The sequence below is a fragment of the Deltaproteobacteria bacterium genome, from assembly GCA_026388545.1.
Classification (GTDB): Bacteria; Desulfobacterota; Syntrophia; order Syntrophales; family UBA2185; genus JAPLJS01.
The window spans coordinates 1-57,612 of sequence record JAPLJS010000078.1; the positions used below are offsets into that span (position 1 = coordinate 1).

General features: G+C 47.8%; 57 protein-coding genes and 1 CRISPR repeat array. Of the genes, 14 read left to right on the forward strand and 43 right to left on the reverse strand.

Annotated elements, in window-relative coordinates:
• Positions 1-37: 37 nt before the first annotated feature.
• Positions 38-1,347: direct repeats of the CRISPR family, unit length 29 nt; unit sequence CGGTTCATCCCCACGCCTGTGGGGAACAT.
• A 67-nt stretch (positions 1,348-1,414) separates the two neighbouring features.
• From cas2e to NTW12_09785, 24 genes are all read right to left on the reverse strand, one after another.
• Positions 1,415-1,726: a type I-E CRISPR-associated endoribonuclease Cas2e gene (cas2e, locus tag NTW12_09670; GenBank protein ID MCX5846602.1), complete on the reverse strand. Its 312-nt coding sequence runs from the start codon at positions 1,724-1,726 to the stop codon at positions 1,415-1,417.
• Positions 1,707-2,630: a type I-E CRISPR-associated endonuclease Cas1e gene (cas1e, locus tag NTW12_09675; GenBank protein ID MCX5846603.1), complete on the reverse strand. Its 924-nt coding sequence runs from the start codon at positions 2,628-2,630 to the stop codon at positions 1,707-1,709. The genes cas2e and cas1e overlap by 20 nt, the downstream gene beginning before the upstream one ends.
• Positions 2,631-2,665: 35 nt before the next feature.
• On the reverse strand, positions 2,666-2,812 hold the full coding sequence (locus tag NTW12_09680) for a hypothetical protein (GenBank protein ID MCX5846604.1): 147 nt from the start codon (positions 2,810-2,812) through the stop codon (positions 2,666-2,668).
• A gap of 21 nt (positions 2,813-2,833) precedes the next feature.
• Complete coding sequence (locus tag NTW12_09685; protein ID MCX5846605.1) at positions 2,834-3,682, reverse strand: Bro-N domain-containing protein; 849 nt, start codon at positions 3,680-3,682, stop codon at positions 2,834-2,836.
• Between the two features lie 109 nt (positions 3,683-3,791).
• Complete coding sequence (cas5e, locus tag NTW12_09690) at positions 3,792-4,469, reverse strand: type I-E CRISPR-associated protein Cas5/CasD (protein ID MCX5846606.1); 678 nt, start codon at positions 4,467-4,469, stop codon at positions 3,792-3,794.
• Positions 4,459-5,682, reverse strand: a complete 1,224-nt coding sequence (locus NTW12_09695; GenBank protein MCX5846607.1) for a type I-E CRISPR-associated protein Cas7/Cse4/CasC — start codon at positions 5,680-5,682, stop codon at positions 4,459-4,461. The genes cas5e and NTW12_09695 overlap by 11 nt, the downstream gene beginning before the upstream one ends.
• A gap of 25 nt (positions 5,683-5,707) precedes the next feature.
• The gene (cas6e, locus tag NTW12_09700; GenBank protein ID MCX5846608.1) at positions 5,708-6,397 is read right to left on the reverse strand and encodes a type I-E CRISPR-associated protein Cas6/Cse3/CasE; all 690 of its coding nucleotides are present in this window, start codon (positions 6,395-6,397) and stop codon (positions 5,708-5,710) included.
• Positions 6,394-6,882, reverse strand: a complete 489-nt coding sequence (locus tag NTW12_09705; protein ID MCX5846609.1) for a type I-E CRISPR-associated protein Cse2/CasB — start codon at positions 6,880-6,882, stop codon at positions 6,394-6,396. Before NTW12_09705 ends, cas6e begins: the two co-directional genes overlap by 4 nt.
• Positions 6,879-8,453 carry a type I-E CRISPR-associated protein Cse1/CasA gene (gene casA, locus NTW12_09710; protein ID MCX5846610.1) on the reverse strand — a complete coding sequence of 525 codons (1,575 nt, stop codon included), beginning with the start codon at positions 8,451-8,453 and terminating at the stop codon, positions 6,879-6,881. The genes NTW12_09705 and casA overlap by 4 nt, the downstream gene beginning before the upstream one ends.
• A gap of 11 nt (positions 8,454-8,464) precedes the next feature.
• Positions 8,465-11,041: a CRISPR-associated helicase Cas3' gene (gene cas3, locus NTW12_09715; protein MCX5846611.1), complete on the reverse strand. Its 2,577-nt coding sequence runs from the start codon at positions 11,039-11,041 to the stop codon at positions 8,465-8,467.
• Complete coding sequence (locus NTW12_09720) at positions 11,038-11,565, reverse strand: 3'-5' exonuclease (GenBank protein ID MCX5846612.1); 528 nt, start codon at positions 11,563-11,565, stop codon at positions 11,038-11,040. The genes cas3 and NTW12_09720 overlap by 4 nt, the downstream gene beginning before the upstream one ends.
• A gap of 466 nt (positions 11,566-12,031) precedes the next feature.
• Entirely contained in the window at positions 12,032-13,174 is a 1,143-nt protein-coding gene (locus NTW12_09725; protein MCX5846613.1) for an acyl-CoA dehydrogenase family protein, read from the reverse strand.
• Between the two features lies 1 nt (position 13,175).
• Positions 13,176-14,708, reverse strand: coding sequence for a long-chain fatty acid--CoA ligase (locus NTW12_09730; protein MCX5846614.1), 1,533 nt, complete (start codon positions 14,706-14,708; stop codon positions 13,176-13,178).
• 219 nt (positions 14,709-14,927) lie between these two features.
• Complete coding sequence (locus NTW12_09735) at positions 14,928-16,157, reverse strand: beta-ketoacyl-[acyl-carrier-protein] synthase family protein (GenBank protein ID MCX5846615.1); 1,230 nt, start codon at positions 16,155-16,157, stop codon at positions 14,928-14,930.
• A gap of 89 nt (positions 16,158-16,246) precedes the next feature.
• On the reverse strand, positions 16,247-17,494 hold the full coding sequence (locus tag NTW12_09740; protein ID MCX5846616.1) for a beta-ketoacyl-[acyl-carrier-protein] synthase family protein: 1,248 nt from the start codon (positions 17,492-17,494) through the stop codon (positions 16,247-16,249).
• 200 nt (positions 17,495-17,694) lie between these two features.
• Positions 17,695-18,087, reverse strand: coding sequence for a hypothetical protein (locus NTW12_09745; protein MCX5846617.1), 393 nt, complete (start codon positions 18,085-18,087; stop codon positions 17,695-17,697).
• Positions 18,088-18,370: 283 nt separating this feature from the next.
• Positions 18,371-19,918, reverse strand: a complete 1,548-nt coding sequence (locus NTW12_09750; GenBank protein MCX5846618.1) for a 4Fe-4S binding protein — start codon at positions 19,916-19,918, stop codon at positions 18,371-18,373.
• Positions 19,918-20,820 (reverse strand): DUF362 domain-containing protein, encoded by a 903-nt coding sequence (locus tag NTW12_09755; GenBank protein MCX5846619.1) that lies wholly within the window; start codon positions 20,818-20,820, stop codon positions 19,918-19,920. The genes NTW12_09750 and NTW12_09755 overlap by 1 nt, the downstream gene beginning before the upstream one ends.
• A gap of 20 nt (positions 20,821-20,840) precedes the next feature.
• Positions 20,841-22,397: a transglutaminase-like domain-containing protein gene (locus NTW12_09760; protein ID MCX5846620.1), complete on the reverse strand. Its 1,557-nt coding sequence runs from the start codon at positions 22,395-22,397 to the stop codon at positions 20,841-20,843.
• A 690-nt stretch (positions 22,398-23,087) separates the two neighbouring features.
• Positions 23,088-23,495, reverse strand: coding sequence for a response regulator (locus NTW12_09765; protein MCX5846621.1), 408 nt, complete (start codon positions 23,493-23,495; stop codon positions 23,088-23,090).
• A gap of 96 nt (positions 23,496-23,591) precedes the next feature.
• Entirely contained in the window at positions 23,592-23,939 is a 348-nt protein-coding gene (locus NTW12_09770; GenBank protein MCX5846622.1) for a hypothetical protein, read from the reverse strand.
• 514 nt (positions 23,940-24,453) lie between these two features.
• Entirely contained in the window at positions 24,454-25,812 is a 1,359-nt protein-coding gene (locus NTW12_09775; GenBank protein ID MCX5846623.1) for a sigma-54 dependent transcriptional regulator, read from the reverse strand.
• Between the two features lie 18 nt (positions 25,813-25,830).
• The gene (locus tag NTW12_09780) at positions 25,831-26,349 is read right to left on the reverse strand and encodes a tetratricopeptide repeat protein (protein MCX5846624.1); all 519 of its coding nucleotides are present in this window, start codon (positions 26,347-26,349) and stop codon (positions 25,831-25,833) included.
• Positions 26,292-27,776, reverse strand: a complete 1,485-nt coding sequence (locus tag NTW12_09785) for an ATP-binding protein (GenBank protein ID MCX5846625.1) — start codon at positions 27,774-27,776, stop codon at positions 26,292-26,294. Before NTW12_09785 ends, NTW12_09780 begins: the two co-directional genes overlap by 58 nt.
• A 238-nt stretch (positions 27,777-28,014) precedes the next feature.
• Between NTW12_09785 and NTW12_09790 the strand changes: the two genes are divergently transcribed.
• The 4 genes from NTW12_09790 (at position 28,015) to NTW12_09805 (ending at position 31,709) form a co-directional block, all read left to right on the forward strand.
• Positions 28,015-28,209 carry a hypothetical protein gene (locus tag NTW12_09790; GenBank protein MCX5846626.1) on the forward strand — a complete coding sequence of 65 codons (195 nt, stop codon included), beginning with the start codon at positions 28,015-28,017 and terminating at the stop codon, positions 28,207-28,209.
• 342 nt (positions 28,210-28,551) lie between these two features.
• Positions 28,552-29,232: a DUF2238 domain-containing protein gene (locus NTW12_09795; GenBank protein ID MCX5846627.1), complete on the forward strand. Its 681-nt coding sequence runs from the start codon at positions 28,552-28,554 to the stop codon at positions 29,230-29,232.
• Between the two features lie 231 nt (positions 29,233-29,463).
• Positions 29,464-31,266 carry an ATP-dependent zinc metalloprotease FtsH gene (ftsH, locus tag NTW12_09800; protein MCX5846628.1) on the forward strand — a complete coding sequence of 601 codons (1,803 nt, stop codon included), beginning with the start codon at positions 29,464-29,466 and terminating at the stop codon, positions 31,264-31,266.
• A 104-nt stretch (positions 31,267-31,370) separates the two neighbouring features.
• The gene (locus NTW12_09805) at positions 31,371-31,709 is read left to right on the forward strand and encodes a hypothetical protein (protein ID MCX5846629.1); all 339 of its coding nucleotides are present in this window, start codon (positions 31,371-31,373) and stop codon (positions 31,707-31,709) included.
• Between the two features lie 39 nt (positions 31,710-31,748).
• Here the strand turns inward: NTW12_09805 and NTW12_09810 are convergent, their stop codons facing one another.
• Entirely contained in the window at positions 31,749-31,892 is a 144-nt protein-coding gene (locus tag NTW12_09810; protein ID MCX5846630.1) for a hypothetical protein, read from the reverse strand.
• Positions 31,893-32,063: 171 nt separating this feature from the next.
• Between NTW12_09810 and NTW12_09815 the strand changes: the two genes are divergently transcribed.
• The 4 genes from NTW12_09815 to NTW12_09830 are packed head-to-tail and all read left to right on the forward strand — an operon-like array spanning position 32,064 to position 34,085.
• Positions 32,064-32,693 (forward strand): hypothetical protein, encoded by a 630-nt coding sequence (locus NTW12_09815; GenBank protein MCX5846631.1) that lies wholly within the window; start codon positions 32,064-32,066, stop codon positions 32,691-32,693.
• 29 nt (positions 32,694-32,722) lie between these two features.
• Positions 32,723-33,283, forward strand: coding sequence for a thioredoxin (gene trxA, locus NTW12_09820; GenBank protein ID MCX5846632.1), 561 nt, complete (start codon positions 32,723-32,725; stop codon positions 33,281-33,283).
• Positions 33,284-33,298: 15 nt separating this feature from the next.
• The gene (locus NTW12_09825) at positions 33,299-33,682 is read left to right on the forward strand and encodes a hypothetical protein (protein MCX5846633.1); all 384 of its coding nucleotides are present in this window, start codon (positions 33,299-33,301) and stop codon (positions 33,680-33,682) included.
• Positions 33,654-34,085, forward strand: a complete 432-nt coding sequence (locus NTW12_09830) for an amidohydrolase family protein (GenBank protein MCX5846634.1) — start codon at positions 33,654-33,656, stop codon at positions 34,083-34,085. Before NTW12_09825 ends, NTW12_09830 begins: the two co-directional genes overlap by 29 nt.
• A 43-nt stretch (positions 34,086-34,128) precedes the next feature.
• Here the strand turns inward: NTW12_09830 and NTW12_09835 are convergent, their stop codons facing one another.
• From NTW12_09835 to NTW12_09845, 3 genes are all read right to left on the reverse strand, one after another.
• The gene (locus NTW12_09835; GenBank protein ID MCX5846635.1) at positions 34,129-35,106 is read right to left on the reverse strand and encodes an HD-GYP domain-containing protein; all 978 of its coding nucleotides are present in this window, start codon (positions 35,104-35,106) and stop codon (positions 34,129-34,131) included.
• Between the two features lie 75 nt (positions 35,107-35,181).
• Positions 35,182-35,697: a hypothetical protein gene (locus NTW12_09840; protein MCX5846636.1), complete on the reverse strand. Its 516-nt coding sequence runs from the start codon at positions 35,695-35,697 to the stop codon at positions 35,182-35,184.
• Positions 35,663-36,997: a diguanylate cyclase gene (locus tag NTW12_09845; GenBank protein MCX5846637.1), complete on the reverse strand. Its 1,335-nt coding sequence runs from the start codon at positions 36,995-36,997 to the stop codon at positions 35,663-35,665. The genes NTW12_09840 and NTW12_09845 overlap by 35 nt, the downstream gene beginning before the upstream one ends.
• Before the next feature lie 266 nt (positions 36,998-37,263).
• On the opposite strand from NTW12_09845, the gene NTW12_09850 reads away from it, so the two are divergent.
• The 4 genes from NTW12_09850 to NTW12_09865 all read left to right on the forward strand — a co-directional run bounded on the left by NTW12_09850 (position 37,264) and on the right by NTW12_09865 (position 40,485).
• Positions 37,264-38,571 (forward strand): phenylacetate--CoA ligase, encoded by a 1,308-nt coding sequence (locus NTW12_09850; GenBank protein MCX5846638.1) that lies wholly within the window; start codon positions 37,264-37,266, stop codon positions 38,569-38,571.
• Positions 38,572-38,620: 49 nt separating this feature from the next.
• Positions 38,621-39,052 (forward strand): ACT domain-containing protein, encoded by a 432-nt coding sequence (locus NTW12_09855; GenBank protein MCX5846639.1) that lies wholly within the window; start codon positions 38,621-38,623, stop codon positions 39,050-39,052.
• A gap of 90 nt (positions 39,053-39,142) precedes the next feature.
• The gene (locus NTW12_09860) at positions 39,143-39,844 is read left to right on the forward strand and encodes a cytidylate kinase-like family protein (protein ID MCX5846640.1); all 702 of its coding nucleotides are present in this window, start codon (positions 39,143-39,145) and stop codon (positions 39,842-39,844) included.
• A 95-nt stretch (positions 39,845-39,939) separates the two neighbouring features.
• Positions 39,940-40,485, forward strand: a complete 546-nt coding sequence (locus tag NTW12_09865; protein ID MCX5846641.1) for a cysteine hydrolase family protein — start codon at positions 39,940-39,942, stop codon at positions 40,483-40,485.
• Between the two features lie 15 nt (positions 40,486-40,500).
• On the opposite strand, the gene NTW12_09870 is transcribed toward NTW12_09865, so the two are convergent.
• Genes NTW12_09870 through NTW12_09885 form a run of 4 tightly spaced genes read right to left on the reverse strand, consistent with a single transcriptional unit; the run spans position 40,501 to position 45,180 of the window.
• Positions 40,501-41,949 carry an RtcB family protein gene (locus NTW12_09870; GenBank protein MCX5846642.1) on the reverse strand — a complete coding sequence of 483 codons (1,449 nt, stop codon included), beginning with the start codon at positions 41,947-41,949 and terminating at the stop codon, positions 40,501-40,503.
• On the reverse strand, positions 41,942-42,358 hold the full coding sequence (locus NTW12_09875; GenBank protein ID MCX5846643.1) for an archease: 417 nt from the start codon (positions 42,356-42,358) through the stop codon (positions 41,942-41,944). The genes NTW12_09870 and NTW12_09875 overlap by 8 nt, the downstream gene beginning before the upstream one ends.
• A gap of 43 nt (positions 42,359-42,401) precedes the next feature.
• On the reverse strand, positions 42,402-44,924 hold the full coding sequence (gene gyrA / locus NTW12_09880; protein ID MCX5846644.1) for a DNA gyrase subunit A: 2,523 nt from the start codon (positions 44,922-44,924) through the stop codon (positions 42,402-42,404).
• A 58-nt stretch (positions 44,925-44,982) separates the two neighbouring features.
• Complete coding sequence (locus tag NTW12_09885) at positions 44,983-45,180, reverse strand: hypothetical protein (GenBank protein ID MCX5846645.1); 198 nt, start codon at positions 45,178-45,180, stop codon at positions 44,983-44,985.
• A gap of 133 nt (positions 45,181-45,313) precedes the next feature.
• On the opposite strand from NTW12_09885, the gene NTW12_09890 reads away from it, so the two are divergent.
• Positions 45,314-45,760 (forward strand): nucleotidyltransferase domain-containing protein, encoded by a 447-nt coding sequence (locus NTW12_09890; protein ID MCX5846646.1) that lies wholly within the window; start codon positions 45,314-45,316, stop codon positions 45,758-45,760.
• Positions 45,761-45,894: 134 nt separating this feature from the next.
• Positions 45,895-46,311, forward strand: a complete 417-nt coding sequence (locus NTW12_09895; protein MCX5846647.1) for a UPF0158 family protein — start codon at positions 45,895-45,897, stop codon at positions 46,309-46,311.
• A gap of 58 nt (positions 46,312-46,369) precedes the next feature.
• Here the strand turns inward: NTW12_09895 and NTW12_09900 are convergent, their stop codons facing one another.
• The 11 genes from NTW12_09900 to NTW12_09950 form a co-directional block, all read right to left on the reverse strand.
• Complete coding sequence (locus NTW12_09900; GenBank protein MCX5846648.1) at positions 46,370-46,567, reverse strand: hypothetical protein; 198 nt, start codon at positions 46,565-46,567, stop codon at positions 46,370-46,372.
• 81 nt (positions 46,568-46,648) lie between these two features.
• Positions 46,649-46,903, reverse strand: coding sequence for a hypothetical protein (locus tag NTW12_09905; protein ID MCX5846649.1), 255 nt, complete (start codon positions 46,901-46,903; stop codon positions 46,649-46,651).
• A gap of 46 nt (positions 46,904-46,949) precedes the next feature.
• The gene (locus NTW12_09910; GenBank protein ID MCX5846650.1) at positions 46,950-47,414 is read right to left on the reverse strand and encodes a CBS domain-containing protein; all 465 of its coding nucleotides are present in this window, start codon (positions 47,412-47,414) and stop codon (positions 46,950-46,952) included.
• A 69-nt stretch (positions 47,415-47,483) separates the two neighbouring features.
• Positions 47,484-49,886 (reverse strand): DNA topoisomerase (ATP-hydrolyzing) subunit B, encoded by a 2,403-nt coding sequence (gene gyrB, locus NTW12_09915; GenBank protein ID MCX5846651.1) that lies wholly within the window; start codon positions 49,884-49,886, stop codon positions 47,484-47,486.
• 21 nt (positions 49,887-49,907) lie between these two features.
• Positions 49,908-51,035 carry a DNA polymerase III subunit beta gene (gene dnaN / locus NTW12_09920; GenBank protein MCX5846652.1) on the reverse strand — a complete coding sequence of 376 codons (1,128 nt, stop codon included), beginning with the start codon at positions 51,033-51,035 and terminating at the stop codon, positions 49,908-49,910.
• A 157-nt stretch (positions 51,036-51,192) separates the two neighbouring features.
• Positions 51,193-52,548 carry a chromosomal replication initiator protein DnaA gene (gene dnaA / locus NTW12_09925; GenBank protein MCX5846653.1) on the reverse strand — a complete coding sequence of 452 codons (1,356 nt, stop codon included), beginning with the start codon at positions 52,546-52,548 and terminating at the stop codon, positions 51,193-51,195.
• Between the two features lie 64 nt (positions 52,549-52,612).
• Positions 52,613-53,470 (reverse strand): ParB/RepB/Spo0J family partition protein, encoded by an 858-nt coding sequence (locus tag NTW12_09930; protein MCX5846654.1) that lies wholly within the window; start codon positions 53,468-53,470, stop codon positions 52,613-52,615.
• Entirely contained in the window at positions 53,471-54,241 is a 771-nt protein-coding gene (locus NTW12_09935; protein MCX5846655.1) for an AAA family ATPase, read from the reverse strand.
• A 93-nt stretch (positions 54,242-54,334) separates the two neighbouring features.
• Positions 54,335-54,988 carry a 16S rRNA (guanine(527)-N(7))-methyltransferase RsmG gene (gene rsmG / locus NTW12_09940; protein ID MCX5846656.1) on the reverse strand — a complete coding sequence of 218 codons (654 nt, stop codon included), beginning with the start codon at positions 54,986-54,988 and terminating at the stop codon, positions 54,335-54,337.
• Between the two features lie 93 nt (positions 54,989-55,081).
• Positions 55,082-55,741: an NAD(P)/FAD-dependent oxidoreductase gene (locus NTW12_09945; GenBank protein MCX5846657.1), complete on the reverse strand. Its 660-nt coding sequence runs from the start codon at positions 55,739-55,741 to the stop codon at positions 55,082-55,084.
• A 640-nt stretch (positions 55,742-56,381) separates the two neighbouring features.
• A complete protein-coding gene (locus NTW12_09950) occupies positions 56,382-57,254 on the reverse strand; it encodes a zinc ribbon domain-containing protein (protein MCX5846658.1) in 873 nt (290 codons plus the stop codon).
• Between the last annotated feature and the right edge of the window lie 358 nt (positions 57,255-57,612).

Consider the following 57,612-nt stretch of genomic DNA (forward strand, 5'->3'; position numbering starts at 1 on the left):
AACATTATTTGACAAAAATGCCCAATACACACAAGAACGGTTCATCCCCACGCCTGTGGGGAACAGATTATCTTCAAATGCTAATCTCTTGAAGAAGTCGGTTCATCCACACGCCTGTGGGGAACATCTGATAATCGAAATGTCTTTCGTTGATACTTTCGGTTCATCCCCACGCCTGTGGGGAACATACACAAAAGCATACAGAATATAAGAGAGGTCTCGGTTCATCCCCACGCCTGTGGGGAACATAGAGGCATGCGCCACGGCAGCAAGCGGCCTGACGGTTCATCCCCACGCCTGTGGGGAACATCCGACGGGATTACCGATATAAAGTTGTATGATCGGTTCATCCCCACGCCTGTGGGGAACATACCCTTTGAAATGCCTCTTCCGCCTGCAATGCCGGTTCATCCCCACGCCTGTGGGGAACATTTGGTTGAGCTTTCCACCGCGGAACCCTGAATCGGTTCATCCCCACGCCTGTGGGGAACATCAGGCAACCGCAGTCCCCCATGTAGCCGCCTTCGGTTCATCCCCACGCCTGTGGGGAACATATTACCTATGAATTACACGACAAACTTGATGCCGGTTCATCCCCACGCCTGTGGGGAACATGTGGTTACCAATTTTGGTGCCGGTTATTTAAGCGGTTCATCCCCACGCCTGTGGGGAACATGATAGAGGCCATACAAGGAAGCTTTTCCGAAGTGGTTCATCCCCACGCCTGTGGGGAACATTGCGGCGATTTCAGACAGCCTTTTTAAAACAACGGTTCATCCCCACGCCTGTGGGGAACATTGGGAGGTGATGATTTATGCAGCAGGTTCCACCGGTTCATCCCCACGCCTGTGGGGAACATATCACACACGGGACGGGAAACAACCAGTTAGGCGGTTCATCCCCACGCCTGTGGGGAACATAAAATCGGAAATGAACGATGGGGCAACCTGATCGGTTCATCCCCACGCCTGTGGGGAACATATTAATTCTCCCAGGGCCTTGTCCTGATTGGCCGGTTCATCCCCACGCCTGTGGGGAACATGAGGATATCGTTTCTGCCGTGGCGAGACCGTCCGGTTCATCCCCACGCCTGTGGGGAACATAACAGGCAGTGCGTGGTATGCGAGTCTGTAACCGGTTCATCCCCACGCCTGTGGGGAACATTCCTCATCCCGCGCAGGCGCTGCAAAGATCATCGGTTCATCCCCACGCCTGTGGGGAACATATTTCGAGGCAATGGTACCCATAGAGGATTGCCGGTTCATCCCCACGCCTGTGGGGAACATTTTATGGGCGCTTCGCATCCATCGCATGTCGCCGGTTCATCCCCACGCCTGTGGGGAACATACTTCTTGTATCTCCTTGAATTTATATTCAATTTTCAAAGAGCAATTTTCTACCAAAAAAATGACAGTCAATCTGAAGCCTCTAAGATGTTTTCTTTCCCATCCTCCGGCAAGAAAGATACCAGCTTGATCCCATCCATTTCTACAGGGATGCGGCGGTTTGCCCCTAAAGTCATGAAGTCAAAGCCGGATTCAGTATTGGTACTCCAGGCCATCACTGCGTTGCCGTCCTCGATTCCTTTTTCGATCTGATCCCAGATCATCTCGCGTACGCGTCGCGATACTTTACCGATGTAAACACCGGCGCGAACTTCCAAGAGCCATATGGCCAGACGCCCTCTCAGACGCGGAGGCGCGTTTTCAACCACGGTGACCATCATCGCCGATACCCTCCTTGTTCGGAATAGCGATCTCGACCGCTTCTTCATGGGGCTTAGGTACTTTGACTTCTCCAGCCGCCAGCACCTCTTCAATGGTCGGGATAATTCGGTGCAGCAACCGGCTTTGACGAAAGACGTCCCGGCACGCCAGACGCACCTCACGTTCAGGTGAGTTCGGTTTCCTCGAAGCGGTGCGGAATGCTACGGGAATGACGGTTTCGAATTTGAAGATGTCGGCTATATCGTAGACGAAGGATTGAGGTTTTCCCGTATGGATGAAACCGATCGCCGGGGCATATCCCGCTGCCAGGATGGATGCTTCACAGATCCCGTAAAGACAGGCCGTCGCCGAACTTAAGCAACGGTTTGGAATATCTCCACTGCCCCACTCGTTATAATCATAGTTGCGGCTTTTCCACTCAACCTTGTATTGCCGCGCCATGAGTTCATACATCTTGCGAACCCGTACGCCTTCAATTCCCCGCAACTGCTCAACACTGCGCCTTTCCGGTGGGTCTTCCTTGAACCTCATGGCGTACATCTTCCGGACTACCTTCAAGCGGGCAGCGTCATCCAGCGCCAATTTTGCCTGGTACAGCAGACGATCCGCACGAGCGCCCCCGGGCTGTCCCGAAGCATATAGACGGACGCCGCCGTCACCGACCCAGACCAGCAGGCATCCGACCCTCGATGCCAATGTGACAGCCGCATGGGAAACCCGCGTCCCCGGCTCCAGCATCAGGCAGGCCACACCCCCGACGGGGATATGAGTGCGGACGCCGGTCTTATCAACCACGACAAATGCGCCGTCCAGTACATCAAGATTGCCCTTTTCCACAAAGATGATAGATACGCGATCTTTTATCGGTATGGGTTTCAAGGGAGGTAGAATTTGTTCAGTCATAGATTGTTCTCCATTGCTTTGATACTTTTTTCTCTTCACTCCGACTTCGGCTTTTCTTCCGACTTATCAATTTCCCGCCGCACCCGGTTGGATTCCTTCTTGGCCGCCTTCTTCCGGCCCCAATAAGCGCCGCGTCCTCTCTTTGAGCCGGAGTGCTGGGGTTTTTGAGACTGATTTGTCATGTGAATACACCCTGTCTTCTTCTACGCTTTCAGTCGTTTCCTGCTCTCCGGTTCGCTCAGGTAATTTTCCGGCGAGACGACCCGTTTGCCGGTTTTCTTTTCAAGGTCTTTTCGCGCCTTTCCCGCAACCCCTCCGCCTTTCCGTGCGGCTGTCTTGCTTTCATGGAAGCCCTGCGCGTCATCAACCCTGGTTATTTCCGTGGTCGCCGCCTCGCCGAGCATCGAGAAGATCAGTTCCAGGTCGGTCATGTGGTCCCGCAGGTTTTCCCGTTTCAGCCCCTTCAATTCTTTATGCTCGCCGGGTGTAACACCGAACGCTGCTTTTGCGATCTCCGCCGTGAGGATTTTATACTCCTGCTCCTGCTTCACGTCCCGTTTTTTCCACTCGTCCGTAAGCTCTTCCCTGACGGCGATGCCGCGCATCCGCTTCTCGATCCAGTCATCGGAATACCCCTTGGCCTTATAGATCGCCCGCGACCTTTTCGTTGCCAGTTCCGGGTCTTCTATTTCCTGAACCCTCTCGTAACCGACTTTTGCCAGCCAGCGCTTGAAGGGTTCGGCCTTAGGGGAAGGGATGGACTGAATGATGCGGAAGACGCCTTCTGTGTTGGCGCAATTGACTTTTTGCTTCCCTCCAGGAGTTTCTATCCAAAGGGGGGTGGCAATTTGCCCCCACCCTTTGGATAACTCCTCGTCACGACGACGCATATCTTTGATATATCCGGATGGATCCTTTGAATCGGTCAATACATCGACAACATCAGATATCACAAACCACCATTCGTTGTTATGAAGTGTTTTGCGGATACCCCTGCCTCGAAAAAGAGCAATTTTTGTTTCGATCTGAGGCGGAACATTCTTTTTAGTCATGATAAAATCTCCATTAAATTGCCAATCTATTTAAAATACTATGCCCGCGTCAGAGAAATAAGCCTACAACCGAAACCCTTCGCGGGACCAATGCTTTTCGCATGAAGCATCAACGAATCTCTGCACCTTGCAGTGTTCGCACTCTCCTTGGTGAAAACAACCTTCGCTCCGTAGCAAATGATACCGGTGCATCGGGAAGGGTGTCCCGCCCTTCGCTAAAGGTCTCAACCTCCTCCTGACGAGTGAATGATTTAAGTGATTTCTCTCCAATGAGCAGCCGCAGTGCATCGTCTCGACTATCCTTCAAACCGGCAAAAACCGGGGCGGATGGTATACAGGTTTTACGTCCGAGCCAGATGCCCCAGGCAGGATTGCCCAAGGCATTAGCAATCTGTTTGAGTAGTGGTGAAACCCCCGTTAGGAGAATACCAAAGGACGCATCAGTGAGATATTGCCTGTAGGTGATGTGACAATCCTTGTTTTTTCCTTCTGCGGTCTTGGTATGCTGAACGGTATGATAATCCTGCAACCGTCGAACCGGTAGTTCCTTTTTAACGCCACTGCGAGGAATGGCAATGGCGAGCATCCGCACCTTTCCGAATGAGGCAAGAAATGCCTGTTCCTTTTCACTTCCACGGGGCAGGCCGAGAGCGGCACAACATATTCCTGCAATAGCGCTCTTGGTCGGCATCAAGCCGGTATTTCTTCGATTGTACTGGCTGTCGAATCCCCAGGATTGAAGGGGACCTTCCAAGCGTAAGACAAGATATCCTTCATCAGATGACATGGTTTACAACCTCTTTAAGAAAAGTTTTCATACCGACATCGGGGATAGCCTTATCGAGAACAGCTTTTAACCCCCAAGTATCAGTGAGTTTTGCATACTCCGCCTTGAGCAATTCAACGGATTTGACGACATAGCCTTGTGAGGAACGAACCGGCGTTTCAAAGGCATTGACCAATTGAACCGGATGCCCCTTTTCCCTTACAACGCCAAGGACATAGGCAGGGATCGTATTTCCATTCATGGTGTTCTTGCGGGCACCTGGGATAGCCATAACCGTTGCCTCTACGAAGGTACGCACCACACTCTGGCGTTCTTCCCTGGTCATGCTTCCCAGGTGCTCGTCATCAGTGAGCATATCAAGGTTGAGGGCGGCAAAACGGTAATACGTTGCGGAATTGAACTCCAGCGTGCCGGTCATGCCTGCGCCAGACTCTTTCCTGGGTTGCAGATCATCTACAGCAGCAAAAAAATCGATTTCATTATCGACCTTGTGCGTGGATAGGGCATGCGAAAACATGGAGGCAGCTTCGACGGTCAGGGAGTGGTCATTGGCTACCATACGCCCAAAGAGAGCGATGTCTGCGGCATCCTTTGGAAGGCTTTTCGTGTCTATTTTTTCACTTTTGAATGCCTTTTCTACCGGAGATTTCAGTATTTTAGACACAAGCTTGGTAAACTGTTTGGCAGTGAGTTTTTTCTCTTTTTTATCCTTTTCCCCTGGGTCCTCTTCTTCAACGCCTTCATCACTCTCTTCATCTTTTGCCAACTGTTCCTTGTCAATCGACGATATTGCTTCAACCAGTTTCTGTTTATCAGCATCCTTGAGAGAGAAAAGAAGCTTCGCAAAGATTTCGTATTCAAGGGGTGAAAGAAAGACGAGGGTTTTTACTTTCCCTTCCTGTTTTGGATCCAATTTTGCGAGATAGTGTCCGGCACATAGAGACAATGCCTTAGCTGCTCCTTCTTCTTCCCCGAGTTTCTTAAGATCAGAAAAAATTTTCTCGATAAACAGGCGGCTTCGTTCCCCTTTGAACTGACCAGAAGTATCAATTTCTTTTGCAGCCATTTCCCGAATCGCCCGTTTCCATGACTGGCTTGATACACGTGCCCGCTGGACGCCGCCGAAAACGGCTGTCTTTGGCGAATTGAGGTCGTCACGGTTGAGGCAGGCAACGGGAACAGATTGAATAATGTGCAGTTCCAAGTGTTTCATTATTTTTCTCCTTATTTTATTGTGTTTACAGGTTAATTGGAGCAAGGAGCAGCAGACCGAAACCAAAGCCCTTGGCGCTGCCAATACCAGACTGATATGTTTCGACAAACCCCTCAGAATCGGTCACTTCCAGGATTCCACGAAACTGGACGCCGCCGTGGTAACCGGTTTGTCCTTTCTTGCGGAAGTGGCTTTCTAACATCGGACAAATTTCGAGAGGCCTTTCTTCTAAGATTCGAAACCCACCAGGCACATCCAACCCGGTTTTCTGATCCCGACATCTAACTTTGCCTTTGTGAATAAGCCAGGTACGCAGTTCTTCCGGTTTTACCAGCGAAACTCGTTTCCCATTCTTTCGTTTGCCATTGGGGCGCAACAAGGTTTCTCCGTTGGGACCTCGCTGCACAATGGTCTTCACGGGGTTTACCCGCACGTCAAAGGCATAATAGCGATGAGAGAGGAACGAAGGGGCAATCTCCTTAAGAGCAAAACCGTCAGGAGGGCACCATTCAGGTCGCACAGGTTTTCTCTTAGCCAGAATCCAGAGCCTAAACGCCCCTTCCATCTGATCAATCCGAGTTAGGAAATCCCGTTTGGCATTAGGATCATCGGGAAAACATCCCTCCCATAACCGCTTATGCCAGGCGTAGTTGTCTGAAATGTCTTCAGCACGGGCGGTTTCCGCATCAATTTCTAAACGGGCCAGCCAGTTCATATATCCTCCTCAGAGACGGGTGCCGTGCCTTGCGTCCAGAAAGCGGCTGCCCATTCGGTCTTGGTGCGGTCGCTCCAGAATTTTAAGTCGGTCTCGAGTTGTTCGTAATTGACTGGTACGTTTTGCGATTTTGCCATGCGCACCATTCGCAGTATGCGGGAATAAATCTCGGATTTTTCAGCAGCAAGCAGATGCTGGAATCGCCGTTCGGTTGGGGTCAACTTGTTATCACGGCCTCGTACTTCACCCCGCTTATTCTCAATTGCCTGGCAAGTAGTACCGAAATTTCCTGTAGATGTCTCTTCGGGATGGGTCGCAAAGAACCCCGCAGTATAGGCTGAATCATCATCTTTTATCGCAATCCCAAGACGATTCAACGCCGGCCAGGCACGGTGTTTTTTGTTGTCCACAAGTATGCACCGAAGGTTGGCCATTATCCCCCGGTCATCTTTGTACTTGCGGAGTCGTTCGAGAAGCCAGCTCATATTTCCTCCTCCTTGGTTTCATGGGTATCCGATTCAGGTTCGTGTTTCATGGTTGTCAATTTTTGCCACCCTTTGGCAAAGGCGCGCATTTGCCTTGGTGTCTCCTGCCCGCAGGCAATACGATAGGCTTCACATGCGGCGATGAAGAGCATTTTTCGCCATGACTTGCGGGTGGGAATGGCGGCATCGGAGCCTATGGCGTCGATGTGGTTCATGAGGAGTGAGAGATTTTTTTCGACGGTTGTCCAGTAATGGGTGGTGGCAAGAGCGTGGAGCTTTGCCTTGAGTTGCCCCTTGGCTGGTCCGGCAGACTTAAGTTTCCCTTCCCACCCATGATCAATTTCCCCCCGATAAATTTCGACAGCCCAGCCAAGGCGGATAGCCATGGCTTCGGCATATTTTACCTCTGCTTCATAGGTTGCAGCCCCCCCGGATGAACGAAGACTTGATGGAATATGAAAGGCCGATTCTATTGTATCAACAATAGTTGCCTGATTGCGAGCTAATGCAGCAACGATAAGATCACATTCTTCACCGTCTTGAATGGCGCGAAGAGATAAGGGACCGCCCAATCCTTCAGACGTTCGTTTAACGACAACTGCCGCAAGTTCGCGCCAGAGCGCCTTTGCTGGGCGGTATGAAAGTAACGCCCGCTCTTCCTTTTCACCCTTCTTCCTGATCATTACCGTTGCGGTTGGTTCTGGGGGGAATCCATCGGTATATGGTGGATATGCCAAACCGTCGCCCAGTAACATTCGCTCACCAGAGGGATGTATAAGGATAAGACGCGTCATTGGCACAAGACGACCTACATAGGTTGTTGTTGCATTTACCACCCCTATTGAATCAGCAAATGATGTCGGCGCCATCTCCCACACCGGCTTTCCGAAATTCCGTTCACCGTAACTGAATCGAATATCCTCATAATTCGGCAAATTAAGGTGGATTGTCTCCAGAAGGTTTTCATCGCGCAGGAAGGCATGAAGCATGGATGCAGAAACACAAGGGCCGTCTTTCGATGATTTTCCGGTCTGTTTATCACCCCAATACACCTGAGAAATAAGCCCGCCTGGTGAAAAACATTGAAAAGTCAGCATTGAGAGAGCAGTTTCAGCAAAAGCGATACACCTGTCTTCACTCATTCCACCATGATCAAAAAGCGTAGTGTTATTCCCGGTTGCAAGCGAGAAATTTAACTTCGACACTGGTGTCCAATCCAAAGTATTATCCGTAGAAGCTGTCTTGATAACATTTCTGGAAAGCCCAGCCACTTGCAACCACGGCTTCGTCGCATGGAATATCTCGAACGAATCTTTCCAAGTCGTCAGATACTTCCGTGCTTCTTCGGGCAACTTTTTGGGCGCATCGCACCACTCGTCATAATCCTTCGGGCCGTTGAGCGCCGCATGAGCAACACAAATAAAGAGGCGCATCAGGGCAACCCGCTCATGCGGGCGCACCGCCAGGTCGGAGAAATTTTCACCTTCGGTAAACACGGTACACAAGCTCACCAGTTTTCGTTCGCCCGCGGTGGTTACAACGGGTATCCACGGGTCAAAAGCAACATTCATATGTCCTCCTTTCAAGATGATTTTTCAATGACAAGCCCCAGTTCGTCAGAATAGAAAAGCCGAGTTCCTTTTTTCAAACCCTTCACTTTCACCTCTCCACTCTCCACAACGATTCCAATGCTCTGTTCTCCGTAGAGATAGTCGGCAAAGGCTGAGCACGGCTCAATGCTGTCAAAACAGTATTTCGGGACTTTCACCAGATTCTTGTGAATTGCCTGGGCGGTAGCAAGTCGATAAAGGTCGCTGCCGAGTAGCCCTCTTGTGTGATCTATAAAAGCCGCTTCGTGATTTGTGATCATTCGACAGAGAACAAGGGCAATCGTCGGCATCTCGTTAAGACGGGTCTGCACGCCCTCAGTATCTTCAAGCGCCACCTGCCAGAGGTTGCAGTTTCGAGAGGCCAGCATTTTTTTTGCAGAATCCGATCCAAACCACTCATTGTATAGCTGTGTCCAAGATTCTGGTTCATCATCCCGATCATGATAAGTCGATTCGATCAACTGCCGTATTTGTAATGGCAGCGACACCTGTGGTTGCGTCTTCCAAACTTCAAGAGAACGGAGAAGGACGTAAGGAGCGTACACTTTGGCGTTACTCCCCAGCGCCGTCAGGATTGCTTTCGGTTCCATGTTTCGAAACTCTTCGATGGACTGAGTCTCTTCAATAATGCAGAGCTGCGCCTCATCAGCCGGTCGCTGTTCCCGCTCATGCCGCCAGAGCCGCCCGAGGCGTTGGAAGAGCATATCGGTTGGAGCCAATTCGGTAATCAGAAGATCCGCGTCAAGATCGACGCTCTGCTCTACAACCTGGGTGGAAACGAGAATAGAGCCGCATCGTGTCTTTCCATTTTTACCGAGTCGTTCCATCCATTCGTCCTCCAGCTCTTCACGCCGCCAGAAGGGAAACCGCGAATGGAGAAGACCCACGAGGAAATCCTTTTGACTTATTTCCATGAACCGTTGGTATTGCTTCTGCGCCACGCCAACAGTATTGCATATCCAGAGCACCGCTCCACCATTCCGAGCAATAGTAATGGCCTTTTCGGAAGCATTCTCAGCAGCAATAAAATCCACTTTGACGGTTCGCGATTCCGGCGGTGCTGCCGCTATCGGTTTCAGGGGCACTCCTTCCTTTCTTCCGGTGATAAGAGGATAGGGAAGTTCAACATCAGCTTCCACCTCTTCCGGGTGTGAAGCTATTTGTCTGCGCCGCGTGCCCGTGAGGGTAGCGGACAGGACAATCACCGTACAGCCCAGTCCTTCGAGCGTTGTAATCAGTTTGTCGATAAGTTTTCCCGTATAGCGATCGTATGAATGCACTTCATCGAGAATAACCACCTTCCCGGCAAGGGCGAAGTGGCGAACGAAGAAGTGTTTTGCCGCAACAACGCCAAGCAGTGCCTGGTCGATCGTGCCGACACCGAAAGGGGCAAGCAACGCCCGTTTTGCCGAGGCAAACCAGTCCCGCCCTGTTCGTGCATCTTCACTGACAGAACAAGCACTTGTAGCAACAGGCAATAGTTCCTCGGCTTGGTCCATTAACCAGGAATTTCCGTGAATCAGGCGGCTTGTATTAGATGCGACGGATATACGCCGCACAAACTCCTTCATACGTATGTGCATCCGGTTACTGGTTGCCTGAGTTGGAAGCGCGAAATAGATTCCCTTTGCTTGTCCTGAAATAAGCAACTGATAGGCCGCCCATAGTGCCGCTTCGGTTTTGCCCATACCCATCGGCGCTTCGACAACATAGACGCCAGGTCCGTTCACCGCAGAGAGTGTTTTCTCCTGCATCTCATTGGGAATCCACAGTATATCAGGCTTTTCTACATCATGGAATAGATCGTGAAACGAAAGGTCACGAACAAATTCAGTTTGCCGAAAGCCGATAGCAGCGAGTGCGTTTTGTGCATGGAAGGCGGCATCTTCATCACCAGTCCTGTACTCCGGAGAAAAGAACCGTTCATCGGAACCGATCCAGTCGGCAACGGAGGTGAGCCCGGCAAGCCACCAGAGCGAGGGGGACAGGTCGGTGAACTCAAAAGAACTGTCATTTGTTGCAAAGTGGCGCCATATCATTCCTGCATTTTCTTTACGCGCATCATCCCAATCAATGTGGCTGTTAGTCTCAGATATTGCTTTATCCGGCCGGTATCCGCGGTCATTGGGGGGCGTGAGGCGACCATGATGGGCGCCTAGTATAGTTGAAAGAAATTTAGCCGACTTCCTGTCGATACCGCTTTCGGAAAGAAATGTCTGAATTGCCGCATGGGACACTTTTCCATGATTAGATTCCATTGCTGTATCCCAACAGCAGTTACGGTCAACTTTTACCAGATCGTTTTCTTTAAGCCATTTTTCGCACTTTCGCTGAAAACCAGGAGATATTTTTCCAATGTCGTGGAGCGCGGCAAGAGCGCCGACCTCTGATGATCGCAAATGAAAGCGCTCAAGGATCTCCGGAAAGGACTCTGCAATACAGCGTGCAACACATCCGACATTCACCATGTGATCATAAACGGAAAGGCCGGGATTCCCTTCTGGTGTGGTCTTTGCCCAATATTTGCAATGTGTCGAGATTTCGGTCATTTTCCCTCCATCGCTAGCCAGATGGCGGCGACCATGTGGGCGTCGCCCAAGGCGCGGTGTGCTTGGATATCGGCAGTTGATTTTCCTACGAGATGCCGGTATACAGTGCCAAGTTTATGGTTCGAAAGCCGTGGGAAATGCTGGCGGCTCATTTCGAGGGTGCAGATGTAGCGGTGATTTAGGCTGAGGCGATGTCGGGGGAATTCGATTCTTAGAAAACCTATGTCAAATTTCGCATTGTGGGCCACCAACACGCTGTTCTTAATAAAGTCATAAAACTGAGGAAATACTTCTTCCGGCGTCGGTTGTCCGATCAGCATAGCATCGGTGATACCGTGCACTAATTGAGCGCTTTTCGATATTTGTTTCGGAGGTTTGACAAAACTGTGGAATTCATCGATGATGGCGCCGTTCTGCACCACGACAGCGCCAATTTCGATTATTCTATCACCCCGTGCGGCATTGAGTCCTGTTGTCTCAACATCTAAAACAACATGTAATAATGAAGCTTTTCTTATTCGCATATTTTCACATCTGACTACTATTGGGTTGTATCAAAATACGCTGCCGCGAGGGGCTTGATGATGTTCATCAATCGGCTGCCATTCCTCCGGCGGGCGTCCTTCTTTTGTGTGGGCGTAGTATTTTTTTGTCATTACATTCCTTAAAATAGAATGGCTGGTGAAGCTTTCTCGATCCATCACGATGTGTTCATGCCGGGCTGTTTTAAAAACAAAATAAATGACGGGAAAGCTGGTGGAGACGGAACCCTTATGTGGAATCAGAGAAGAAATTTAAGAACCATCACTGTTCTCTTTGTGCATTTTAGAAGAATGGTTTAAAAAGGAATGACCAACGGAACTTTTGCGGAGTAAGTAATCCTTTTACACCGCATAGTCAAGTGTTTTCAGGTATTTGTTTAGACATATTTGGCAAGAAAGTGCCCCTTCGTTGGAGAAGTATAGGGACAAAATAATGAGTTCCCCTGTATTATAACCCCAGATTTCTGGCCACGACGATTTTCATGATTTCATTTGTACCCGCCAGGATGCGGTTGACCCGGATGTCCCGCCAGGCGCGGGCGATGGGATATTCCTCACAGTAGCCGTAGCCGCCAAAAAGCTGCATGCACCGGTCAGCCACGCGAAAAGCCATTTCGGTGGTCCAGTATTTTGCCATGGAAACATCCGTTACGATATCCGCTCCTTCCATGTGATCCATAATAAGTTTATCGATGTAGGTCCGACCCAGTTTGATTTCTGTAGCCATTTCCGCAATCTCAAATTGGGTATGCTGGTATCCGGCAACGGGCTTCCCGAAAACTTCCCGATTCTTAACGTATGAAATGGTTTCTCCCAGCATGAATTCCGCGGCAGCGACGGCGCCGATCGCGACGACCAGACGCTCCGGCTGGAGATGACTCATCAATTTTTTAAAGCCTGTTCCCTTTTCGCCAAGTCGATTCGCTTGAGGAATCCGACAATCTGAGAAAAAAAGTTCCGCCGTATCCTGGGCATGCCAGCCGGCTTTTTTGAGCCGCCTCCCTTTTTCAAAACCCGGTGTACCGGCTTCCACCAGATAGAGATCAATGGCGCTGTGGGGGTTTGTCTCAGCCGGATCTCTGGCGGCCAGAATAATCAGATCGCAGTTGATTCCGTTACTGATAAATGTCTTTTGGCCGTTAATGACGATTCCGTTGCCGTCTTCCACGGCAGTTGTCCGGATCGCCGCCAGATCGCTGCCGGTATTGGGCTCCGTCATGCCGATGGCGGTGATGATATCGCCGGCGACGCATCCGGGGATGTATTTTAGTTTCTGCTCTTCCGTGGCATAATCCAGAATATACGGCGTTACAACGTCACTGTGCAGCCGGACGCCCAGGCCGGTGAAATTACTCTTTGCCAGCTCTTCAATAATGATAACCGCATAGAGGAAATCAGCGCCGGGGCCGCCGTACCGCTCAGGCACGCCCGTGCAGAGAAAGCCCTCTTTTCCCATTTTTTTCCAGACGTTGCGCGGCACAATACCCGCTTCTTCCCATTCCTCGATATGAGGGATAATTTCCTTCTCAAGAAATTTCCGGAAGCTTTCGCGGAATATCCTGTGCCCTTCTGTATAGGTAATAATGTCCATCTTACCTTTCCTTACCTGTGAACTGCTTTTGCAATTCTTTTTTCAGAATCTTGCCGGTGGAATTTCGGGGAAAATCGTCCACGAAAAAGACCCTTTTCGGGATCTTGAAATGGGCAATCTGTCCCTGGAGGGCGTTGATCAGATCCTCTTCTGCTATAAACTGCCCTTCGTGCAGCATGACAAAGGCCGCCACGACCTCTCCCCGTGAGGGATCGGGCATGGCGACAGCAGCGGCTTCCCTGACCTGGGGCAGCGTCTGAATCGCCCGTTCCACCTCGGCGGGATAAATATTTTCCCCGGAACTGATGATCAGTTCCTGCTTCCTGCCGATCACGTAAACAAATCCTTCTCCATCACGCCTGCCCATATCGCCGGTGTGGAACCAGCCTCCCTGCATGGCTTCCGCCGTTTCCCGCGGTTTATTCCAGTAGCCTGTAAAAACATTAGGACCCCTGACCACGATTTCGCCCGGCTCTCCAGGGGCAACGTCCCGGTCGTTTTTATCCACAATGCGCAAATCGATATGAAAAACCTCTTTTCCCACAGAGCCCGCCTTCCGGATGGAATCTTCAAGATCAAGCGATGTCAGACGTCCTGTCTCTGTCAATCCATATCCCTGGACGAAACCGACGCCCTTCTCCTCCTGGTACTTGCGGATCACCTGGATTGGAATAGCGGCGCCGCCGGAGATGAAGAAGTGAACGTGTGAGAAATCCGCCTTGTCCCATTCATCTGATTTGGCCATAAGCTGAAACATGACCGGTACGGCGAACATGTAGTTGATCTTTTCCTGCACGATAAGTTTGATGACCTCAGACGCGTTGTAGAAGCTTTTTAAAATCAGGGAGCCGCCGGCATAAATCACGGGCGTGGCCGAGGCGGCGAGCGCCCCGATATGGAATAGCGGCGCGACGACGAGCGACGTGTACGTCTTGTCAACGCCATATCCCACAAGGGAATGAATGGCCCCGAACAGGATGTTTCCATGCGACAGCACGGCGCCCTTGGGATCGCCGGTCGTACCTGAGGTGTACATGATGAACAGGGGGTCATCCAGCGTAACCTCGCTTACAGGAACCATCTCGTTTACCGGCAAGCGTGAAACGAAGTCGGAAATCGACGGATCTTCCGATACAGTGTCTCCACCGTGACGGAAGTAGCGGGACAGGGAAAGACCTGCGGACTTGATTGCCTTGACCTTATCGGCGAAATCCGATGAGTAGATAAGCGCACGGGGGGAGCAATCCCGGAGGATGTAGATCAACTCCGGCGCGGCCAGGCGAAAGTTGACGGGGACCATGATCGCGCCGGTCTTTCCGCAGGCAAAAAATACTTCAAGGAACTCGCTTGAATTCAGCATCAAAGCGGCCACCCGTTCGCCTTTGACGACTCCCCATTCGCCGAGGGCGTGGGCCATGCGATTCACACGCCTGTCAAACTCCTCATTACTGAATTCTCTGCCGTCCTCCTCTCTCAAAAAAAGCTTCGCCGGATGGAGAAGCGCCCGCTTTGAGATCCACTCACCGATATTCACATCAGTCCTCCTATACTATGGATTCCCGCCTCCGCGGGAAACTTCATGCCCCTTGGCGGCGCTACGAAGGCATGAAAATAATTTTGTCCTGATAAGTCCCCCTTTCGTAAAGGGGGATTGAGGGGGATTTTTCCAGTTATTATCAAATCCCCCCTACCCCCCCTTTTCTAAAGGGGGGAATACATGGAATCTGTTTTCATAGTATGGGCTCAGTGCATCTCAATCCTGTTCGATTTTGCGCATGACGATGGATACGTTGGTTCCTCCATGAGAGATGGCGTTGATAAGCCCATTGCGGATGTTCATTTTCCTGGCCTCACCGGTTGTAAAAAAAAGCGGCGCGATGGGTTCCGCAAGCCCCAGTGTCGGCGGAACCTTTCCTTCCCGGATGGATAATGCAAGTGCGGCCGCCCGTGTGCCTCCCGATGAAAAACTTTCCCCCAGGGCGCCTTTGATCGAAGAAACCACAGGAGCTGCTGCTTCTGATCTAAAAAGGCGCAGGCAGGCATCCGCTTCGATCCCATCGGGATTTTTCCCGCCGTTTGCGGCTGCCTGGATTGTATCGACACCTTCCGGCGTAAGGTCAGCCGCTTTCAACGCCCGCGTCATGGCGAGAGTCACCCCTTTTGCATTATCGGGCCAATCGGTTGGTCCGGCGGGCGAAGAACTCATCCCCCATCCGGCAATCTCACAATAGGGAATCGCTCCCCTGCTCTCGGCATGCTCCCGGAGTTCAAGGCAGACGATCCCGCACCCCTCTCCCGCAATGGGACCGTTCCGCTTCGTGTCGAAAGGACGCGCACCTTCTTTTTTCCCGTCAACGGGGGAAACCGCCCTGAACCTGACGAGGGTTTCATAGAAGAACTCCGAAAGAATATCGGCCCCGCCCGCCAGAATGATATCAGCGGCGCCCTTTTGGATCTCCATGGCCGCATACACAATGGCTGTTTCACCCGAAGCGGCCTGATGATTTACCGTGGTATTCACCCCCCTGAACCCCAGTTCGATGGAGGCATGACCAGCAGGCGCGTTCATGACTGAATTGGGAACCAGGATCGGATTGATCATTCCCGGACCCTCGGTAAAGAGGATGCGGGCGCAATGGACTTTGATATCCGTCGGGCCGAAGGCGGTTCCCAGGATGACGCCGATGCGGTCACGGTTTGCGGGGTTGATGCTGACCTTTGCATCCTCCAGGGCCAACCGTACCGAGGCGACGGCCGTCTGGGAAAGCCTGTCCATCCTCCGTAAATTCTTCAGGGAGATGAAATCCCGCGCTGAAAACTCCCTGATTTCCGCCCCCAGATGGGAGGAAAAACGGGACGTGTCGAAGGCCGCGATCTCTCTGACACCGGAATCGCCCCGGAACAAAGCCTGCGCAAAGCTTTCTTTCCCGACGCCAAGGGGTGTTACCATCCCGATCCCGGTCACAACAACCTGTCTATTCATAAGGATAAAAGTTACAAGTTATAAGTTTCAAGTTTCAAGTTCCTGCATCTTGAATTCCGAAGAGGCTATCAACTTTTTTCGGGGAGGAACTATTCATTCTGAATTCCTTTTTCCGTAAATCGCCCCAGAACCACTGCCGTATTATTTCCGCCGAATGCAAAGGAGTTGGAGAGAACGACTTTCAACTCAGCCTGACGCGCACCCGTGGATACATAATCGAGATCGCATTCCGGATCAGGCTCATAATGGTGAATCGTAGGAGGGATGAACCCTTGCCGGATCGCTACAATGGACACAATCGCTTCCAGGGCGCCGGAGGCCCCCAATGTATGACCCGTCATAGACTTGGTCGAACTGACCGGTATCCGGTAAGCCCGCTTTCCAAAAACCTCTTTGAGGGCCCTGGTCTCCATGGCATCGTTCGTTGGCGTAGCGGTCCCATGAGCGTTGATGTAATCGACGGCGGCAGGGGAAATGCCGGCGTCCGCCAGCGCCGCCTGTATGGAACGAACGGCGCCGGACGCTTCTACATCCGGGGTCGTCATGTGATAGGCATCGCAGGTAACCCCGTATCCCAGAACTTCACCGTATATCCGAACACCCCGTTCCCTGGCATGAGTCAACGATTCCAGGATCATGATCGCCGACGCCTCCCCAAGTGAGAGTCCCTGCCGGTTTCTATCGAAAGGCTTACAGTATTCGGGATCGACAGCCTGGAGTGCGTTGAATGAGGCATAGGTGGTCCGGCACAGGGGTTCAACGCCGCCTGCAATCATGACCGTGGCGGCTCGGCGCTCGATTAAATCACGGGCAAACCCGATGGCCGTCGCCCCGGACGAGCAGGCCGTCATGAATGTCGTCTTCGGTCCCATGAGACCAAGATGAGCGGTGATGTGATCCGCTGAGGAAGCCGGGCAGAGACTGGCCAACGTTGAAAAGCGGGCGCGTCGGCCCTGCCTCCGGAGATAGTCGCGGTAAAAATCTTCCCCCTCCAGTTTGCCGCCGGAACCTGCGCCGAGGATAACACCGGTGTCTTCACAAACAGCCTCAGGCAGCGGAAAAAGACAGGCATCCGTCAGCGCCTCGATGGTTGCCGCGAAGGCCATTAAATCGGCCCTGGACATACGCTTCAGAGAAAACTGCGGAGGTATCATGTCCCGGGGCTTGAAGTTCTTAACCTCGGCCCCGCTCTGCGTCCGGTAGTCTGCCGTATCGAACAGGGTCACCGGCCCGATTCCGCAAACTCCCTCCTGCAGGGTGCGGGAAAATTCCACGGTGTTTTTCGCCAGCGCATTGACCGTTCCCAGCCCGGTAATAACAACCCGTTCCCTGTGCATCGCATGCCTCAGTTGCCGCTTTCAATCGTTTGATTTTTTTAGAGTTCATCAATATTGCGGTCGCTATTGACAAGAACTTACTTTGGGGTGTGGGAAGTATAAGGGAAGCACGCATGTATGTCAATATCATTTGATTTGACACGATATTGGCGATATTGGAACGTTGGGTAGCTTGGCGGATGTTCGGGATCTACGGGACGCTAACAAATATGTTCCGTATCCGGATTGACAGCGAAAGTCCTTATGAAACCTTCAATTTGCTTTTCTTCTCTTGACGACCGGCTCAGGAATTCGATGCCGCACCGTATTTCCGGCAGGTTCATCCATCCTTTGGTGGGAATTTTTATATCGTAGACGACCTTGCAGGATATCTTCTCGATTCTAATAAACTCGTCCATCCGTCCAAAGATACTGATGTGGGTCACTCCATTTCCATTCTTTTCGGAGGGAATATAATATAAACTCACGCCGCCCTTGCTGATATCCATGATCTGCCCCAATTGGAAAATGATGTCAGATTTCGGGCTGATTAATCCGGCAAAGGCTTGCCTTTTTACTCTGAATCGCGGGTGATTTCTGTGTTCATCTCGCATGGAATCAATCGCCCTTGAGATTGAAAAACATTCCCCGTCCAAGACCGAAGGTTAATCGGACTGCAAACAAGGTTTATAAATAGTTTTATTATGTTGCACCGAAAAAACGCCTGTGAAAAAACGTATGCCGAAATGAAATGATGGGCAATTAATCACAGATGATTGGGGATGTCAATAGAAATAAACATGGAAACAAATAATATTATTCTGTTTTTTATTATACAACGTCAAACATTTATGGGGTTCAGCTTTAAGGATCAGCACCATGCGCAAAAGCTTCCGGTCATGGCAACAGAAGCTGATTGTCCCGTGATCGTGTTTCCCCGATACTGGTAACAGCGATTGCCGGCTGGCCGAGAACGGGACACTTTGCCTCGCAGATCCCGCAACCGATGCATAGTTCCAAGTCGACATGCGGCTGGTTTAAAATCAATTCTTTGCCGTTTCTGTTTTTAACTTTTACCTTTTCAAACCAGATGGCCTTCTTCGGGGTGGGACAGACCTCTTCACAGACAATACACGGTACGGCATGGGCATAGGGCAGGCATCTTCCCTTGTCAATCATGGCAAGGCCTATCTTGACTTTTTCTTTTTCTGAAGGATCCAGTTTCTTTATCGCACCTGTAGGACAGACCTGACCGCAGAGGGTGCATCGGTATTCGCAGTACCCGATTCGAGGGACGAGGATGGGCGACCAAATTCCCTCAATACCCGCTTCAAGGAATGTCGGTTGGAGGCCATTGGTAATACAGACCTTCATGCATTCACCGCATTTTACACATCTCCTGAGAAATTGCTTTTCTTCAAGGGAACCCGGTGGTCTGATTAATTTAGGATCGGAAACTCCCGCCCTGGCAAGAGGTGTGATTCTCATTAGCGGAACGACGACGATGCCGGATAAAATCGAACCGATCACCCGCCTCTTGCCGAGGTCCATTGCGGCCACGGGCTGCTTTTTCATGAAACCGAAACGGACTGCATTCTGGGGACAGAGATCGTCACAATTCATACAGTAAAGACACTCCGTATTTTTCCATCCTTCCCTCTCGTCAGGGGCGGCATTCCCCTGACAGGTGCGGGCACAGGCCCCGCAGGCATTGCAGCCTTCGCTTACGGATTTTTTGAGGAATGCATACCGTGAACAAATGCCGAGAAGCGCACCCAGAGGGCAGAGATACTTGCACCAGAAACGTCTCTCCCAAAGGTTCAGGCCAAGAATAAGAAAAAAAAGCAGTCCCATGAAAGTGCTCTGGAGGAAAAGAGGCTGCTGGAAAGGAAGGAAAAGTTTTTTAAGAAGCGTGAAGACGAATTCGGAGATAGTGACCAGGAAGGGGCTATTTACATTATAGAACGTTTCAAACACGGATGCCGTTGCATAGCTGAACAATGGATACACAGCCAAGGAGAAAGAGCGAATCAGAAGGGAAATGGGATCAAGAATTCCTGTGAGCTGAAGGGAGAAAAGGGACGATGTGAGAAGAAAGATGAGGACATAATATTTGAACCGATACCAGTTTACGGTGGCTGTTTTGATGCGCTGTTTTTTCAGTAAGCCCGCCATGTTATTCAGGGTTCCCAGGGGGCAAATCCATCCGCAAAAGACCCTCCCCAGAAACACCGTAGCTATGATCACGAAAATGGCGAGGTAAAATGTTTGATACCACTCGCGGCTGGACAGGATTGTTGTTATGAAAATAAGCGGGTCCGCATCTAAAAATATCTTTACGGGATAGCCGAGATCATTCGCCCCTTTCGATTCTGTCTGCAGAAAGAGCCACAGGAAGATGAGTAAAAAAAGGCTCTGTGTTGCGATACGGATTCTTCTGATCATCAAATACTAATCCTCTTGATTTTCACCTTCGACAGATCCATCGTGCCGAGTCCTGCCTTGTGACCCATGACGACATAGCCGAGATCCGCCCCTTTCAAGCCGAAGAGGGTGGCCCCGAAAGCATCGACCGCAATCTGATCCGTTCCCGCAATAACCATGTTGAGCTGCTTCACGTCTGAAAGGTCCCCTCCCTGCGGCCCATTCGCCGTCAGGATGCGCACCGCATCAAGGATGATGAGTGTGGGCTTGATGGACATGGCTACATCGACAAGGCTCCCCTCGATCCTCTGGTGTATCCTGCCTCGTGATCCACCCATTACTCCCATCCAGTTCTTCATTCCGAGGGTAAGGGTGGAGAGGCCATGTGTCTTTGCGATAGGGATATTGATGACCTTGTCCGCCTCGATTATCTCTGTATAGAGGGGCCATGATTTGAGTGCAAAGCCGGGCAGTTTAACGTCCCGGAATTTTCTGTCATCGACGAAGCTCACGATCCCGCCCACGGCGGAGGCTGCATCGGAAATACCGCTCTGCTTATAACAACGCCTTGGATCTGTAACCGTACGGTCAAATACCTTGACCTGTTTCGCTCCCGCCTCATAGCACAGTCTGACCACTGTAGAGACGACCTCAGGATTGGTCGTTGCAGCATATTCAGGGATCCTGTCCCACCCGATGTTTGGTTTAACAACAACAATATCGCCCCTCGATATAAATTGTTTCATCCCCCCTAAACCATCGATTGCAGATTTTGTTATCCTTGCAGGTGGAATTCCACGCGCGACGACAAGGTCTGTCTTCCCGGCGGCTTCCAGGGAAGTGAGGAATGGGTTCGTGACACCCGGGATGGTGAAGGTTACACCGGTTACGATGGCGGCTTTGAGAAAATCCCTGCGATTCATGGGGTCTCCTTTAAATAGTGCTACTGGCCACAGACGTAATCACTTATTGTTACTTTTAGCTGTCCGACAACTTTCCCGATCTGCAGGAGGGATGTCCAGTCATGGCCTTCCACTAACTTGATATGTGTCGCATCAACCCCCACCTGGTTGAAGGTCGGATCTACAACAATCCACCCATCCGTATAACTTTCCGCCCAGCTATGGTAGAGAAAGCCCATTCCTTCCATATATACGAGCCCTCCCACCAGCTTCGTGGGTATTCCTGCCGCCCTCGCCATGGCGGTATACAACAGTGCGTGGGCCTGGCATTCTCCCTTCCGTGTATGAAGAACCTCCACCGCCGAAAAACTGTCAACCACCTCATCCTTTACCTCCGTTGACACCCACCGGACCAGGCGCTTTACCTTTTCGATGGGCGTGACGGCGTCTGTAATGACATCCTGTGACACCTTTTTAATCTCCGGATGATCGCTTTCAATGTGGTGAGAAGGAGCAAGGTAACGGTGACGATCACCGTTGGGTAAAGGCGTTCTCCCTGCCTCCTGTTTCGGCGGCAATACGCTGTGGATGCGAAACTCTGTATACTTTTTTCCATTGATTGTTCTCTCTGAGAACTCCTGATTGGGTCCTTGAAGGGGGGGCAATAACCCGGCTAAACCTTCAACGGACATCTCCAGTAAGACAGTCTTTCTCGGGCAGGTTATGGGTTTCTCCGTTTTGACGAGACTGAAGTCGAAGATGAGATCCTTCTTGTTCAGGCTTGCTTCCGCCAGAAAGCTTTTCGCACTTTTTTCATCTTCCTTGTAGGTAATTAAAACGCCTCCCATCGCCAGCTCAAAGATGGTCTCTCCCTTTACGTTTATCCAGCTGGAAGCGCTATGACCGTGCATGTGCGTCTCCACCTTGAAGGAAGGCTCAAGAGACAGTTTCTTGCTCTCTTCAAAGGCAATGACCGATTGGGTCACTTCGGTTATGGACTGGGTCTGGGGATCGTATACGAGGTAGCGATAATGAGCTCCTACTTCCATACTCTTGAGAACGGGATAGAGATTGATGATGCTTGTGGGGTAGAGCGGTCCCGAAAGTATGATATCGGCAGTCTTTTCCTCATTGCCGCTCTTCTGCAACACCTTCAGTTTGCCATCAATGATCTTTCCATTGAGTATGAGGGGTTTTTCGTCCATTTTCTGTTCGTAATGGAATGAGACGAGGGTGAGATCAGGTCTGACCCTGTCCTCACTTTTCATGGTAATCTTTTTATCCATTCCCAGAAAACGGATGCGCATATGGGCTTCCGAAAGTATTTGATACTGTTGCACCTCCGGCATCGGTACAATTTTAAGGTGCACAAAGCCCACCTTTTCACCATTGAAGACAAACCCCTGCCAAAGTTCACGGTATGAGAGATCGCCTAACTCCTTTATTTTAAGAGTTTCCCCGGGGGTAGGAAGGGGACTGAAGTAGCGGGAAGCGCATGAACTCAGGAGCAATATACAAAAGATCGGCAGAAATGCGCGTTTTGCATACCGGCAAAAACTGGTTTTACGGTATGTATGCTTGAGAGTGTCTGATGCCATGTATCCCTCTGCTGTAATTCTCGAAACCAGACTCTCATTTCTTTTAGCATCAGTAAAGATGGACGTCAAGCGCCCACGATCCATTATAAGCCAGTACCCCCGCTTTACAGTTTGGTGTTGCATTGTCAATTAATATTTTGACATTTCAGACAAGAGCCATTCGATGCTCTGAATTCCTTCTAAAAGCGATAAGCCTTGGCGTGGACAGGAAAAACAAATTCAAATCGTCACTTATTTATTGCGGGCGGAAACATGCAAGCCTGAACCGTGCATCTTTCCGCTCAAGAAAAAAGTGCATGCCTTCCTGTACCGTTGATTTTCTGATTCAGACAACCCGTACTATACTTCCACTCGGTAATCACCAAAAAAATCGCAGAACTCTAACTTAAAATGTGGTAAAAAGTATTAGGGCAGATCATGTTTGAGGTATGTTTGATGATTAGATCACTGGATGATTTTTCAAGGATTGCAAAGGAAAAAGGCCCTAAGAAGTTAGCCGTTCTTGCCCCCGAAGATGAGGAGTTCATGCTTACGATGAATATGAGATAAATAAGCCTGTCGTCGGGGGGCATTTGCATACCCTCAGCGGAATGCATCCGCCTATCTATTTATTTGGCATACCAAAAAATGAATGTCAAACAGAATTCTGTATGGCGGATATGGGCAGCAGGTAAGAGTATCGAGTTGAAGCTAATCAGAGACTGCCTGATAATCTGTTGATGTCTCCAATTCCTGAAATTTGTGTGGGGAAAGGAAACTTCTATTCTCAATGGCTTCCTCCACTGCGAGGATGCTGAAAGGCTTGGAAAGGCAGATGTCGGCGCCTGCATCTTTGAGTTCTTTCAGTGCACGAAAACATCCGCTTATTCCAATGACAAAGACAGCAGAAAATTGTGCTTTTAAAAATTGACAGACTTCAACGCCTCCCATCCTGGGCATTTCGGCGTCTGTGATAACGACATCGTATGAATTGTTCTTGAGCCGCTCAAGGGCCTCAATCCCATCGTATGCTTTATCTACCTCATGGCCGGATAGCACCATGGCAGAAAACAAAATCTCTACAATCTCCGAGCTATCGTCTACGACCAGTAATTTCATAGTAGGTCTCCGTAAATTATTAGGTTGATGTTTTTACACGTAACGTTAATAAAAGGATGTCATATACGAGAATACCTATAAAAACTGCATGATTCATCATGGGAGCCCATTCAATGGCATTGGCATATCCCGAGCGTTTTCAATAATGAAATCATTCTGGTTTTTCGGCGATATTTTGATGAATTTATATGGAATGGCTATGGGCTCTCTTCCTGCAGCCAGAGTACGATAGGTAAGGATCCAGACATAGCCTGTTGATGTATCCAGGAGATAGGCCTTATCATCGCTGCCAGGAATAACTTGATATTTCGGCAATTTCTCTGCTGCAAAAGATACGCTGCAAAGAAAAATGAAGGCAACAGCGATGAATGTCGCCAGTATCCGTGTATGACTACCTGTCCGTTTACACAATCGAGTATCACACCAAAAATTCCCCAAGGCCATGTCCATACCTCCTTGATTTAAACTCTTTCTATTTACATACAACCGTTCGATGCGAAGAGAAGGGAACATCCTCGTTTTTATCTGTTCCGTTCACGTCTTCTTGAACTCCTGTGCTCTTCAGCCTGAGTTAACCCTTATTATAAGAACTTTTATTAATCGCGCACAGAGACCAGAAAAACATCATCACTATTAGATAAATGATTACGTATAAAATGTAACTGCCCCTTTCGTATCGGATGTCAAAAATATTAATATGAGTAATTCATATTAGTAAATGACATGTTAAGCTTTTTAATCTTGGTCCGGAATTGTTATGTTTAAAGATACAGCAAGAGGTATACCAGATAGGGTTTTGTGGGGGATAAGTTATTAATATTATATCGTATTGTCATGTTTACTTCTCTGAAAAGCGCCTGAGCAAAGCAGAGAAATGTATCGATTATCATACAGTCAAAAAAGTGAAAAACAGGAATGTATGTGTAATGTGGTAATTTTTATATGAAGGATTATTCCTTCACCCCTGTCGGAAATCAAGGGGATTTAAGTTGTACTTTTCCAGCAGGGCATAGAGATCGGCTCGGTACTTACCTGCCAGTTTGGCAGCCTGGCTGATATTACCCCTGCTGATTTTCATCAATTCAATGAGATAGCTGCGTTCAAAATCCTGTTTGGATTCCTTGAATGATCTGAAAGCACTTTCATCTTTTTTAGGTTGGCAAATAACTATCATGTCTTCCGTGAGCACATCATCTCTTGCCATCACAGCAGCGCATTCAATGATGTTCGCCAATTCCCGTACATTGCCGGGCCAGGAATAAATCATAAGCTTCTGCAGTGCCTGTGGTGTTATGGCCTTTATATCCTTATTACTCTTTTTTGCAATATTTTCTATGAAGTGTTCCGCTAAAAGAGGTATATCTTCCTTCCGCTCCCTTAAAGGCGGCATCCTGATGGGAAAAACATGTATCCGGTAAAAAAGGTCACTACGGAAATTTCCTTTTTCAACTTCCGCTTCAATATCTTTATTGGAAGCTGATATAATCCGTATATCAACTTTGACATTCTTCTGTGCTCCCAGCGGATAAAATTCTCTTTCCTCGATTGCTTTAAGGAGTTTCCCCTGCATGGCAAGGGGAATCTCGGATATTTCATCGAGGAAAATGATACCGCCATCAGCCTGGACGAAAAGCCCCTTTTTATTTCCCGTCGCCCCGGTGAAGGCACCTTTTTCAAAACCGAAAAGCTCACTTTCGAGAAGGGTGGCTGGAATTGCAGCGCAATTTATCGAAACAAAGGGTTTTTCCTTCCTATCGCTCAGTTGATGTAAAGCCCTGGCGATCATTCCTTTTCCTGTTCCACTTTCCCCACTGATAAATACATTTGAGTTTGACTCCGCTGCAAGACATGTCAACTCAAGAACCTTATTCATCGATTCACTCTGGCCTATGATATTCGGAATCGTCTGATTTTGCCTTACAATCTTCCTAAGTCTCTTGACCTCTCTCGAAAGTTTTGATTTCTCAATGCCATTTTTGACCTGTAAAAGAAGTTCACGATGATCAAAGGGCTTCGTCAAATAGATATAAGCCCCTTCCTTCATTGCTTCTACTGCACTTTCAATGGTACCATGTGCCGTCAGGATAATGACCGGAAGATCAGGATCTATATTGCGGATACTCTTCATAAGATCTATACCGCTTCCTCCTGAAAATTTGAGATCCAGAATCGCAAGTTCGTATTCATTATTTACAGCCAGGTCTTTTGCTGTTGCAATTTCCGGGGCAGTTTCAACCTGATAGCCCTCAGATTCGAGCCTCATCTTAAGAACTTTCAATATATTTAAATCGTCATCAACGATTAAAAGTCTGTCCATCACTGACCTCATTCCCTTTTAAGGAGCTGTTTGCTTCTTTTGTTTTAAAGTCATATCGACTTCTTTCATCAGTTCTATCTTTTTCCCTAATTCCTCAATCTGTTGTTCAAGTTTATCACTTTGTCTTCGCTGTGTAATTATCCTTTTATCCTTGCTTATGACCTCATCGATAAGAGATACCATCACATCACTGTTTTGCCTATACTTGCTTTCCGGGTAATCCTTGATAAGTTTCTGAAAGCATTCCAATGATTTCTGATAGTCTTTCTGCGGATTCCTGGCATATACATAAATAACGCCCCTCTCGAAAAGAGCCCTGTCACCAGCCAGAGGGTGATTTACAAGAATCTGCTCATATTTGACGAGAGACGCCTTATAGTTCCCGCGCTTTAAAAAATCATTTGCCTCTTCAAAATCCGGTCTGGTTACAATTCCTTCATATAAGTGAGCGCATCCGCATATCAGGATTGATGCTATTATCACGCAGGCAGAGAAAAGGTAAAGGTGCTCCCTTCGCCCACATTGCTTTTTACCCATATTTGCCCTCCGTGTGCATTTATAATATGTCTTACAATTGCAAGCCCCAGTCCGGTCCCCATTACGGACCCTCTCCTGTCATCGACACGCTTGAATTTATCAAAAACCTGCATCAAGCCGTCCTCAGGAATGCCCCGCCCATTATCCGATATAGATATCTCTACGGTGTGGTTCTCCATGCTGCTCCTGACAGAAACGGCGATCCTCCCCCCTTCCGGGGTATACTTCAGAGCGTTGCCCAGCAAATTTTCAAAAACTTCTTCAAGTCTTTCCCTGTCCATCCTCAAAAAAGGAATATCCTCGGGGATTTCAAGAGTTATATCCATCTTCTTTTTCCGGGTTAGAGGCGATAGTTTCAAAACATTTTTTTCAATGATAGGACGAATGTCACCATATTGAAAGGAAAATACCATTTTCCCCGCTTCCAATTGTGAAAAGTCAAGGATACGGTTCACAGATGATATTAACCGGGCACATTCTGCTTTGATCACTGCGAACAGCTCCTCCTGTTTTTCAGGGGCCTTTGAGAAAATACCTTCCTGAAGCATGCTGGATGCTTCTTTGATAACTGTTAAGGGAGTGCGTAATTCATGAGACAAATGACCGATATAGTCGATTTTAATCTGATCTAGTTCCTTAAGCCGTTCGCACATCACATTGAAAGCATCCGCCAATTCCTTGATCTCCGGCGGAGAAGAAATCCTCAGCGGATCACCAAATTTGCCGCCGGCTACCTCCTTTGTCCGTTCACCCAATAGTTTTATGGGTAAATTGATTTTCCGTGTATTGATAAGAGTTATAATTATGGCGAGAATGATAGCAAGAATTCCCAAAATGACGCTAATATTAGTAACATGAGCCGACATGTTTTTTGATCGCTGTAATTTTAAATCCCTGTCCTCTGTTGAAACTCTCACAAGATTTCGCAGTTTCTGCTCAATGTTGCGAGTGATCTGCTCCCTGTCTGTCACATATGTCTGATGAGTTCTTTCCTTCACTTGTTGAGCGGTTATAATTGACTCACGTTGATCAAGGAGCGCGTCGTAACGACCCTGGGACTTCTTGATGTCGGTCAATAAACTAATCTTAACCTCTGTATCCGCCGTGCTTTCCAGCTCTTTAACTCTTTTAGTAAAGTCACTTCTTATCTGCTGAAACTGCCGGTAGTAATCCGGGTCTCCGGATATAATATACTTATCTTCTGCAGCTATCAAGCTATAGAGGTCATCCAGCGCCTCTTCGGTTAACGCTATTATACGTGAATCATGCTTGATTATGGACTCGATAAGCTGATTAAGATCATTCAGATTCATGATGGTATATGCGCCAATGATCCCGACCAGGAGAATGATCAATAAGTTGCTGATGATCAGCCTATTGAAAATTGTAAGTTTCAGTGCCGGCCTCCTTCCCTGGGTCAATTTCACGCGGCGGTCCACTGCGTGAAATTAAACCAAAGACCCTTCGTTTTGTTTCACTCGCTCATGGTTAATTCGACTAAGCCCCGTTTCTTCGTTGTTGCGTTGAAAAAGATCGAGTCTCAATGAATTGAGCCGATAATACAACAATTATTTGTAAGTTACCAATCAAAGAAAGCCTGTCTCCTTACGCGTAAAAGGGATGGCATCCTCTCACACTTTTTCATATTGGCTGCGGGATGACGCCGTGAATGGGAAAGACATGTTTTTCGAGGTACGTCATAACGTGGCGTGCTTCGGCTCGGGCCTCCGCATTCCCAGTAGCGGAGATGAAAGGATACGAGTCGCGAAGAGAAGCGCCTTCGATGGACGTGGCTGCCCGGCCGCCCATCTGGCCGAAGTAGTCGCTGTCTCGAAATTCCGGGGACATACTACAGATTAATTATGCAGATTACTTTTAACTTTTACCGTTGTTTTGATAATGTGTATTATGTCCCCGGAATTATGCCCGGTTTCACGAAAACCCGGAGTAATTGACTTCATAAAGACGATTATAAGGTTTCTGGAATTCTAATGTAGTTCGTGTAATTTGGGGATTTTTGTTCAGTCCTGATGTCAACATTTGACATGCCCCACAGGAATGTGTAAAGTTCGCATTGTAATCCTCAAAATCATAGAGATGTTTGAGAAAATCGTCAGACACCTATCGATACTCAACAAACATTGTGTTATGCGGAAATCATATAAACAGTAATATCAGGCCAGAAGAATGGAACAAAAGGGTATGTCGCGTAAGCATTTGCTCCCGGTTCTTGGAATACTGGTTTTGGTTGCCCTTGTTGTATCCGGCATCGAGCCCTACGATCGCGTTACGTGGTTGCTGGAGGTTGCTCCGATTCTAATTGCCGCACCAATTCTGATTGCGACGTACCGCAGATTTCCGCTCACCACCCTAATCTATGTGTTGATTTGCTTGCACGCGCTTGTCCTCATCCTGGGCGGGATCTATACCTATGCGAGGGTGCCTTTAGGCTTTTGGCTGCAAGAGTTTTTCGATCTTGGCAGGAACCCTTATGACAAGATAGGCCACTTCATGCAAGGACTTGTTCCCGCATTAATTGCCCGCGAGATCCTTTTGCGTGGCAAGTATGTGTCCGGCATGCGCGTGGCAGCGTTTCTGTCTGTATGCGTTGCTTTGGCTCTTAGCGCGTTCTATGAACTCATAGAATGGTGGACTGCTCTGGCGCTTGGCCAGGGAGCGGAAGAATTTCTCGGTACCCAAGGCGATCCTTGGGACACGCAATCAGATATGTTCATGGCGTTGTTCGGTGCCGCCGTGGCTATGCTTGCGCTTGCACGGCTCCATGATCGCCAGATTGAAGTTCTCGACGCCTCACCTCCTGCTACGGCTCATGCAGGAGGGACGAACAATGCGCCGCAGCCTCCCGCCTTCGGCAGCGGCTGAGCCAATCGTTTCATCTCCATAGTGATTTGGTTTCACGAAAACCCGGAACAATTGACCTCACAAAGACGATTATACAGTTTCTGGAATTCTAAAAAAGAGTGGTAAAAAACCTGATTCGCATTTATACTCTCTATGTAATAAGGAATACTTAGCTTTGAGCATGCCATTAAAAGGAACATATATCTAAGGCCTCACGTTTATAGTATACAGACTAACTTCCGGGAGAGATACATGGAAAAACATTACAAATTTTCACTTTGGTATGTCCTTTTGGGAATATGGGTGGTTTTGATTGTCCAGAGTTACATCTCCTCCATGTTTGCCGTTCAGACGATCCCTTACAGCCAGTTTCTCAATCTCCTCAAGTCGGGAAAGATCGTGGAAGTCGCGATAACGGCCAATCAGATTCAGGGAAAGATGAAGATGGACGGGGGCGCTCCGGATGAGGCCAAGGACTTCAAAACCATCCGGGTTGACCCGGAATTATCCACCTTGCTTGAGCAGTACAAAATCGTTTTCAAAGGGGAAATCGAATCGACTTTTCTCCGCGACCTCTTTTCGTGGGTTTTCCCCATACTACTCTTTGTGGGCATCTGGTACTTCTTCATGAAGAAGATGGGCGCCCAGCAGGCCGGTTTCATGACCCTCGGCAAAAACAAGGCAAAGATATACATGGAAAACGAATTGAACGTTACCTTCAAAGATGTCGCCGGTGTTGACGAAGCAAAACAGGAGCTGATAGAGGTTGTTGAGTTTTTAAAAAATCCGGGCAAATTCGGCGAATTGGGAGGACGGATACCCAAGGGCATCCTCCTGGTAGGCCCCCCGGGGGCAGGTAAAACCCTCCTGGCCAAGGCCGTTGCCGGTGAAAGCGGCGTACCCTTTTTCAGCCTCTCCGGATCGGAATTTGTGGAGATGTTCGTAGGGCTGGGGGCGTCCCGGGTGCGGGATCTTTTTGTCCAGGCCAAAGAGAAGGCCCCCTGTATCATCTTTATTGATGAACTTGATGCCCTGGGAAAGGCCCGCGGCTTCGGGGCCGTTGGAGGGCATGACGAACGGGAACAGACACTGAATCAGCTTCTGGTGGAAATGGACGGCTTCGACCCGAAGGTGGGGGTTATTCTCATGGCCGCAACGAACAGGCCGGAAATCCTGGACCCCGCGCTCCTCAGGCCCGGCCGGTTCGACCGTCATGTCCTTGTGGACCGCCCTGATAAGATAGGACGGGTGGAGATTCTGAAGGTTCACCTGAAAAATATAAAAGCAGCGGAAGACCTTGACGTGGAAAAATTGGCGAGCATGACCCCGGGTATGGTAGGAGCGGACCTCGCCAATCTGGTGAATGAAGCGGCGCTGCTGGCCGTCAGAAGAGACAAAAAAGAGGTAGGGATGCCCGACTTCGAGGAGGCCGTCGAGAGGATTGTTGCCGGACTTGAAAAGAAGAACCGCCTGATCAATGCCAATGAGAGGGAAATCGTGGCCTATCACGAGATGGGCCATGCCATTGTGGCTCTCTCTTTACCGGGGACCGATCCGGTACAAAAAATCTCCATAATCCCGCGAGGCATTGCCGCCCTCGGGTATACCATGCAGGTTCCTACGGAGGATCGCTACCTCATGAAAAAAACCGAACTCCTCAACAAGATCGCCTCTCTCCTGGGAGGCAGGGCGGGAGAAGAAATCATATTCGGAGACATTTCCACAGGCGCCCATAACGATCTGGCCCGGGCCACAGACATCGCAAAGAGCATGATCAAGGAATACGGGATGAGCGACAGATTGGGTCAGGTATATTTTGCCCATGAGAAGCGGCCCCAATTTCTGGATATGGGCATGCGGGAGGCGGGCGACTACAGCGACGCCACGGCAGAAGCAATTGACGAGGAAATAAAGGCAGTCATCGGCACGGAGTATGCCAGAGCGCTGGATATTCTCAGAAGTAAGAAAGATATTCTGCAGAAGGGCGCCCAGTTGCTCCTGGAGAAGGAAAAGATAGAAGGGGCGGAGCTGAAGGCACTGATGGAAAACCAATAAAACCGCAATCGAAAAGGCAATTCGGTGATCTTTTTTGTTTGACAGGCATTCAGACTTTCTCTATACTCTGCGCCTCAAAAAGCAAATTATGAAAGGATTAAAAAGTGGTTGAAAAAAAAACCTCAGATATAATCATTACCGGTGACGGTATTAAAACCTCTCAGGGTGTTGTACTTCTTTCCTGTAATTTAACATGCCGTGTATGCGGAAATTCTGATCTCTTCGAGTGGCCTGAAAAAAATATAACTCCTGAAGATGTTGAGGGTATAGACACACTTGCCATGATCATAGCGGTAGCACATAGCAAGAACTGGATCGCGCAACGCGTCAATAACGATCATGACGGAAAACGTTCGCTGTTTGTGTTATGCCCAAGCTGTCTGGCCCTCTTTTTCTCCGCTACAACGCCAAACTCCTGCACAGACAGTAAAAGTACCCCGTAACGCCCATGCTACGGAGGACATTCTTTTTGTTAGATTTTTTTACTTCCAGGCGCTACTGTCTTCACTGATCGTGTGATCCGTTCGATCTGCTTCAACAAACCATCCGCCCTTTCCACGAATCGCTACCAGTTCCTTAGTCTTCCGGCGATCCTGACTCAGGAAATCAATAGATTTGGCAACCATGAAACTGATTTTCTTCCTTAGCTCATATAACCCAACGTTCTTTCAATATCCATGGCAGGGCTGCAAAAGAGTGTGGTCATTTAACCTTGACACACACGCTCGTTTTACCTTACACTTGCCCTAGGACAAAGCTAATTTTAAATAAATAATAAACCATCGAGGAGGAAGAGGATGAAAAGGGGATTAAAGCAGGTTCGATATAGTGTATGTATCATAGCGGCCCTGTTCATGTTCGGGTGTGCAGGAGGCGGAATGAAGGTCGCCGTGAAGCAGGACAATTACTCACCGGGCTTCCGGTCGTCGGACATCGGCCGTGTCAAGGGCAAGACGGTGATTATGGACAATTTTATAAACCAGGCGGGCAATACGACCTCATGGGGATATTCCAGCGCGGACAAGAAGGTGACCTATGAGGCTCCGGTACACCTTGAGTCGTATTTATGGTCCTGTTTTCAGAAAGCCTTCAAGCATGCCGGTATCAAGGTCCTTGATCAGACTTATGGCGGTTACGCGCATCCTTATCATCCTTACTGGTGGGGAGCGGCGCCGCCGCCAAGTGCACAAGCGCCCCGGGGGGTGGTAGAGCTTCAGCTTGTGTTGACCTCTATGACAGACCAAGAGTGCAAATTCCAGATCTTATTATTTAAAAATGGTGAGTCAAAATTCCAGAAGGATTATGCCGTAACGATGCCACCGTCATCCAGCACTGATCTCAAAGAACTTGAAAAAAGGTCCTACCGGCTGATTGATCAGATGGTGACTTCTGTCTTTAAAGATCGTGATTTCCAAAAGGCATTCTAACAGCTTTCTAAAACCCGTTGAGGATCACAATGACATACGATGAAATGATTATCAGGTGCCTCAACTGCGGAACAAAGAACCGTATACCAAAGGACCGCCTTCATGACCGGCCCACATGCGGCAGATGCCATGCCCATCTCGATGATATCATTATCAGGTGTCTCAGTTGTGAAACGAAAAATCGCATGCCTGAAAATCGCCTCCATCAGAGGCCCCTGTGCGGCAAATGCGGCGTGCCTCTCGTCATCAGGGGCGGTGAGGGGTATCCTGTGGACATCACTGATGAAACATTTTCAAGAGAAGTCCTCTCATCTTCCGACTCCGTCCTGATGGATTGCTTCGCACCCTGGTGCGCACCATGCCGCACGCTGGAACCAATTCTGGGAGACCTTGCACTAAAATACGCAGGTGGCGTCAAGTTCGTAAAACTGAATATAGATGAAAATCCTCTTACCGCATCAAAATATAACATCCGGAATATACCTACGATGCTGTTGTTTAAAAACGGAACGCTCGTCAACAGGCTGGTCGGCACACTGTCCAAAGAAGAAATCGAGCGACAACTGCTTGCCATTGTAAAGACAAACTAATCATCCGGGGACGTCATGCAAATATTTGAAAACGGTGTTTTTATATCCTGCGAAGATAATAACAGGATATTTAACGTCCTCATTGAAGACGGCGGCCGAGTTGTGTTCGTTGGCGATGCCGTACCTGATTCTTATCGGGGAATTCAGAACCGGATAGATATGAAAGGTAAATGTATCGTCCCTGCCTTTGCCGACACCCATATGCATTTTGCGTCCTACTCCCTTTTTCGGGCGACGCTTGATGTCCGTCATGTACAGAATTTCGGAGAACTCATCACGATCATAAGGAGTTATGAAACAATTCATCCCGAAGAGAAGATGCTTCTGGGTTTCGGTACAGCCCGCCTTTCTGCACTGGAAGGAGGAACCAATGGACTATCTCACCGGAATTCTGGGTGATCGCGCCAACAATCTTATTCCATTGAAAAGCATGTTGGATTACGGGCTGACCATAGCAGGCGGTTCTGACGCACCATGTACACCCCCTGATCCCTTCCAAGGAATTTATTCTGCCTGCAATCATCCTCATCCGGAGCAGCGGATACCTGTACTGGACGCCTTGCGGATGTACACAAACTGGGGCGCCCGTCTGTCTTTCGACGACGATAACCGGGGTACCCTCTCTGAGGGCAAGATCGCCGATTTTGTTGTCTTGGACAAAAATCCTCTCTTGGTTGATCAGGATAAACTTAAAGAAATCAAAGTAATATATCTCTATCTGAATGGCAGGCCGTATGACAGCTCCATTAAAAAACCTTTCGATCTCTGCGTAGAGGCTATAAAAAACAGGATTTTACGCTGATATTAAGCTCCCATCAGCTACAGCTTCTCTATAAGCCTAAGCATCACTTACTGAAAAGCAGGACAAACTGATCAAAAAGTTCTTTTTGGAAGTGCTCGATCATTTGCTCTTTCATTAATTTAAGGGCGGGAAAAGTACTTATTTTCTGCCTGTAAGGGCGATCTGACGTCAGCGCATCAAACACGTCGGCGATAGAGCAAATCCTTCCATAGAGATGAATTTCGTCTCCTCTGAGTCCTCGCGGATATCCCTTGCCATCATATCTTTCATGGTGTTGCAACACTATCTTCTTGCATTCATGAGTCAATTGGTTGGTCTCATAGAGAACCTTATACCCCATGTGGGGGTGCTGCTTCATCTTGGTCATCTCTTCTTCCGTCAGTTTGCCCGGCTTATTGATAATTGCCGGATCTAGATGCACCTTTCCCAGATCATGAAGGAAAAACCCGGCCCCCAATTCATGCATGTTATGAACCGTTGATTTCTTAAAAAGCGCTTTTGAGAGTGAAACTGCCAGGAAACCCACATTGACAGAATGCGTATAGGTATAAAAATCATGGGATGTAATGCTGAGCAGGTATAAGGATGTTGCATCATCCGTAAGAATCAGATCAACAATTTCCGCAATAACTTTTTTTGTATCGCTGATATTTTCAGCAGTGGGGTTATCGAGCAGGTTACTTATCATCGTAAAGGAATGGGCCTGCACGGCTTTTGCTTTTTCCTGGGGCGGTAATTTTGCATTATGAATCGCATCTCTGAGTTCATCAGGTACGATGTTTCTTGACAGGGGTTTTGAGGTTTGCTCAGGTCGAGGTTCGGGCTTGCGCTCTTCTTCGGCAACTATGCTTCTTTCGGTGTCAACGATGATTTTATGAATGCCGCTTTCATTAATCTTTCGTATTTGATCTTTAGATTTTATTAAAAATTCATTCGTTGCAAAGGGATGATTAAACCACGAGTTGGGCAAAATGACATACATGCCGACTTTTAGATTATCTTTCTCAATAGTCCTCTGCATACCCCACCCATGATAGTGATCTCCTGGCGAGAAAAACCGGTACCTTCACTTTTCATTATCGGCAGGTTTATATCTTTACCTTAGCATTTTTTCCCGTTTCTCCAGTTGAACCTCCAAACTTTTCAAAAGCTGAATGTCTTTTTTCAGGAGCTCATTTGCCTGAATGAGTCTCGCTGTCTCCTCAAGCAAATTTCGGTTATCCTTCTTCAACTGTTCATTCTCCCTCAGGAATCTGGCCTTATCGTCCCTGGTCTTTTCTATCAATACCCTGTCGGCGCTGCTCTTTTCCTTACATGATTGCATACCATCAATAAGGCGGATTAGCGCCTCAGAGATGCTCCGCCACTTGCTGTCGGGATATATTTTCAGTAATTCATCAAATGTCGACCTGGCTCCTGTATAATCCGCCGCCTTCTCGTTGCTTCCTAAATATGACATTCCCTTATTAAAGAGGTCCGTATCGGAAGGGGATCTTTTGAACAAGCCCTTTTCATCTACCGGGGAGGGCAGAGAAGTACAGGCCCCCAACAGGACAAAAAGCACACAAACTATATATTTATGATACCTTTTCCAACTCTTCCAGTTTGACATAGTTGCTTCCCGGTAGTGTCTTTGCATATTCCTTCAACTCCGCTGCTTTCTTCGCCATATCCAACGACCCCTGAAAATGTGTCCCGTCGTCGGTAACTATAGCAATCGTCATGGTTATAAGGGGAAACTTTTGCTGGTTCCCCTGTCTGTCTTTTCCCATGATAAATCCTTTCTGCCTGTCTTTCTCACTATAAAACCGCATAATACGAAGATCAAACTCATCGACGATCTTCTGACATAACTGCTCTGTCCGCTCAGGTTCGGAAATGATAATAAAATCGTCACCACCAACATGACCAACAAAGTCGCCTTCATGCTCTGTTATCCGCAAATGGTTAGTCAGGATATGAGCCACCTCCTTGATGACTTCGCTGCCCCATGCATAACCATATTTATCGGCGAAAGGTTTGAAATTATCAAGATCGACATGGCAGAGGGTAAATAGTTTTTTTTCTGAAAACCTTTTTTCAATCTCCTTCTCAATCGCCAGATTACCCGGCAAACCGGTTAGAGGGCTCGCATCAAGAAGGAGTGTCTCAAGAACCTTAAGGCGTTCCGTCATGAAACTGAACGCATCTGCCAGGCTGCCTATCTCGTCATGGCGGTTAATATTAAGATTGTATTCGAACTTTCCCTCGGCAATCTGTTCCGTAGCCTTTTTCAGTTCCCTGAGAGGTCTGGAAATATTATACGTAATGAGAAGCGCCAAGGCCAATCCTACAAAAAGACTTATTACGCTCAGGGTCATCGTCATTCTGGAAGCGTTTACACCCCGTGTCTTAATAAGGTTCATTCCTGTATCTATATTATTTTCGGCCTTCATGCGGATTTCACGCAAAGATGTGGCGATTTCTTCAATGGTTTTTTTACAATCCGTTTCAGAAACCTTGGCGGCATCCTCCAAACGATTGTCCTGAACCATTGTTACCTCTTGGTTGAAAAGCTCATCATACCGGTTATGCAGTAATGACAATTGCGACAGGGCTTTTTTCAAACCGGGTATATTATTTTTTTTAAAATTCTCGATGACGTTTTTAAATTCCTGGCTTCGCATCCAGAAAAGTTCCGCGATTGACGGATCTTTAAGAATAAGATACTTTTTTTCGGCACTTTCCTGGGCAAGCAGTGCATCCATCATTTTCTTGCTGTTATCGACGACGAAAAAATCATGATCGATAATGGTATACGCTAATTGATTGAGACTCTGGAGGCTGAAAATCGCGTAGGCGCTTGCCATGATGGTAAGCAGAGCCATGGCCAGGTAGCTTGCAAGCAATTTTCGACTTATTATCAGTTTCATTACCCTTACCCCGCATTATTAACTCCGGTCATAATACGCGTGCAACAAGTACCATATCCTCGTACTTTCCGCAAAGCAGAAAAGTTAAATATTCTGTTTCTTGCCAGAATGTTTATTGCCCCCTTTATTAACTTTTGATATATTAAATCATACAATAGACTTCAGAAGTCAGGAGACAGAAGGGGAGCTTTCTTTGTATACTGTATTCTGTCTACTAACTTCTGTCTTCATCAATAAAATAGAAACATGAAGTGGAGGCTACACCGATGATTTACAACGAGGACTTCGAAACATTACCCCGGGAGGTTTTAGAAACCCTGCAGTTAAAGAGATTGCAACAGGTCGTGCAGCGCGTCTATCACACGGTTGGCTTTTACAAGAAGGCTTTTGATAAAGCCGGCGTCAATCCGGACGACATCAAGACAATGTCAGACATCCGGCGGCTTCCCTTCACGACAAAGCAGGACCTGAGAGACAACTATCCCTTCGGCCTCTTTGCCGCACCGATGAGCAGCATTGTAAGGCTCCATGCCTCATCAGGAACAACCGGCAGAGCCGTCGTCGTCGGATACACAAAGAGGGATATCGATACCTGGTCGGAACTGATGGCGAGATGTTTTGTGGCCGCAGGCTTGAACAAGAATGACATTATCCACAACGCTTACGGATACGGCCTTTTCACCGGCGGTCTCGGCGCCCATTACGGCGCTGAAAAACTGGGGGCCAGCGTCATACCCATGTCAGGCGGGAATACAAAAAGGCAGATCATGATCTTACAGGACTTTGGGCCCACGGCAATCTGCTGTACACCTTCATATGCTCTGAATCTGGCGGAGCAGGGCGCGGCCATGGGTGTCGACATGCACTCGCTCAAGCTTCGTGTCGGTATCTTTGGCGCCGAGCCGTGGAGTGAGAAGATGCGGGACGAAATAGAAAACAAGCTGAACCTCACCGCCCTTAATATCTACGGTCTTTCGGAGATTATGGGTCCCGGCGTTTCTATGGAATGCCTGGAAGGCCGCCACGGAATGCATGTATTTGAGGATCACTTTATTGTGGAGATAATCCATCCGGAAACCGGTGAAATATTGCCGTACGGCGAAGAGGGAGAACTGGTCTTCACGACCATCACGAAGGAGGCATTCCCGCTCGTCCGGTATCGCACGCGGGACATCTCTCGGCTGATTGCGGAACCCTGCCGCTGCGGCAGAAGCCATATCAGAATGGACCGGGTGACCGGCAGAAGCGACGACATGCTGATTATCAGAGGTATCAACGTCTTCCCTTCCCAGATTGAGGCAGTTCTCGTCGGCATTACAGGACTTGAGCCGCACTATCAACTCATTGTGGACAGGACCGGCACCATGGACACCCTGGAGGTTCAGGTTGAAGTAAGTGAGCAGATATTTGCAAACGCAGACGAAGTCCGCTCCCTGCAAAATCTGGAAAAGCACCTCGTCAAAGACCTGAAAGACTATCTCGGGGTGAACGCAAAGGTAAAACTGGTAGAACCAAAATCATTACAACGATTTGAAGGGAAGGCCAGCTGCGTAATCGATAAGCGAAAAATTTAATGGAAACTTCCATATACTCACTTTCTCTTCGAATTCATAAGGAGGACATATGAAGGTAGAACAGATATCCATATTCCTGGAGAATAAGCCGGGGGCTCTTGAAAATGTCACACGGCTGCTGAAGGACGCGAATATTAACATCAGAACCCTCTCGCTTGCTGATACCTCAGATTTCGGAATTCTCCGGCTGATTGTTAACGATGTAGCTGCAGCGCTTAAAATGCTTAATGATAATGGCCTGAGAGTAAGCCGGACAACCGTAGTGGCAGTCGAGGTGCCTGATCGTCCCGGCGGTCTTCACAGTATCCTGGAAATACTGGCGAAGCATAGTATTAATGTTGAATATCTGTACGCCTTTGTAGAAAAAAGCGGTGAGAATGCCGTGATCATCTTCCGTTTCGATTCTCCGGATAACGCAATTGATGTACTTCTCAAAAATGGATTTACTGTGCTGCCAGGTGAGAAGCTGTATTCTTTTTAAACAGGATGATGTCGTACAAAAGCAGTAAACGGGGTTAACTGTGGACGACTTCGTAAAACATAACAACCTTTTAAAAGAGGAGGTGCTGTCATGAAGGGACAAACCCGTTCGCTCAATTCGATGGTAGAGGAGCAATTGACTAAATGGAAAAGCATGACAACGGAGCGGAAAGCCATAAAGGCAAAACCCGGCCCGGTGATCACCGTTTCCCGAGAGCCCGGAACCGGCGGCAGCGAAATAGCCAGAAGACTCGCTGATGGACTGAAGATGGATCTGGTCGGGGCCCAAATCATCCAAAAAATAGCGGAAAGTGCTGATATAAGCGCAAAACTTATTGAATCCCTTGACGAAAAGCAGATTACAAGAAGGGATGACTGGCTATCCTCCCTGTTCGAAACCCGCCACCTGTGGGTTGATACCTATCTCCATCATCTCACAAAGGTTATCGGAACCTTCGGAAGACAGGGGAATGTCGTCATCGTAGGCAGGGGAGCACAGTATATCCTGCCTCCTGAGGATACATTCAGGTTGCGGTTCATTGCCTCTATGGAAATCAAAATTCAGAATGTGATGCACGATTTTGGTTCCTCCAATGCCGAGGCGGAAAAATATGTCATAAAAACAGATTCAGACCGCCGCGCTTATCTGCAAAAACATTTCAATGCAGACGTGACGGATCCCTCGCATTACGACATGGTCATCAACACGGGGAAGCTCGGTATTGACGGGTCTGTTGAAGCGGTTAAGGCTGCGTTTACCACGTGGAAGCGGAAGTACGACGCCACGCCATGATCACGTTCTGCTGCCTCCAGGGTTATTCCCGCAAAATCGGGAATAACCCCATTTATTACAAGTTACCAGGGCTAATCGCCATGTAAGGAGTACAAATGAAACAGGGATTGATTTTAATCGACATTCAAAACGATTATTTCCCCGGCGGGAATATGGAGCTTGTCAACATGGAACAAGCGGCCCATAATGCAGGAGTATTGCTTCAGCAGGGCAGGGAAGAGCAACTTCCCATCATTCATATTCAACATATTTCAAAACGTCCCGGGGCAACATTCTTCTTACCAAACACAAAAGGGGTTGAAACACACACGTCGGTGGCTCCGCAGCCAGGTGAAGTCGTCATTGAAAAACTCTTTCCCAATAGCTTCAGGGATACCGATCTGTTGAATATTCTTAAAAGATCCGGGGTGGAGGCAGTGGTCATCTGCGGGGCAATGAGTCACATGTGTGTTGACGCAACAACACGTGCAGCATTTGATTATGGATTTCGATGTACGGTTATTGAAGATGCCTGTGCCACTCGTAATCTGGAGCATAAAGGGATGATCGTAGAAGCGAACAAAGTCCATGCGGCATTTATGGCTGCACTGGCTGTTCCTTATGCAAAAGTAATATCTGTAAATGAATTTATTCGAAGATAGGCATTCCTGCTGCAGTTACCCCTTGATACAGCCCAATGCTTTGAGTTTTGCGACTTTCCTGGAGATGCCGGCCTTGTGGACAACCTCCACTACCTGATCTAAATTCTTATATGCCTCCGGCATCTCTTCACTGAGGGTTCCTTTCCCGCTCGCCATGATGATAATACCCTTATCAGCCATCTCCCGTGCTATTGATCTTCCCCTGCCGGCTTTTGTCGCCTGGGTGCGGCTCATGATACGCCCGGCTCCATGGCAGGTACTTCCGAAAGTCTCCGTAAAGGCTTTCTCCGTTCCCGCAAGCACATATGAACCTGTGCCCATATCGCCGGGGATTAATACCGGCTGACCTGCCTTGCTGTATTGCGCCGGAAGGGCAGGATGGCCGGGTGGAAAGGCCCGCGTTGCACCTTTTCTGTGTACGCACAGCGGAACCTCTTTACCGTCGATGGGAAACGTTTCGATCTTGGCAATATTATGGCAGACGTCATAAAGCAGCCGCATGCCTAATTCGCGGGGCCCCTTCCTCAAGGTACGTTCGAAGGTCTCCCGTGTCCAGTGCATCAGCATTTGACGGTTGGCCCAGGCATAATTGGCGGCACAGGCCATAGCGGCAAAGTATTCCTTCCCCCGGGGAGAATCCAGATACGCACAGGCTAACTGTCTGTCCGGGAGGGAAACTCCCAGATCACCGACATGTTTCACCATCCTGGCCAAGTAATCATCACAGACCTGATAGCCGAGCCCCCGGGAACCGCTGTGAATGAGAACGGCGATCTGACCCGTTTCAAGGCCAAAGGCAGTTGCCGCTGCTTTATCAAAGATCTCCTCGACGACCTCAATCTCCAGAAAATGGTTGCCAGACCCTAAGGTACCCAACTGCTCCCGTCCGCGCTCAATTGCCCTCGCGCTGACCATTTCGGGATCGGCGCCTGCCATTGCCCCCCTGTCTTCCGTCGTTTCCAGATCATCGGCCGTCCCATACCCATGATTTACCGCCCACTTTGCTCCTTCGATCAGAACCTTCTTTTCTTCCTTGGCGGAGAGTTTAAGGACACCCTTGGAACCAACACCGGTAGGGATATCGTTAAACAGGGCGCTTATCAGTTCCTTCACGCTATCCTTGATATCATTATACTCAAGACGGGTTGTCACCAGCCTGCATCCGCAGTTGATATCATACCCCACACCGCCCGGGGAAATAATACCGTCTTTAAGATCGAAGGCCGCAACGCCACCTATCGGGAAACCATACCCCCAGTGCATATCAGGCATGGCCAGTGAATACTTAACAATACCGGGCAGGTGCGCAACATTGGCCACCTGCTTCGGGCTCTCATCGGCCCCCATTTCCCTGATGAGTCTTTCGCTTGAATAAATGATTCCCGGGACCTTCATTCCACCGGTCTGGGGAACCATCCACCGGCAATCGTCAAGTTTTTTAAGCCCTGACATGATTTCAGACATCAAAAATTACCCGCCCCATCCACATTTCCGGCGTTTCTCTGACCGTAACCTGGTGATAGGTTACCGCCTTAATTTCCGTGTTGATCCTGTGTTTTGAGGGATTAAAAAGTTCTCCGGACACCCGTCCTTGGAGGTGCTGCGGGTCTATTTCTATTATGGAGTATTCTTTCAGCAAAAGACCCTCACCGTTAAACATATAGAGGACTTCACGCAGGTAGTTCACTAGGAGATCCTCCCAGTCTTCTCCCTCCACGATAATTGTTCGTTCCTCGGTTGCCTTTACGCGATTCAGGTCGGTAATAATGTCAAAAACGGCAAAGGCCGCATTGGCAAATAACTCTTTCACCGTTTTACCGTATATTTCCAGCCCCAAATCCGCCGTGTGATCGAATACCTTGTATCTCTCCATCGTTATGATTATCCTATCACAAAGGCCGCCATAACTTCCAGAATCACGTCACATCTTCCTGACCGCCGGCGTCGTCTTCTAACCCGTTTACGGCTTCTTCCTCTTCACCTTCCTGCAACAGATCGTCGTCCTTTTCCTCCGCTTCCCTCTCGGCGCGGGCCACGCCAACCAGTTTTTCGTCGGGATCAATCTCGATCAGTTTTACCCCCTGCGTGCTCCTATGCAGAAGGGGAACTTCCGGAACCTTCAACCGTATGATTTTCCCCGCGTTACTGATCAGTATGATGTCTTCCTCACCCGTAACCTGGAGAACCCCCGAAACATTTCCTATCTTGGATACCGTTTTGAGATTGATAACGCCCTGGCCGCCCCGGTTCTGCCTCCGGTACTCTTCCACATCCGTTCGTTTGCCGTAGCCGTTTTCAGAAACGGTTACAATGGAATTGCCCTCCGAAGGGATCTCCATCCCGACCACTGCATCGTCATCGTCCATGCGGATGCCGATAACGCCCCTGGCCGTCCTTCCCACATCCCGGACGTCCTGCTCATGGAAACGGATGGATTGCCCTTTCCTTGTTCCCAGAAAGACATCCTGGTCTCCCAGCGTCAACTGAACGCCAATGAGTTCGTCCCCTTCATCAATCGTGATGGCGATGATTCCCCCGGCCCGCGGGTGCGAGTAGGCCACCAGGTCGGTCTTCTTGACAATGCCTTTCCTTGTCACCATAATTATGTACTTACCGTCAACGAACTCCTTGACAGGCAGGATTGCGGCCACCCTCTCCCCCTGCGACAGATTAACCAGATTTACGATGGCTTTGCCCTTCGCCGCCCGCCCGGCCTGTGGAAGCTGATACACCTTCAACCAGTACACGCGCCCCAAATTCGTAAAAATCAGAATATAGTGATGGGTGGAAGCGATAAAGATTTTCTCAACAAAATCTTCTTCTTTGGTCCCCATGCCTACCTTTCCCTTCCCGCCACGCCGCTGGCTTCGGTAAAGGCTGACAGGGTTCCTTTTAATGTAGCCGTAATGAGATACGGTCACCACCATGTCTTCTTCCACAATCATGTCTTCAATATTAATATCGTCTACGCTCGCCACGATCTCTGTGCGTCTGTCATCGCCATACTTTTTCTTGATCTCCCCCAGTTCCGCCACGATGATATCGAGCACCTTCTGCAGATCATCCAGGATGCCCTGCAACGTGACGATTAACCGTGACAGTTCCCTGTACTCGTCAAGAATCTTGTCCTGTTCGAGCCCGGTAAGCCTCTGCAGACGCATGTCCAAAATAGCCCGCGCCTGAATCTCCGTAAGACCAAAATTCTCGGAGAGCGCATGTGCGGCCTCCTGGGGGCTTTTGGATTTCTTAATGAGCTGAACCACGGCATCAATGTGGTTGAGGGCAATGATCAGCCCTTCCAGGATATGGGACCTTTCTTTCGTTTTCCGAAGGTCAAAGATCGTTCTACGGGTTATAACCTCCTTGCGGAAATCTACAAACTTTTGAAGTACTTCCTTCAGATTGAGCACCCTCGGCTGACTGCGGTCAATCGCCAGCATGATAACCCCGAAATTTGTCTCCATCTGGGTATGCTTGTAGAGTTGGTTGAGAATGACTCCGGAGGGCTCATCTTTCTTCAGGTCAATGACGATCCGTATCCCTTCCCGGTCTGACTCATCACGGAGATCGGAGATGCCTTCCAGCTTTTTCTCTTTTACCAGCTCGGAAATCTTCTCGATCAGATTGGCCTTATTCACGAGATAGGGGAGTTCCGTGACGATGATGCTCTCCCGGTCGTTCCTCGCGTTTCTCTCGATAATCGCCCTGGACCTCATGTGGATGGACCCCCTGCCCGTCTGGTAGGCGGAGATGATCCCTTCCCTCCCGTTGATGAAACCGGCAGTCGGGAAATCGGGGCCTTTTATATGGAGCATCAGTCCTTCAATCGTGATCTCCGGATTGTGGATCAGGGCAATCGTCCCTTCAATGAGTTCGCTTAAATTATGGGGAGGGATGTTGGTAGCCACGCCCACGGCAATCCCCGAGGAACCGTTCAGGAGAAGCGCGGGTATCCGCGCGGGAAGGACCGTCGGCTCCTCCATGGAGGAATCGTAGTTGGGGACAAAATCAACCGTTTCTTTTTCCAGGTCAGCAAGCATTTCCTCGGCAAGTCTCGCCATCCTGATCTCCGTGTAACGCATCGCGGCAGGCGGATCTCCATCCACGCTGCCGAAATTTCCCTGTCCGTCAATCAAGGGGTAGCGCATGGAGAAGTCCTGGGCCATCCGGACAAGGGTGTCATAGGCGGCGGTATCGCCGTGGGGATGATACTTACCGATGATATCTCCGACGATCCTGGCGGATTTCTTATAGGCCTTGTTCCAGACGTTCCCCATTTCCGACATGGCGTAGAGAACCCGGCGATGAACCGGCTTCATGCCGTCCCGGACGTCCGGAATGGCGCGGCCGATAATCACGCTCATCGCGTAAGCCATGTAGGAGTTCTTCATTTCATCTTCGATATTGATGGGAATAGTCTTCTGGTAAATCTGCTCCATTTTTCTCAAGCCCTCATCGTGTGTTTTGATATCCCAAAAATCCTGCAATTTAAAATAGTTACATTGCAGGTATTTTGTGCATTCTTATACCATTTTTTGCCGAATAAGTCGCCTTATTTTTTATCTTTATGCCGGTTAAAATATGCGGCAAAATATCCGCTGTAGAATAACTGTGACGTTCAAGGTAACCGTGCTTTTGCAAAACCAGCATTATATGCTCACCTATGATTTTGACGGATGCTTTCCATATGGTCACACGCACGGAACCTCCTGCAGGTGACGGAGTTTTTATTACTCAAAGAAGCTGCGTTCCTACGAATTCTCATTGACAGATGTGTCTGATTTTCTTATGCTGATTACAAAAGATAGCTGTTCGAACTGGAGGCCCCTTGAATAAAATTGTTAAGAACTGGGTAGCCACCTCGAATTATGACATGCAAACAGCAGATGCAATGTATAAGACAGGCCGGTATCTGTATGATGATAAAATGGCTAAAGCAACACCTAAAATCAGAAGTATAATCAACCGCTATATCAAAAATCTAAGGGATATGGGCGTACCTGTTGAGCGCGTATTTCTGTTTGGATCACATGCGAGTCTTGAAGCCGGTGAGGAAAGCGATGTGGACCTGGCCGTCGTGTCACCCCTGTTTGACGTGTCACCCCTGTTTGAAAGGATGAGTCTCTGGGACAGGGCTGGTTATCTCGGTAAAGCTGCCTGGGACATCCCCTATCCAATGGATGTTCTCGGTTTTGCACCATCGCAGGTCAGAAAAGCGACGCCGGGTACTCTCCTGAACCACATATTGAAACACGGTATAGAAATCACCCGGTAGTATCACTTGAATACTTTCCCCGACCCGGATGGCTTTCTGCAATAGGGTGTTTAATTCTATTATCCTCACCATGTAACTTATTGCAGCATCCCTTCTGTAACAGTTAGCCGAAGAAAAAAAGGAGGTATACCTTTATGGCTGTTAGCTTTAACGATATCGAGAACGCATTTTTTTTCGTTGGCTCTGCACCGGAGTATGCGAGATCTGCCATTCTATGCAGAGATACCGGAGAGATATTTTATACTTCCGACTTGGGCGATTCCGATGACTTGCCGGAGGATATTGATGATCCTGAAAAGTATATCGAAATACCCCATAAAAACGAATTGGACCTCGGCAAAACACTTGTGATTGAATTCATGTCAGAACGTTTACCCACTGAGGTAGGATGGGTTCATAATATTTTTCGACACAGGGGAGCTTACGCGAGATTCAAAGAGTTTCTCGAGGCAAAAGGCTTACTTGAGGAATGGTACACATACGAAGATACGCGACAGAAAGCGGCTCTCAGAGAGTGGTGCTGCGAGAATGACATTGAATTAACGGACTAATCATTCCTTGAACAGCATGGTGGAATAGGGGGCTTAAAATTTTACAATAACGTCATCACTAATCCTCGAAAGATTCATGCGTTGTTATATGTTCGTCTAACACAGCAACAATTGACCCGTACCAGTCAAACTGATCACCGCTTCTATCTTCGACAATTTTCAGTTCTTCAACAGTTAGCTCTCTGCCCAGTTCCTGCTGGGCAACATTCTGAACATCTTCAATATCGATAGAATAGAGTATCTTATTTTTTCTCATGGTTGATCAAGTAGCCTGTCCCCATTCCCCCATGATTTATAGGCGCCATAATACAATTCCATGCTGGTGACGATGCTGATTTTAATTCGTACTTCTGCGAGCGCCCTTAATCTCTTTGACAATCTCCTCGGGTGTTCGATTGTCATCCCACGAGCCTGAAAGCTCTAAAAGGGTTCTTGCCGGGGATCTCGCCGACCGGAGATTCTTCTTTCTGGCAAGGTATTCTTTTACCAGGAATATCATCTGTTGACTGACCGACCTGTTTTCCATGGCCGCAAGTTCCTTTATCTGCGCGTAAAGGTTATCATCCATGCTCTTTATCTGTAAATTTGCCACGTCGCTCATCCTCACGTGGAAATGATCCTTGGGAACAGCCGCTGATTTAATTATTTTTCTCAGAGGGTATCAGGCTGCGCAGAATATCCTCCTTACCTATAATTCCAACCAGCTTGCCTTGATCCAGGACAGGCAACGTGTGTATGTTATTCTTCACCATGAGTGTGGCGATGTCTTCCAAACCGGTATCCGGATTAACTGTTATGGGATTAGGGGTCATGGCTTCGCTTGCGGTAATTGCAGTCATTTTCTGTAATTCTTTTTCAATATTTTTAGGGGAGGTTAAGGGGATAACACTATCGAGCAGGATGAAGAAGGAAGGCAGGGGAATCTTTCTTTGCTGGACGATCAGATCAGCCTGGCAGATAATCCCTTTCAGGCACCCCTCTTTATCGACTACGGGCAGACCATTGATGTGGTGTTCTATCAGTAATTTCGCGACCTGAAAAATCTCCGTCTCTGGATAAACCGTAATGACTTCCTTTGTCATAATGTCCTTGGCTTTGAGCATTTACTCTCCCTCCTTATTTTCGTAAGAACCATAGTACCTTTGATTCCCTCTGAAGGCCGGTAATTTTATTTACACATCCAGATTCGATGCGTAGAGGGCGTTTTTATAGATGAATTCTTTGCGGGGTTCCACCTGGTCGCCCATGAGGGTGGTGAATATTTCGTCGGCGATTACCACATCTTCCACCTTTACCTGGAGGAGGGTTCTCTTTTCAGGGTTCATGGTGGTTTCCCATAACTGTTCGGGATTCATCTCGCCGAGACCTTTGTAGCGCTGGATCGTGAGACCTTTCTGCCCCATCGTCGTCACGTATTCCACGAGGGCCGTCATGCTTGCGAGTTCCTTCCGTCCCTTCTCCTCGTCGTCCGTTACCACAATGTATGGCGCCTCGCCCAGGACGCTCACCTGATTGAGCAGGTCCTTGATTTCGATAAATCTCGGTGACTTGAATATCTCCCGGTCGAGGACCGTGGTAAATATCTGCCCCTTCATGCGGTAATCGCAAATGAGCTTATAACTGCTGTGTTCCGGATCAGGTTCCGTGCTGTAGCCTTCGAGTCTTTCCCCGATGGCCATCCTTGTCCGTTTCGCAACTTTCAGAAGAGATTCCTCGCTTAAGAAATCGTTCGGAGAAAAGGCCGGATCAGCGGCGAGGATCTGCATGACCGTCCTGTTCTTGTCCTCTTTCTCAAAACGATCCAAAACCGTTTCGATCCTCATTACCTTCTTGATGAGCCCGAGCAGTCGGCTTCCCGTGAGATTGCTTCCGTTGCCTACGTTGAGGGAAAACTTGTTTACCCCGTTTTCAAGGATGTAATTTTTCATCTCCTCTTCGTTATGAATATAGAGCTCTTTCTTTCGGTCCATTACCTTAAAGAGCGGCGGCTGGGCGATGAAGAGATATCCCCGCTCAATCAGCTCGCGCATCTGCCTGAAGAAAAAGGTAAGAAGAAGCGTCCGGATGTGGAGGCCGTCCACATCAGCATCAGTCATGATGATGACCTTATGGTAGCGGACCTTGCTCACGTCGAAATCGTCTCTCCCGATGCCCGTTCCGAGGGCCGTCACAATGACCTTTATCTCCTCGTTCTGGAGCATCTTGTCGAAGCGGGCCTTCTCTACGTTGAGGACCTTACCGCGAAGGGGCAGGATGGCCTGGTTTTTCCGGTCCCGTCCCTGTTTGGCCGAGCCGCCGGCACTGTCGCCTTCCACAAGGTAGACCTCGCTCCTGGCAGGATCGCGCTCCTGGCAATCGGCGAGTTTTCCGGGCAGGGAGCCGACCTCCAGGGCGCTTTTTCTGCGCGTGAGTTCCTTGGCGCGCCGCGCCGCGTCCCTTGCTCTTGCGGCATCAAGGGTTTTACCGATGATTTGCCTCGCCACCGGGGGATTCTCTTCCAGGTAACTCCCCATTTTCTCATAGACAATCCCCTCAACAAGCCCCTTGACCTCGCTGTTTCCCAGCTTGGTCTTCGTCTGTCCCTCAAACTGGGGTTCCTTCAGCTTGATGCTGATGACGCAGGAGAGTCCCTCCCGGACGTCTTCCCCCCGGATAACGTCTTTCCCGTTCTTTATGAGGTTGTTGTTCGTGGCGTAGTTGTTGATGACCCGCGTGAGTGCGGACTTAAAACCGCTCAGATGCGATCCGCCTTCCGTGGTGTTGATGCTGTTTGCATATGAGAAGATAATTTCCGTGTAGGTGTCATTGTACTGGAGGGCTACCTCCACCTGGCAATCGTCCTTGGCGCCGTCTAAATAGATCGGCTTCTTATGGAGGACCCCTTTGTTTCGGTTAATATATTCCACGAATGAGACGATCCCGCCTTTGTATAAGAATTCACTCTTCTTGCCGTCCCTCTCGTCCGTCAGGGTTATTTTAACGCCCTTATTCAGAAAGGCGAGTTCACGAAGGCGGTTGGAAAGAATATCGAAACTGAAATCAACTTCTTCGAATATTTCATGATCGGGCTTGAAGGTGATCTTCGTCCCCCTACCCTTCGTTTTCCCGACGACAATCAGCTCGTTTGTCGGCACTCCCCTGCTGTAAGACTGACGATAAACATTCCCTTCCCTTCTCACTTCAAGATCAAGGTCCAATGAAAGGGCATTGACGACGGAAACGCCGACGCCATGAAGCCCGCCGGATATTTTATAGCTTTCATTGGAGAACTTCGCGCCGGAGTGAAGCTTGGTGAGAACAACCTGGGCAGCCGAAATCCCCTCTTCCTTGTGCATGTCTACGGGAATTCCCCGGCCGTTGTCATCGACCATCACGCTGTTGTCCGCCCTGATCCTGACCTCGATGGTATCGCAATATCCCGCAGCCGCTTCGTCAATACTATTATCAACCACCTCATACACCAGGTGATGGAGTCCTTCCTTGCCGGTGCTGCCGATATACATGGCAGGTCTTTTCCGAACGGCTTCAAGGCCTTCCAGTACTTTTATACTATCTGCACCATACTGTTCCGTCATGTTTTATTATTCCTTTTACCTCTATTGAGCTTTTAGCGGCATGATAATGCACATATAATCATCATTCCCATCATTTTTTATAACGCCCGGTTTCATCCCCACACCTATTTCAAAGACCACTTTCTTTTCGTCAATTACCTCTATTGCATCAATCAAATATTTAACGTTATACCCTACAGAGATATCCTTGTCATGATAGGCTACTTCAATCTCATCTTTAGCTTCTCCAACATCCGGGTTTGTGGACTCCAACACCATTTTACCATCCGACAATGTAATGATTACTCCAGAGTATCTTTCACTTGATATAACACTCATCCTTTTTAAAGCATGCAGAATTACATCCTTATCAACGGTTACGACTACTCCTTTTTCTGCCGGTATGACCCGCTTATAGTCCGGATACTCAGCATCAACCAGGCTAACCCTTAACATGGTGCTGTTCGTCCTGATGACGCACATACCCTGACGTACCCCAACGAGAATGTCCTCCTCTACATCTTCAATGAGCCTTCTTATTTCATTCAATCCCTTTCTGGGAATAATAATTCCTTTTTCTAACTGGAGAAATTCCTTCTCTCCCATGTCCATATTTGCCATGGCCAATCGATGCCCGTCCGTCGCAATCATTATCAGTCTTTTTTTACCACTTTCATCCATCAACGTTTCAAAAAAGACGCCGTTTAAATTTTTTCTCATTTCATCTCCCGACATAGCAAAAGATGTTTTACGAATTAACCTCTCGATTAATTGTCCTGCAATGTTATAAAAACTCACTTCACTACGATCATCCATAACACTGGGAAAATCATCCGCCGGCAAACCGGGAATTTTATAAATGATCTTCTGAGAGGTTACCGTAACTCTGTGAGTTTCATTTGATTCAAACTGAACTACATCCCCTTCGATCTCTCTAATCATCTCATATAGTTTTCTTGCAGAAACAGTAACATCACCTTCAGTTAAGGTTTCAGCATCGTAATCAGCTACCAACCCGATTTCCCTGTCCGTTGCAACAATGGTAATTTTATTATTTGCCGTTCTAATGAGAATGTTATTAAGGATCGGCATGGTGGTTTTTTTCTCCACAATACTTAGTGTCTTTTGGATACCTTCCAGAAAAGAACTCCTTTGAATAGTAAATTTCATTACCATACCCTCCCTATGATATTTTATATTATATTATATTTAAAATTTGTAGTCGTAGTAATAGTACCTGTTACAATTGTTGATAAGTAAATTTTTTAAGGTAATCCCGTTTATATAGATAGAAAAACAACTGTTCATAACCTGTATGGGTCCGTTGTTAAGCTTTGTTTAGTAATGTCTCTTCAATGTCCTGAATAATTTTTTTTAAGGTTGTATCCTCTTCCAAAGCCTTTTTCATTTTATTATTGGCGTAAATAACCGTTGAGTGATCCCGTCCACCGATTTTTTCTCCGATATCAGGGAACGATGAAGCAGTCATTTTTCGTGATAGATACATAGCAATCTGTCTTGATAAAACAAGGTTTTTATTCTTCTTTTGCGATTTTATATCCGACAATTTAATATTAAGTTTACCGGCTACTGTTTTGAGAATTTCCTCAATGGTAACATCTTCTTTTTCATTGCGCTTAAGAATCTTTTTTAAGACCTCTTTAGTAAGGTTCAGATCGATCTCTTTACCTGTCAGGGAGGAGAAGGCGGAAATCCTTATGAGATACCCTTCGAGCTCTCTGATATTAGATTCCACGTGGGACGCAACATAGTAAGCAACATTGTGCGGGAGAACGACGTTGTTTTCCTGGGCCTTTTTTTCTATAATAGCAATTTTTGTCTCTATTTCGGGTGGCTGAATATCCGCAATAAGTCCCCACTCAAACCGTGATCTTAACCTACTTTCCAGGTTCGGAATATCTTTAGGAAATTTATCACTTGTAACAACGATTTGTTTTCCTGAATCGTGCAGGGTGTTAAACGTATGGAAAAACTCTTCCTGGGTTCTTTCCTTTCCGGCCATAAACTGGATGTCATCGATAAGAAGACAGTCGATGTTTCTGTATTTTTCTCGAAACTTCGGCATCCTGTCATACCGTATCGAGTTGATCAATTCGTTCATAAACTCTTCTGCAGAGACATATACAACATTCATGTCTTTATGGAGAGAAAGTGCATGAAAACCGATAGCGTTCAGCAGATGTGTTTTTCCAAGGCCAACCCCGCCATAAATAAACAAAGGATTATAATTCTTCGCCGGTTGTTCTGCTACAGCGACCGATGCCGCATGAGCAAATTGGTTGCATGGTCCGACAACAAATCTTTCAAAACTGTAATGTGGATTTAATGAATGATTAATCCCTGATCGAACAGACTTAATTGGAGTGCGTGTTTTTTCCGGGTGCTCCCCATGCCGGCGAACTGAACTCTGACTTTTTTTTATTTCCTGAGCGATCTGAAGATCGACTTTTAGGTCGATGCCTGCCAAGGATGTGAGGGTCTCCTTGATGACAGAGTGGTAGTTTTCGATAAGCCAGTCTTTAAAAAACTTATTGGGCACATTCAGAGTGATATTGTTGCCCTCCATAGAGGATATTTTGATCGGCATGATCCATGTCTCAAAGTTTTGTTGACTGACCTTTTCTTTAATAATTTGAAGACTTTTTTCCCAAAGTATATCCAAATCAGCTCACCTTATAAACAGGTTTCTCAACACCTGTTGATACATTGCTTTAAAGAAGAACCCCTTAACTATCTGCGAGGTTCATCAGTAATGTCAACAGTCGATTCATCTCTTCCGCTGTTTTAAACTTGATTTCTATTGTCCCTTTATTTTTATGCCGATGAATATGGGTTTCCGTCATTAACCGTGATGAAAGCTCATTTTCGAGATCACGGAGAAACGGGTCCTTTTTTGGGGGTTTTTTCTCCGCCGGCATCTTTTTAAGTTTTTGAACCAAGCTTTCCGTTTCTCTTACGCTGAGTACCTTTTTAAGTATGACATTGAGGATTTTAATCTGCTCTCCCGGAGTATCGAGCGTGAGAAGGGCTCTCGCATGCCCGGGGCTAATGGTTCTGTTGATGAGGGCAGTCTTGATTTCTTGAGGCAGTTTCAGCAACCTTATCGTATTGGCAATAGTTGAGCGGTCCTTTCCGACCCGTGATGAGAGTTCCTCCTGAGACAAGCCGAATGTATTGATCAGCGTTTGGTAGGCATCAGCCTCTTCAAGGGGATTCAAGCCTTCACGCTGAACGTTTTCTATGAGGGATAGCTCAGCCGCCTCCGAATCTCCGGCATCTCTTACAACGACGGGCACTTCTTTGAGTCCCGCTGCCTGGGCGGCTCTCCACCTGCGCTCTCCTGCGATGATCTCATAACCGGTATCGGATCTTCGTACAACAATAGGTTGAATAATACCATTCTTCTTTATGGATGTTACAAGGCGCCTCTGCTCCCGGTCGTTAAAGTCCCTGCGGGACTGAAACCGGTTGGGAGAAAGCTCTTCAATTCCGCATATTATATACGAGGGCCTTGTGCTGACATCATCAAGCAGATCGGGGAACATGGCCCCGAGCCCCTTACCGAGGGAACTTTTTGGCGGCATCTATATCCTCCCGTTGGTCAGGATTTCTTGTGCGAGTTCCATATAGGAAACAGCGCCACGTGATTTAATATCGTAAAGAATGATGGGCAGACCATGACTCGGACTTTCAGATAATCTGACATTCCTATGAATAATCGTTTTAAACACCTTTTGGCCAAAATGTTTTTTCACATCTTCACTGACCCGATGGGAGAGCGTATTTCTCGTATCAAACATAGTGAGCAGAATACCGCCAAGAGCCAATGAGGGATTCAGCCTCGCTTTAACCAATCTCACCGTATTGAGTAAATATCCAAGGCCTTCCATAGCGAAATATTCACACTGGAGAGGGATTACCAAATAATCAGAAGCAACGAGAGCGTTTACCGTTAAAAATCCAAGAGATGGGGGACAGTCAATGATGATGAAGTCATACGCCGCATCCAGATTCTTCAACAAAATGCGGAGCTTTTTTTCCCTATCTTCAAGAGTTACAAACTCTACCTCTATTCCTATCAGATCTTGATTGGCAGGTACCACATCAAGAAAGGGCAACTGCGTACTAACAATAACTTCTTTCAGGAGAACCTTGCCAATGAGGGAATGATAAAGATTTTTTTTACTGATGATGTCCTTGTCTATGCCCATGCCGCTCGAGGCATTGCCCTGGGAGTCGCAGTCGATGAGCAATGTTTTCTTCTCCGCTGCCGCCAGAGATGCGGCAAGATTGATTGCAGTGGTTGTCTTGCCAACCCCTCCTTTTTGATTAGCTATACATATGATTTTACGCATGATTTAATAGAACATAAAAACATCTTTTACGATCGTAAATTTTGGGGGAACCATAGCATACAATAGCATTTTTGAGAAGGAATATTTCCTTGATCAAGGAAGTTTTTCGTAGATGATAATTTTGCGAAAATCGCCCGTTATGGGCAAGGTTAAATCGTGGCTCGCGATGTATTTTAATCCCACATTTTGGGACATGTCGGCAGCTTCCGTTAGTTCTTCATCTGATCTTTTGCTTTTCATTGCTATTAAGATACCGTTTGGGGAGAGAAAGAATCCTCCAATCCGGAGGAGTTGTGGCAGTTTAAACGTGGCCCTCGATATGACCACTTCAAAACGGCCTCTATAGGTTTCATCTTCCATCAGGCTTTCGACGCGGTTGTTGATGACCGTAATGTCTGTGAGGTTTAAGCTGCGGATTATATGCTTGAGAAAAGAGGATTTTTTACGTGACGACTCGAGCAGGACGACCGTTAATGAATTCGGGGCAATCTTCAAAGGAATACCAGGGAATCCGGCCCCTGAGCCGATGTCGAGAACCTGACCGGTTTTACTTTTGATATAGGGTAACAGCGTCAGCGAATCAATGAAGTGCTTGATGGGTATATCGAGATCTGATCTTACAGAGACTAAATTGATTTTTTTGTTCCAGGTGAGGAGTTCTTTGTAATATGTCTCAAAGAGAACTAACTCTTTTGCTTTGAGAGATATATCTATTGCCATGGCAGCTTGGAACAGAATATCTCTCATTCGATGCTTCCTTTTCAGTTAAACGTAATCCTTCTCCCTCGAGAATTGAGGGAGAAGGAAGGAAATGGAATAATGTTGATATGATATGTTTCTTTAAACAATGATTGCCGCTTTGAATGTTTCGAAGCCGAGTTTGTCTATCATACTGCCCAATCGCTGTTTTGGACTGGCGTGCGATTTGTAATATTCGATGATTGTATCGGTCAGCACAAGAGCCTGTTCCGTGGTAAGATCCCGGGCAAGTTCCTGTGACAATCTGGGATTCACCCCGCCATTGCCCCCGACTAAGACCCGCCAGCCTTTCGGAAAACCGACAATGCCGATATCTTTAATACAGGTTTCAGCGCACTGGTTCGCGCAGCCGCTGACTCCGAATTTGAACTTGCCGGGTACCTGTGCGCCGTGGTATTTCTCATCCAGTTTGAGGCCCAATCCAAGACTGTCCTGCTGACCGCGCTTGCAGAAGGTTGTTCCTGGGCATGCCTTGATACTCCGCACACAGAGGCCGACCGCCGCCCCCGGAGACATTCCCAGATCTGCCCAGACAGCATCAATGTCTTCCTCTTTCAGTCCCACAATCGCGATTCTTGCCGCACTGGTTATTTTCAGTGCTGCCGCGCCATATTTCTCAGCTACGTCGGCCAGTTTGCGCAGCGTTTCGGGGCTGACAACGCCACATGAAATATGCGGCGCCACCGCATAGGTCTGTTTATCACGCTGAATAATTACGCCTTTTTCTCCATCCTGCAGCATTACACGTTTCCTCCATTTATTATTTTTGACGGTTTCGTAAAAAGCCAGGTTCCGTCTAAAATTGTCATTCCTGCGAAAATAGATTCCATGTATTCCCCCCTTTAGAAAAGGGGGGGTGGGGGGGATTTGATAATCGCGTGGAAAATCCCCCTGTATCCCCCTTTTGCAAAGGGGGACCTGAGTGACATGGTTTTTGACACGAGATCATCATTTTTTTTAGGATGCTACTATAGGAGCAAGGCTTCGGTGTGTCAAGGTGGCTTATCTTCGCCCATTCCTTGCAATATTTCATTGCGGTTGTATCAGAGTTCTTCATTCTTTGTTTTTCGGTACATCGCGCGATGCCTGAATTCACCTACAAATATTTAGACTCGGGGTAAAAATAGGTATCGCGATTACCATTCGAAGTATTGGTTTCATTTAGGCTGCTTATAAGGACAATCTTTAAATAGAGCTATTATTTCGTTTCTGTTGTGATCAACGTTTCCAAATGTCTTTTCATATCCCTTTGCTATTTTCATCAAAGTTGAAGGATCATTCTTAAGCTGTCCAGCGAAACACTCCACATAACTGCAATCCACACAATACAATTTTAGACCGTCTATATAAGCAAATATTTTTTCTAATGTATTCAAAAGATTTAATCATCACCTCCTAAGGCTTCATAAGCATCCAGAACATTCTTCATTGCTATCTTCTCGGCTTTAGAAATAACTCTGTCTTTATGGTATGTCGTTCCTTCATTTCTTATCACCGTTTTTTTAGAATTGATTACCGCCTGCACAATTTTATAAATATTATCACCAACCGGCTCATCAGACCATTCCCAGATAGTCGTATAATGGTCCCTCTCAACTTTTAAGGGCATTATCTCAAAAATCTGATTGTCAGCTTTAATAATATATTTTTCTATAAACAACCAATTGCTGCTTGCATACTGCATCTTCAATCTCAGGTATGTGTGCCCACTTATTGACTTGCCTATATACAAATGCATGTTGTTTGTGTTGTTAGAGCTTGGGGTTGATTTATCTGTATACCATGTCACTTTTTCTATCTCATCATGCTTTATTCTCATTTTTGCCAAGGCTTGTTTCTTTCTTTTTTCTTGTTCTTTTTTAACTGCTTGTTCCTTCTCAGCAATTTCTTCCAAAAGCTTTTTAGCATCGCTATACTCTGCATCAGATTGCTTTATAAATGATATATGTTTGCTTGCACCAACGATGTCTTTTTTTTCTACCAAACTTTGTGCTAATTTTAAGTGCTGACGCGCCGTAATTTTTGGTTCTGAAGTATCCATTTTCGTAATGGGTGAAGGTTTTTTTGAAGGTTCTTTAGAAACTTCTGAAACTATAACCGTGATAAGAAGGATTAGAAATAAGATTCCAACAGCAATTAAACACCCAACTTTTTTCTTCAAGATAGTCTTTTTAACTTTTGCCCCACAATTTGGGCATTTATCAGCCTCTGAACTTACAGCCTTTCCACATTCATGACAATTTTGAAGAGTCATCGCGTCTTCCACTCACATTTAAAATTGCATATTGTCCGGTTTTTAAGTCTTTAAAGAAAGAAAAACACAAAAACCCGCTCTTTTTGAGAAACGGGGTCTTACTGATCCATTCATAACAGTCCTCTTTGTTAAAGGGTTTATTCCGTTCAGACCAAATTGAGCCTTGCTTACAAGGTTATCATTTTGAAAAATAGCATTCATGTTCAAACTTACTTTAACTGATCTTCTACAGTTGCCAAAAAATAGTTTTGCGATTACGGACAGATAGATATCCTGAAAAAGTTCTTGGCACCACATTTTGCTCTTTGACAAGAGGTCAAACAAGTCATGATATCTCCCGGATTGTTGGGGGCATGGC

Excerpts from the sequence above, each read along its gene's own strand:
- NTW12_09875 (MCX5846643.1), bottom strand. The coding sequence starts at position 42,358 with ATGGAGAGATACAAGGTATTCGATCACACGGCGGATTTGGGGCTGGAA.
- cas1e (MCX5846603.1), bottom strand. The coding sequence starts at position 2,630 with ATGACTGAACAAATTCTACCTCCCTTGAAACCCATACCGATAAAAGAT.
- NTW12_09935 (MCX5846655.1), bottom strand. The coding sequence starts at position 54,241 with ATGCGTAAAATCATATGTATAGCTAATCAAAAAGGAGGGGTTGGCAAG.
- NTW12_09750 (MCX5846618.1), bottom strand. The coding sequence starts at position 19,918 with ATGATCAGAAGAATCCGTATCGCAACACAGAGCCTTTTTTTACTCATC.
- NTW12_09705 (MCX5846609.1), bottom strand. The coding sequence starts at position 6,882 with ATGAGCTGGCTTCTCGAACGACTCCGCAAGTACAAAGATGACCGGGGG.
- NTW12_09760 (MCX5846620.1), bottom strand. The coding sequence starts at position 22,397 with ATGGCATCAGACACTCTCAAGCATACATACCGTAAAACCAGTTTTTGC.
- NTW12_09755 (MCX5846619.1), bottom strand. The coding sequence starts at position 20,820 with ATGAATCGCAGGGATTTTCTCAAAGCCGCCATCGTAACCGGTGTAACC.
- cas3 (MCX5846611.1), bottom strand. The coding sequence starts at position 11,041 with ATGACCGAAATCTCGACACATTGCAAATATTGGGCAAAGACCACACCA.
- NTW12_09950 (MCX5846658.1), bottom strand. The coding sequence starts at position 57,254 with ATGACTCTTCAAAATTGTCATGAATGTGGAAAGGCTGTAAGTTCAGAG.
- NTW12_09695 (MCX5846607.1), bottom strand. The coding sequence starts at position 5,682 with ATGAAACACTTGGAACTGCACATTATTCAATCTGTTCCCGTTGCCTGC.
- trxA (MCX5846632.1), top strand. The coding sequence starts at position 32,723 with ATGACATACGATGAAATGATTATCAGGTGCCTCAACTGCGGAACAAAG.
- NTW12_09850 (MCX5846638.1), top strand. The coding sequence starts at position 37,264 with ATGATTTACAACGAGGACTTCGAAACATTACCCCGGGAGGTTTTAGAA.
- gyrB (MCX5846651.1), bottom strand. The coding sequence starts at position 49,886 with ATGACGGAACAGTATGGTGCAGATAGTATAAAAGTACTGGAAGGCCTT.
- rsmG (MCX5846656.1), bottom strand. The coding sequence starts at position 54,988 with ATGAGAGATATTCTGTTCCAAGCTGCCATGGCAATAGATATATCTCTC.
- NTW12_09900 (MCX5846648.1), bottom strand. The coding sequence starts at position 46,567 with ATGAGAAAAAATAAGATACTCTATTCTATCGATATTGAAGATGTTCAG.
- NTW12_09765 (MCX5846621.1), bottom strand. The coding sequence starts at position 23,495 with ATGAAATTACTGGTCGTAGACGATAGCTCGGAGATTGTAGAGATTTTG.
- NTW12_09740 (MCX5846616.1), bottom strand. The coding sequence starts at position 17,494 with ATGCACAGGGAACGGGTTGTTATTACCGGGCTGGGAACGGTCAATGCG.
- NTW12_09945 (MCX5846657.1), bottom strand. The coding sequence starts at position 55,741 with ATGCTGCAGGATGGAGAAAAAGGCGTAATTATTCAGCGTGATAAACAG.
- NTW12_09910 (MCX5846650.1), bottom strand. The coding sequence starts at position 47,414 with ATGCTCAAAGCCAAGGACATTATGACAAAGGAAGTCATTACGGTTTAT.
- cas5e (MCX5846606.1), bottom strand. The coding sequence starts at position 4,469 with ATGTCATCTGATGAAGGATATCTTGTCTTACGCTTGGAAGGTCCCCTT.
- dnaN (MCX5846652.1), bottom strand. The coding sequence starts at position 51,035 with ATGAAATTTACTATTCAAAGGAGTTCTTTTCTGGAAGGTATCCAAAAG.
- casA (MCX5846610.1), bottom strand. The coding sequence starts at position 8,453 with ATGAATGTTGCTTTTGACCCGTGGATACCCGTTGTAACCACCGCGGGC.
- NTW12_09795 (MCX5846627.1), top strand. The coding sequence starts at position 28,552 with ATGTCGCGTAAGCATTTGCTCCCGGTTCTTGGAATACTGGTTTTGGTT.
- cas6e (MCX5846608.1), bottom strand. The coding sequence starts at position 6,397 with ATGAACTGGCTGGCCCGTTTAGAAATTGATGCGGAAACCGCCCGTGCT.
- gyrA (MCX5846644.1), bottom strand. The coding sequence starts at position 44,924 with ATGGAGCAGATTTACCAGAAGACTATTCCCATCAATATCGAAGATGAA.
- NTW12_09895 (MCX5846647.1), top strand. The coding sequence starts at position 45,895 with ATGGCTGTTAGCTTTAACGATATCGAGAACGCATTTTTTTTCGTTGGC.
- NTW12_09930 (MCX5846654.1), bottom strand. The coding sequence starts at position 53,470 with ATGCCGCCAAAAAGTTCCCTCGGTAAGGGGCTCGGGGCCATGTTCCCC.
- NTW12_09865 (MCX5846641.1), top strand. The coding sequence starts at position 39,940 with ATGAAACAGGGATTGATTTTAATCGACATTCAAAACGATTATTTCCCC.
- NTW12_09780 (MCX5846624.1), bottom strand. The coding sequence starts at position 26,349 with ATGGGTAAAAAGCAATGTGGGCGAAGGGAGCACCTTTACCTTTTCTCT.
- NTW12_09810 (MCX5846630.1), bottom strand. The coding sequence starts at position 31,892 with ATGGTTGCCAAATCTATTGATTTCCTGAGTCAGGATCGCCGGAAGACT.
- NTW12_09860 (MCX5846640.1), top strand. The coding sequence starts at position 39,143 with ATGAAGGGACAAACCCGTTCGCTCAATTCGATGGTAGAGGAGCAATTG.
- NTW12_09680 (MCX5846604.1), bottom strand. The coding sequence starts at position 2,812 with ATGACAAATCAGTCTCAAAAACCCCAGCACTCCGGCTCAAAGAGAGGA.
- NTW12_09840 (MCX5846636.1), bottom strand. The coding sequence starts at position 35,697 with ATGTCAAACTGGAAGAGTTGGAAAAGGTATCATAAATATATAGTTTGT.
- NTW12_09855 (MCX5846639.1), top strand. The coding sequence starts at position 38,621 with ATGAAGGTAGAACAGATATCCATATTCCTGGAGAATAAGCCGGGGGCT.
- cas2e (MCX5846602.1), bottom strand. The coding sequence starts at position 1,726 with ATGATGGTCACCGTGGTTGAAAACGCGCCTCCGCGTCTGAGAGGGCGT.
- NTW12_09770 (MCX5846622.1), bottom strand. The coding sequence starts at position 23,939 with ATGGCCTTGGGGAATTTTTGGTGTGATACTCGATTGTGTAAACGGACA.
- NTW12_09685 (MCX5846605.1), bottom strand. The coding sequence starts at position 3,682 with ATGACTAAAAAGAATGTTCCGCCTCAGATCGAAACAAAAATTGCTCTT.
- NTW12_09870 (MCX5846642.1), bottom strand. The coding sequence starts at position 41,949 with ATGTCTGAAATCATGTCAGGGCTTAAAAAACTTGACGATTGCCGGTGG.
- NTW12_09735 (MCX5846615.1), bottom strand. The coding sequence starts at position 16,157 with ATGAATAGACAGGTTGTTGTGACCGGGATCGGGATGGTAACACCCCTT.
- NTW12_09825 (MCX5846633.1), top strand. The coding sequence starts at position 33,299 with ATGCAAATATTTGAAAACGGTGTTTTTATATCCTGCGAAGATAATAAC.
- NTW12_09845 (MCX5846637.1), bottom strand. The coding sequence starts at position 36,997 with ATGAAACTGATAATAAGTCGAAAATTGCTTGCAAGCTACCTGGCCATG.
- NTW12_09745 (MCX5846617.1), bottom strand. The coding sequence starts at position 18,087 with ATGCGAGATGAACACAGAAATCACCCGCGATTCAGAGTAAAAAGGCAA.
- NTW12_09720 (MCX5846612.1), bottom strand. The coding sequence starts at position 11,565 with ATGCGAATAAGAAAAGCTTCATTATTACATGTTGTTTTAGATGTTGAG.
- NTW12_09775 (MCX5846623.1), bottom strand. The coding sequence starts at position 25,812 with ATGGACAGACTTTTAATCGTTGATGACGATTTAAATATATTGAAAGTT.
- NTW12_09835 (MCX5846635.1), bottom strand. The coding sequence starts at position 35,106 with ATGCAGAGGACTATTGAGAAAGATAATCTAAAAGTCGGCATGTATGTC.
- ftsH (MCX5846628.1), top strand. The coding sequence starts at position 29,464 with ATGGAAAAACATTACAAATTTTCACTTTGGTATGTCCTTTTGGGAATA.
- NTW12_09815 (MCX5846631.1), top strand. The coding sequence starts at position 32,064 with ATGAAAAGGGGATTAAAGCAGGTTCGATATAGTGTATGTATCATAGCG.
- NTW12_09830 (MCX5846634.1), top strand. The coding sequence starts at position 33,654 with ATGGACTATCTCACCGGAATTCTGGGTGATCGCGCCAACAATCTTATT.
- NTW12_09725 (MCX5846613.1), bottom strand. The coding sequence starts at position 13,174 with ATGGACATTATTACCTATACAGAAGGGCACAGGATATTCCGCGAAAGC.